The organism is Pseudomonas sp. SG20052, assembly GCF_031766055.1.
GTDB classification, from domain to species: domain Bacteria; phylum Pseudomonadota; class Gammaproteobacteria; order Pseudomonadales; family Pseudomonadaceae; genus Aquipseudomonas; species Aquipseudomonas mandelii.
Genome location: NZ_CP134498.1, coordinates 2565031 through 2620737 on the forward strand (window position 1 = coordinate 2565031; position 55707 = coordinate 2620737).

Consider the following 55707-nt stretch of genomic DNA (forward strand, 5'->3'; position numbering starts at 1 on the left):
ACTGAACTTGATCCGAGTGCGGGAGTGAGTGGGGTGGGGCGGGCAGGATAATCTTCATCGTGGCTCCTGAGAATCCATCCATCCTGTTGTGGCACTGCCACCTCTGTCAACAAGCACTGCCAATGGCAGTAAATCCAGGTGAATGTAGAAAAACTCAAACCATGCTGAAAAAAATAAACTTAATAAAATCAAATAGGTGGGTGTGCGGGTAGGGCTTGGCAGACTTATTGCTATATCTGCCTCAGTGTGAGCGGCTTGGTAAAAGCCCCCTAAGGAGACAGGCCAATGAGTGTAAAACTTCACGTCGAAGGATTCTTCGATTCTGCTACCAATACCGTCAGCTATCTTGTGCTGGATGAGGCGACCCACCACTGCGCTTTGATCGACAGCGTACTTGATTACGACCCTAAGTCCGGCCACACCAGCACAACGTCTGCCGACAAGTTGATTGCGAGGGTGAAGGAACTCAATGCGAGGGTCGACTGGATTCTTGAGACTCACGTCCACGCAGACCACCTGACGGCCGCGCCCTACCTGAAGGAAAAGCTCGGTGGGAAAATAGGGATCGGCAGTCAGATTTCTACGGTGCAGGAGGTGTTCGGCACGCTGTTCAATACAGGTCGCGATATGGCCCGCGATGGAAGCCAGTTCGATCACCTGTTCGTCAATGACGAGCCGTTTGCCATTGGCACGCTGCAATGCCACGCGCTCCATACACCCGGCCATACACCCGCCTGTATGACGTATGTCATCAGCGATGGGATCGAAACGGCTGCCTTCGTTGGCGATACCTTGTTTATGCCCGACTACGGTACTGCACGCTGTGACTTTCCCGGCGGCAATGCGCGCACGTTGTTCCAGTCAATCAACAAGGTGCTGAGTCTGCCGGCCAATACCTTGCTGTACATGTGTCACGACTACCAGCCGGGTGGCCGCGAGGTGCAGTTCGTCAGCACCGTTGCAGACCAGCGCGCGCACAACGTTCATGTGCGTAATGGCATCAGCGAAGAGGAGTTTGTGGCGATGCGCACAAAGCGTGATGCATCGTTGGAAATGCCGACACTGATCCTGCCATCGGTTCAGGTCAACATGCGCGCAGGGCACTTGCCCGAGCCTGAAGCGAACGGAACGCGCTACCTGAAAATCCCGCTCAACGTCGCCTGACGTTGCCTTTCCCAGAAAACGCATAAGAAAAATACCCATAACGGAGATCCTTATGGACATTCGCCACCTTGAGCCCGGACTGTCGGTATCAGAACAGATTTTCCCCAACCAATTGGCTGAACTCAAAGAAGCCGGTTTTCGCACCGTCGTGTGTAACCGTCCCGATGGCGAAGGCAGTGATCAGCCCTTGTTTGCCGAAATCAAACGAGCCGCCGAAGCGGCCGGCATCGAGGCGCACTACCTCCCCGCAGAATCAGGCAAAGTCACTGACGAGCAAGGTATTGCCTTCGGCAAGCTCCTTGAAACACTGCCAAAGCCGGTGTTGGCCTATTGCCGTTCCGGCATGCGCTCGACAACGATGTGGGCACTGTCACAAGCGGGCCAGCAACCCCTGCCACAGATCGTCGAGACGGCCAAAAAAGCCGGGTTCGATATGAAAGGCGTCATTCGCCGAATCGCGAATCAGGGGCGCACGCCGGTCGAAGTGGCCGAGGCGCAGCATACCGTGGTCATCATCGGGGGCGGTGCGGCAGGTATCGCGACCGCTTCCAGTTTGCTGGCGCGAGATCCTGGACTCGACGTTGCCATCATCGACCCGGCCGATGTGCACTACTACCAGCCTGGCTGGACACTGGTCGGCTGTGGAGTCTTCGATGCGCCACAAACTGCCCGAACGATGGGCACGACCATCCCTCGCGGTGTGCATTGGATCAAGTCGGCGGTCGCCGCTTTCGAACCCGAGAGAAATGCCGTCATTCTTGATGGGTGCAGAGTCGTCAAATACGAGCAACTGATCGTGTGCCCTGGCCTCAAGCTCAATTGGCATGCAATCGAAGGTTTGTCGGACACCCTGGGCCGCAACGGCGTGACTTCAAACTACCTGTATCAACTCGCCCCCTATACGTGGGAACTGGTGCAGCAACTGCGTGGTGGCCGAGCCATTTTCACGCAACCGCCCATGCCGATCAAATGTGCCGGGGCGCCGCAAAAAGCCATGTACTTATCTGCCGATCATTGGAAACGTACCGGTGTATTGGACAAAGTCGAGATCGAGTTTTGCAGCGCCGGCGCGGTGCTGTTCGGAGTTCCCGACTACGTGCCCGCACTGATGGAATACATCAAGGCCTATGGTATCGACCTGAATTTCGGCAACACACTCACCAGCGTGAATGGGCCTGCACGGACTGCAACGTTCAACTGCGTCAAGCCGGATGGCAGCGCCCATCTTGTTACGCGCGACTTCGATCTACTTCATGTGGTGCCACCGCAGATTGCACCCGATTTCATTCGCGTCAGCCCTCTCGCTGACGCGGCGGGCTGGATTGATGTCGACCCAGCCACTCTGCGGCATAAAACCTGGGTCAATATTCACGCGCTGGGCGACGCCACCAACACCAGCAACGCCAAGACCGCGGCTGCAGCACGCAAGCAGGCGCCCGTCGTTGCCCATAATGTGTTGGCCGCAATGGGTAAAGCCAAAGGTAGCGCCCATTACGACGGTTACGGCTCCTGCCCGCTGACGGTTGAACGCGGCAAGATCGTACTGGCTGAGTTCACCTATGGCGGCAAGGTCGCCCCCAGCTTTCCATCCTGGCTTATTGACGGTACCCGGCCATCGAGGCTGGCATGGCTGCTCAAAGAGCGGATTCTTCCACCGCTGTATTGGAAGGGAATGCTCAAGGGCCATGAGTGGATGGCGAAACCTGAGTTGGCTGACGTATGAAATCAGACCTGAAAGCAAGGAGACTGAGATGACCGTCGTCTTACTGCTCGGGCTTACTGTTGGCGTCATTCTGGCGCTGACCGGCGCCGGTGGAGGAATACTGGCTGTTCCATTACTGGTGTTTGGAGTGGGATTGAGCATGGCCGAGGCAGGGCCAATCGGTTTACTGGCTGTCGGTTTAGCCGCGACCCTGGGTGCCGTAATGGGACTCAAAAACGGCACCGTCCGCTATAAAGCGGCGCTTTTAGTTGCAGGCGCGGGGATCGTCTGTTCTCCACTTGGCCTTTGGCTGGCGCAACGCACGCCTAACCGTCCGTTGACGATCATGTTTGCCTTCGTGCTGATGTACGTTGCGTTCCGGGTCTATCGACGATCGCTCACTCCCTCCACGGAGTCGAAGACCCCCGTCGCATCCAAACCACCGCCTTGTCTATTGGACGTGAACCGAGGAAAGCTTAACTGGACGGGGCCGTGTGCATGGGCACTCACCGTTTCCGGCATTGTCGCGGGCGGGCTTTCCGGCTTGCTCGGCGTGGGCGGTGGCTTTGTGATGGTGCCGGCACTCCAGCGATACACCAATTTGACAGCGCAGTCGGTGCTTGCAACGTCTCTTGCCGTTATTGCGCTGGTTTCCATTTCCGGCGTTGCTGCAAGCTCCGCAGCCGGGCATTTGCAGTGGGCGGTCGCACTTCCGTTTTCCATTGGCGCATTGGTCGGAATGGTGTGCGGACGTCTGATCGCTGCACGGCTGGCGGGTCCACACTTACAAAAAGGCTTCGCCGCAGTTTCCATGGCGGTGGCGGTGGCCTTGCTAGTGAAAGCTATTTAGTCATGTGCATACGCCTCCGTGACGCAAAGCAGGTGTTCAATCGCATCGGCAGTCCCGCTGCATTGGCAGTCATCCACACCCTCTATCAACCATTTCGTGCCGGAGAATCTTCATGAATGTCGACTGGCTCAACTTCACCCCTTGGTCATCCCTTGCCGGTGGCGCACTGATTGGTCTGGCGGCCAGTCTATTCGTCGTCGCCAACGGGCGTATCGCAGGCATCAGCGGTCTGATCGGCAGTCTTTTACAGCGGGGGAGCGAAGGGGTGAGTGAGAAAGCACTTTTTCTCCTGGGCCTGCTCATCGCACCGCTTCTATGGGGCTTGTTCGCCACGCTGCCGCAGATCGAATTCAAAACTGGCTGGTTCGGGCTGATCGTCGCCGGTGTATTGGTGGGCATCGGCACACGATACGGTTCAGGTTGCACCAGTGGCCATGGGGTGTGCGGCATATCGCGCCTTTCGCCGCGATCGATGGTTGCCACTGCGTGCTTCATGTTCAGTGGTTTCGCCACAGTGTTTGTCCTGCGTCATCTTCTGGGAGGTTGGACATGACCAAACTGAGTGCATTCATTGCAGGTCTGCTGTTCGGTTTGGGTCTGCTTCTGGCCGGCATGGCCAATCCGAGCAAAGTGCTCGCTTTCCTGGATCTGACCGGTGCCTGGGACCCTTCCTTGGCGTTGGTCATGGTCGGCGCAATCGGCATAGCCATTGGCCCGCTGACCTGGGCACGCCGACAATCCAGTTCGCTGCTGGGAAAGCCAATGCAGCTACCGATCAAACGTGAGTTGGACCCGCGCCTGATTGGCGGGAGCCTGTTGTTTGGCATCGGCTGGGGAATAGCAGGCATTTGTCCTGGCCCCGCAGTGGCCATTCTGCTGACAGGACGCTGGCAAATAATCGTATTCATGTTGGCCATGCTGGCCGGCATGTTGTTGTTTACTGCGCTGGAGACCCGGCGCAACCATTGATCGGGAGATCGCCATGAAAGCGAATGTCGGAACCATTGATCGAAGCCTGCGCATTGTCGCCGGTCTGCTTCTCATTGGCCTCAGTCTGTCCGGGGTGATCGGCGTATGGGGCTGGATAGGTTTAGTGCCGCTGGCCACAGGCATTTTCCGTTTCTGCCCTGTCTATACGTTGCTCGGCATCAAATCGTGCCAGTCGACCTGTTCGGACAGCAGAGAACGGCCATAAGGGTTTAGTCTCGCAGGCCGTGCTTCAAAACCCTCAGATACCTGCTGCCATTATTGCGGGGGAGGGGATGAAGCGGTCTGCCAGACGCCTGGCCTGCTGAGTCGCGGCCTCACGCGCACGCAGGTCAACGTCTTCCCCCAGGATGGTTTTCTCCACAATCACCGAATGCACATCCGTGACGCCGATAAATCTCAGCCAGGCTTCCACGTAGGGCTTCTGAAAGTCGAAGCGCTCCGCCGGTGTGATCGACTGCGCCGAAAAATCCAGGCCGCGGGCGTACATCACCACGGCGCGTTTGTTGTGCAGCATGCCTTCCAGACCGCGTTCCGGGTCAACGCTGAACAGGATGTCCTTCTGCGATACCAGGTCGATGAAGTGCTTGAGTTTGTACGGGATGCTGAAATTCCACAGCGGTACGGACATCACCAGTACATCCGCGCGGTGCAGGTGCGCAGCCAGTTCTTTCAACGTGTTCCAGGCCTCCTGTTGCGCTGTGGTCAACGGCGTGCCACTGAGCCCGGCGTATTTGGCCTCCATCGCCACATCATCAAATTCCGGCAGCGCCATGCTCCAGAGGTCGAGGGTGACGATTTCAGTGTCCGGGGTGTTTGCTTGATAACGCGCAATGAAACTGCGAGCGACTTCAAGGGAAGCCGAGCGCTGTTTGCGTGGAGAGCATTGAATATGCAAAAGGGTTGTCATGGCACACCTTGAATGATGAGGGCGGGGCAGGTGACGCATTGCAACATAGTTATATTTGAAATATAAATCGTAAATTCCAACTAGATTAATCACGAATAAAACTATGTTCGACACGTTGCTGCTCAAGACATTTGTCACGGTCGTCGATGAAGACGGCTTCAGCCGTGCCGCCCAGAAGCTGCACCTGACTCAGTCGGCGGTCAGTGGTCATGTGCGGCGATTGGAAGAGCAGATTGGTAAGCCGCTGTTGACGCGTACCACCCGTTCCCAGCAACTGACGGCCGATGGCGAGCGCCTGGTCGCTTATGCACGCACGATCCTCGCGCTGAACCGTGATGCCTGGACTGACCTGACACGCACACCGTTTCACGGGCGGTTGCGGATCGGGTTGTCCGAAGATTTTGTCGAGTCTCGATTGCTGCGCACTGTTCAGGATTTCGCGGCGCAGTACCCCGGGATGGAAATCGAGGTGCAGGTGAACATCCCGGGTTCGTTGCTGGCGCTGATGAAGCAAGGGCAACTGGACGTGGTCATCGGTTCGTTGTGCGAAACCAGCGAAGCGGGGTTGCTGCTGTGGCAAGAGCCGCTGGTGTGGGCGTGGTCGGCGCAACCCGTCACCCGATTACCGACGCCGTTGCCGCTGGCCCTGTTCCCCGCGCCGTGCCCTTATCGCGAAGCCGCGCTGACGAGACTGGCGCAGGCCGGAATCGCCCAACGCACGGCAATGTTGTGCAGCAGCACCGCCGGGTTGCGGGCGGCGGCACTGGCAGGCTTCGCGATAGCGCCCATGCCTCTCAGTCAGTTGGGGCAGGGACTGGCAGTTATCGGGGCTGAACAAGGATTGCCGGCATTGCCGGATGCGCAATGTCGGCTGTTCGCCTCACCTGAAGCGGATCAGGCGATGGTGGCAGCGGTCACTCAGCTCATTGTGGAGTATTGCTCCACGCGCAGGGCTTGATTGGCATGGGCGTAGCGGCATCCATTTGAGTCAGTGATTGCAAGCTTGGATGGGCGCCTGTATCTCCTAAATGCGGGGCATCTGTATCTATCGAGAATCCCACTGGAGCGGTACGGTCCACAGATCCTCTGTCATTGATGAGCCACCCATGGATCTAACGGATGTTCCCTTTGGTACGACCGATTGGTCGACTGTCGAACCTGTCCAGTACGCCGGACAGACGGGCACTGCCTATTGGCGAACCTGCCAGTTTGGTTCGACGCGTGTGCGGATGGTTGAATACAGTCCTGGTTATCTGGCCGATCACTGGTGCTGGAGAGGGCATATCCTGTTGTGCCTGGAAGGCGAGTTGCACACGGAACTGGAGGATGGTCGCCAATTCACGCTTACAGCGGGGATGAGCTATCAGGTGGGCAACAACGCTGAGGGGCATCGATCTTTCAGCACCACAGGCGCGAAGTTGTTTATCGTGGATTGACTCTGGTACCAACCACGATCGTCCCATTGCAGAGTCAGGTGCTCATCGAAGGACGTTTGTGGCAGCACTGTGCGCCCGTTCTGCCTGTCCAGAGCTTGACTGAGTAAAAACAGAGCGTAAAAAAGCCCGGCATGTCAGGCCGGGCTTCTTGTCGGATGCCGCAGTAAAGCCATTCATTCAGGCAGCGCGGCTTTCGATCAGGCGGTCAGAACCACCCTCAGCGACGCGGCTTTCGATCAGACGGTCAGAACCACCTTCAGCGACGCGGTTTTCGATCAGACGGTCGGAACCACCTTCAGCAACGCGGTTTTCGATCAGGCGGTCGGAACCACCTTCAGCGACGCGGTTTTCGATCAGGCGGTCGGAACCACCCTCAGCGACGCGGTTTTCGATCAGACGATCCGAACCACCCTCAGCCACACGACTTTCAATCAGACGATCCGAGCCGCCTTCAGCGACAACCGGGTGAGCAGAGGTAGCGGCGAAAGCGTTAACTGCAAAAACCGAGAAAGCGATGCTGAGAAGGATTTGGCGTTTCATGATGGTGTGCTCCGGGGTGTAGTTGTTTGGTATGGAGGCGATGTTACGCCCCGGAGTTTTTAAGAGAACTTCATTGAGTTGATGGTGACTATCGATGGCAGCAATGGATGCGCCTCACGCCCGTGCCGTCCGCGCAAACCCGCATTCCGTTGCTGGTCAATGGCACATACGATCTGGAGTGCGGATCCACCACCAACAACGCTGCGCGTGGCAAGGATGTGGCTTTTGCAATTAGTCATTTCTACACAGGCACGCGCCTATTGACCAAGAAGACCTCCGGCATAAAGAACTACGCCGATCTCGCAAAGAAGACCGTCGCCAGTACCGTCGGCAGCACGAACGAGAAGGTCCTCCGCCAATACAGTGCCGACAACAATCTAGACGTACAGGTCGTCTTGGGCAAAGACTATGACGACTCCATGGCGCTGGTTGAAAATGATCGTGCCGTGGCGTTTGCCATGGACGATATCCTGCTGTTTGGCCTCATGGCGAACTCGAAAAATCCTGATTCGCTCGAAGTCGTGGGTGATGCGCTGCAAGTCGAACCCTACGGCTGCATGCTTCGCAAAGATGATCCTGAATTCAAGCAATTGGTCGATGGCACCATAACCCGTCTGATGGAGTCGGGCGAATTCGAAAGGCTATACACCAAGTGGTTTCAATCACCGATTCCTCCAAAAGGAATGAACCTGAACATGCCGATGAGCGAACAGCTCAAAGCCAATCTCAAGGCGCGCAGTGACAAACCAGCGCTGTAAAGCTTGACGAACTTTGCTCGACTTCAGCGTCGCGCAGACAGTTGTTGCGGCGCCAAAAACGCATCGTGGAAGTAATTACGAAACGCCTGCATGGCCGGGCTGAATTCGCGCTCGCGATGCCACGCCAGACCAACGCTCATGGGCGTCACTTTATCGGTGACGGTGAGGGTCTCGATGCGTTTTCCTTCCAGTGACCAAGGGCGATGCACCAGGTCCGAAAGGATCGCCACGCCGCTGCCATTGGCGACCATGCTGCGCACCGCTTCCACTGAACTGGTGCGCACCCGCTCGTTCGGCTGTTGGTGCGCGTGTTCCCAGTAGCGCATGGCGCTTTGTTCGGCTTCGTCGACGGTCAGCAGGATGTAGGGTTCTTTCGCCACGTCGGCGAGGCTGACCGCCGAACGTTCGCACAGTGGATGGTGGCTGGGCAGCCAAAGCCGTCGTTCGGAGTTGAAGAGAATTTCCGAGACGATGTCCGGGTGAGTGAGGTTCGCGGTAAGCACCACGGCCATGTCGAATCGACCCTCCAGCAAGCCTTCTTCGATGGCCGTCCGTTCCTGTTCGTGGACTTCGATGGCCACGTCAGGATGCCAGTGTTCCAGGCGTTGCAGGTGGTGCGGCAGAAAGTAGCCGATCACCGTGTAACTCGCTGCCAGACGCAGCAGGCCACTGGCGCGAATGTCCGGCAACGGACTGTTCATCGCATCATCGACACTGCGCAAAATCACATACGCGCGATTCAGAAAGTGCCGCCCGGCATCGGTCAGGCTCATGCCCTGGGCCGAGCGCTGGAACAACAGCGCACCTAACATACCTTCCAGTTCCTTGATCGCCGTGGTCACCGCCGACTGGGAAATATTCAAATGGATCGCGGCCTGGGAAATTTGCCCGATCTCGGCGGTGGCGACGAAATAGCGGACCTGGCGCAGGGTCAGTGACATGGGGACTCCGGATGAGGGGGTATCTGTTTTTCAGAAGATACCCTATCTGTTAATAGATCTTCCCAAGGGGTACGGAGGAATCTAACTTGGCCTGCATGAAGTCACAAGTGTCAGGAGCAAGCGTCATGCAAGCAGTAGATTTCAATTCGGACATGGGCGAAGGCTTCGGCCCATGGACCATCGGCGATGGCGTCGACAACGAACTGATGGGCTTCATCAGTTCAGCCAATATCGCCACCGGTTTTCATGCCGGCGACCCCGGCACCATGCGACGCACCATCGAGCAGGCCAAGCGCCTGGGCGTGGCCATCGGCGCGCACCCGGGGTTCCGCGACCTGGTTGGATTTGGCCGCCGGCACATCAATGCACCGGCCCAGGAGCTGGTCGACGACATGCTCTACCAGTTGGGCGCCCTGCGTGAACTCGCCCGGGTTCAAGGCGTAGCCCTGCAACACATCAAGCCCCATGGCGCGCTCTACATGCACCTGGCCCGGGACGAACAGGCCGCCCGTCTGCTGGTGGAAAACCTCCAGCGCCTGGAGCCTGAGTTGCTGCTGTATTGCATGCCCGACTCGGTGATCTGGCGGGTCGCCAAGGAGCTTGGCCAACCGGTGATCCGCGAGTTCTACGCCGACCGCGAATACGACCTCACGGGCTCCATCGTCTTCACCCGCAACGTACGAGCCTACGATCCGGCGCAAGTGGCCGCGCGAGTACTGCGTGCCTGTCAGCAAGGCGTGGTGCGCACGGTCGAGGGTGAAGACCTGGCGATCGAATTCGATTCGATCTGTTTACACAGCGACACCCCTGGCGCCCTGGCGTTGGTCGAAGCCACGCGCAGTGCCCTCGACAGCGCCGGGATCGAGGTTCGTGCACCGCGCTAAATCAGGACGAGACACCTGGCACACAGATGCCAGGGTTTGCACACCGATTCATTTTTGCCTGCCTTTCTACAACTATTCCAAGAGGAACAGACATGGCCGAACACACTGTAATCACCCCGTTGCCCGGGACCTTCTACCGCAAAGCGACTCCTGAATCGGCGAACTTCGTCGAGGTGGGCGCGCAGGTCAGTGCCGACACGGTGATTGGCCTGATCGAGGTCATGAAGCAGTTTTCCGAACTGACCGCCGGAAAGGCCGGTCGCCTCAGCGCATTCCTGGTAGAAGACGGCGATCCGGTGGAACCGGGTCAGGTCGTCGCAACACTCGACGACGAGTGAGGGCGCGATCATGACTCAAGGTATTCGTAAATTATTGATTGCCAACCGTGGCGAGATCGCCGTGCGGATTATCCACGCCGCCAACGCGTTGGGGATCCCCACCGTTGCGGCATGCAGTGAGGCAGACCTCGATTCCCAGGCCGCGCGCATGGCCGATGAAGTCCACGTCCTTGGCCCGGTCCGTGCGGATAAAAGTTACCTGAACGTCGAAGCGTTGCTCGGTGCCTTGAAAACCACCGGCGCCAATGCAGTACACCCCGGTTATGGTTTTCTCTCGGAGAACGCCGATTTTGCCGAAGCGGTCCTTGCCGCCGGCGCCATTTTCGTCGGCCCGAGCCCGGACACGATCCGGCGCATGGGCGACAAAGCCGAGGCCCGGCGCACTGCGCAAGCCGCCGGCGTGCCGGTGGTGCCGGGTTCCCCCGGTGAATTGTTCGACGTCGAATCGGCGCTTAAGGCCGCCGAAGCCGTGGGCTTCCCTCTGTTGATCAAAGCCTCGGCCGGTGGGGGCGGGCGCGGCATTCGCCTGGCGGAAAACGCCCAGCAACTGACAGAAGAGTTTCCCCGCTCACAGCGTGAAGCCCAGGCCGCGTTTGGCAATGGCGCGGTTTACCTGGAGCGGTTTATCAGCAAGGCCCGGCACATTGAAGTGCAGGTCTTGGGCGACGGTCAGCACGCCGTGCATTTGTTTGAGCGGGAATGTTCCCTGCAACGTCGCAGGCAGAAAATCTTTGAAGAAGCGCCGTCACCGGCCCTCAGTCAGCAGCAACGGGAAACCCTCTGCGCCAGCGCCGTGCGCCTGACCGAATCCCTCGGCTACAAGGGCGCCGGGACGCTGGAGTATCTGTATGACGACGCCACCGGCGAGTTTTTCTTTATCGAGATGAATACGCGGATTCAGGTTGAGCACCCGGTCAGCGAATTAATCACCGGCATCGATCTGGTCCAGGCCATGTTGCGCATTGCCGGGGGTGAACCGCTGGGCTTCAAGCAGAGTGATATCCAGCTCAACGGCGCCGCCCTGCAAATGCGTCTGAACGCTGAAGACCCGGCGCGGGATTTCTTTCCCAGCCCGGGGCTGGTCGAGGAACTGATCTGGCCGCAGGGTGAGGGCATTCGCGTCGATACTCATCTGTATCAAGGCTACCGTGTGCCGCCGTACTATGACTCGCTGCTGGCCAAGCTGATCGTGCATGGCGCTGATCGCGCCGAAGCCCTGGCCCGTGCGCGGGTTGCGGTAAGGCGAACCACGCTCACTGGCATGGCCAGCACCTTGTCCCTGCACGGCGTACTGCTGGAGCAACCGTGGCTGCACAGCGCCGACTTTCACACCGGCACCCTGGAAACCTGGCTGGCCGAGCGCCGTTTCGGAGGTGAAGTATGAGCACTCCCATCCGCTACAGCTTTGGCGCCGATGAGCACCTGTTCGCCGAAGTCAGCGACAGCATGTCCCTGGACGCGTTCTTCAAGGGCCTGGCCGTCACTCGCGCGGTGGAACGGCTGGCACTGGATGGCGTGCTCGATATCTGCCTGGCCAACGCGTCATTCCAGATCCGTTTTGACCCGGATCGCATCGCCCCTCATACCTTGCTCGAAGCGGTAAAGATCGCCGAAGTCGGGGCCGTCGCCGAACGCACGTTGCAGACGCGGATCATCGAGATTCCGGTGCTGTACAACGACCCCTGGACCCACGAAACCCTGATGCGCTTTCGCGACCGGCATCAGGACCCGAGCGCCACGGACCTGGAATACGCCGCACGGATCAACGGCCTGGCGGACGTCGAGGCGTTTATCGCCGCCCACAGTGGTGCGCCGTGGTTTGTCTCGATGGTCGGCTTCGTCGCCGGGCTGCCGTTCATGTTCCAGATGGTCGAGCGCGAGCGGCAGTTGCAGGTGCCCAAATACCTGCGCCCGCGTACCGACACGCCAAAACTGACCTTGGGTCATGGCGGTTGCTTTGGCTGCATCTACTCGGTGCGCGGTGCCGGTGGTTATCAGATGTTTGGCGTCACACCGGCACCGATCTACGACCCACAGCAGAACCTGGCGTACCTGAAAGAGCACATGGTGTTTTTCCGCCCCGGTGACATCGTGCAGTTCAAACCGATGGACCGTGAGGCGTATGACCACGCGGTGGCCGAAGTGGAAGCCGGGCGCTTCGATCTGCGGATCCGGCCGGTGGAGTTTTCGCTGGATGCGTTTCTGGCCGATCCCGTTGGCTATCCCAAGTCGCTGCAGGAGGTGTTGGCATGATCAAGGTACTCAAACCCGGTCTCGCCACGTCGGTACAGGACCTGGGCCGCGAAGGGTATTACCACTTGGGCATTCCGCCCTCCGGCGCGCTTGATCAGTACGCCTTGAGTGCGGCCAATCAACTGGTCGGTAACCCGGCGGGGGCGGCAGCACTGGAATGCACGTTGCTGGGGCCGGAGCTGGAGTTTCAACAAGACGCGCTGGTGGCTGTGTCCGGCGCGCACATGACGCCACGGGTCGACGGCGTGGAAATGCACCACGACACGGCGTTTGCGGTGAAGGCCGGGCAAGTGCTGCGCTTTGACTTTCCCAAGGCTGGCGCCCGTGCTTACGTGGCGGTGGCCGGCGGTATCGATGTGCCGATCGTGCTCGGCAGTCGTTCCACTTATGCGCTGGGTGCGCTCGGTGGTTTTCAGGGGCGCAGGCTGGTGGCGGGTGATGAACTGCCCGTCGGTATCGCCAGCGGAAAGAGCCGCGCCGGGGCCAGTTTGCCCATGGCGTTGCGCCAGTCCTTGGGGGGCGAAATCACTCTGCGGGTGGTGCCGGGTCTTTACTACCACCGCTTGAGCGAATCCGCCGCGCATAGTTTCTTTGCCGAACCCTGGACGGTGGGCTCGGAAGCAGACCGCATCGGCTACCGCTTCAAGGGCGGCAGCGCGCTGAGCTTTCAGCCCCGCGAGCAGCCGTTCGGCGCCGGTTCTGATCCGTCGAACATCGTCGACAGTTGCTACCCCATTGGCTCGATCCAGGTCCCGGCCGGGCTCGAACCGATCGTGTTGCATCGCGACGCCGTGTCCGGCGGAGGCTACGCGATGATCGGCACGGTCATCAGCGCCGACCTCGACTTGATCGGCCAGATGCAACCGAACCAGAAGGCCCGCTTTGTCGCGGTGACCCTCGAAGAGGCGCTGGAAGCGCGACGTTCCTATAAGAAAAAACTCAGCTGCCTGAGCAAGCTGTTCCCTTCCTGATTCTGCCCGCCGCATTGCGCGGGTAATGCCAAACGGTAAGCCAACGCCGCACTTCGGTGCGGTGGCGGCTGCCCGCGCTTCAACCTTTGACTGGTTTTGGAGTTCACGCACATGGCTGCTTTATCGCAATCGAGTCAAACCGGGCAAGACCCGGCCAATCAACCCGTTCCAGCCGAAGCGCGCATGGGGCGATTGTCCCTGACCATGGCCTGGTGGGCGGTGTGCAGTGCGATGTTTTACATCGTGGTCGGCGCCTCACTGGCGTTGTCGTATGGAGCCCGCAACGCACTGATCGGCATGGTTCTGTCGGTGATCAGCTACGGGCTGGTCAATAGCGTGCTCAGCCGCTTTGCCATCCGCAGCGGCTTGTCGGTGGCGTTGTTTTCACGGTTGCTGTTCGGCAGTACCGGGGCGTGCCTGGCAACGTTGATCTTCTTTTCCACGGCGATCTACTACGCGGTATTCGAAGGCTCGGTAATCGCCGTGGCGCTCAATCACCTGTATCCGGAGCTGGTTTATCCGCTGGCCGCATTGGCGGTGGTGCTCTACAGCGTGCCAATGATTCTGGGCAGCGTGCAGCATTGGCTGGACAAGCTCAACGGCGTGTTGTTGCCGGTGTATCTGGGCGGTTTGCTGGTGGCGGTCGGGCTCTCGATCAGTCGATATGGCTACCAGCCGCAATGGCTGGATTTCGGCCCGGCAACACCCAGCGCCTTCGGCTGGTGGGACTGCTTTGTCGCTTACATGGGGGTCTGGGTGCTGATGCTGTTCACCTTCGACTACGCGCGTTTCGGCAAGCCTGAGGACGCCGAGTATCACGGGCGCTGGAACTTCGGCATGCCGTTCTACGCGGTGACCTTCCTGCTCAATGGCGCGGCGGGCATCTATCTGGTCAGCAGTATTCCCCACGAAGGTGCGCTGAACGAAGTCTCTGTGGTGATGGCGATTCTGCAATTAATGGGCTTGTGGGGCTTGTTGTTTGTCTGGGCCACGCAAACCCGGATCAACACCGCCAATTACTACCTGGCGACACTGAACATGCAGGCGTTCTTCGGGCGTTTTGGCCTGCGCGGTTCGTACTTGATGTGGGCACTGGTAGTGGGGGTGATCGTCTATGGCTTGATGCTCGCGGACGTGTTTGCCTACCTCCTCAAAGCGTTGGCCTATCAGGGGATCTTCGTGGTGGCCTGGGTCGGCGTGGCGTTGGCGCAGATACACTACGGGCGCAATGAAATGGCGGCACTCGAGCGGGTGCCCGCGTTCAATTCCGTGGGTTTGACGGCGTGGTTTGGTGCCACCGCTTTGGGGCTTGCGTTGATGTTTTTCGGCGGTGGCGTGAGCAGTTTTTCCGCACCCTCTACGGTGATCGTTGCATTTGCGTTGCAGTCGGGCTTATCCCATCGGCACCGGCTAGTTTTGGCTGAGTAGGATTTTTCAGTCACTCGTTGTGTGACTGCCTGCTCTAGCACGTTAGAGCAGGCATTGGACGCTCATGACGAATCCGCTGATGAATGGTCCAGGGCTGCTGATGGCACAACCGTTATGGTTTCACTGCGTGGCGTTCTTCAACATGAGGAGCGTCCGCTGGGTTCTTCTGCGGAACGACAAAGTTCACCACCGTACTGGTCAAAATCTTATGACTCGGATCAGCCACTTCAAGTAGAACCTTGTGAGCGCCCGGCGTCAGCCCAACCAAAATAATCGGGTCTTCACTGGTGTGCGCCCAAGTACCTTTCCAGTCGTCGACGGTCACGTGAAGGTGGCCGAGCCGTGGTGATACTTCGACAGCCGTTTTGCCAAATACCGGCATGATCCGGGCGTGCTCGGTTCGATACTGAATAATGACAACCCCACGGGCCAGCGGCGCGGCGAGCGGCGGGTAGGCAATGAGTTTTGGTCCTGTCTCAGACTCCAGTGGGAGTATGGCCGGTGGCTGATCGGTGTCTGCTACCCCTTGACCCCACGCGGCTATGCAAAGGAAGGCACCCAACGCAAAGGTAGATAGATTTCTGAGAGCAAGGGGCATGGTGTTTTTCTCCCGCGTGATCTCATTCAAGGCTAGATCAAACCGGGCAGTTGTCTATGCCCAAGCTGCCTCTCTCTGCAAAACAGCCGAGTGGGGAGGGGCAGAAAACGGGTGTTGAATACAAGCCCTTTAATGACGGTGATCGGCTAAAAACAGCCAGTAAATGGAGCGACGCAAAATGACAGCTAAGCTTCCTTCTACTGTCTGGCTTATTAAGCAGACCGGGTTTTGCGGCCATGCCGTGTCGCCGCCTTCAGCGGTCACCACGTCGTTACAACAGCCAGCCCGATCTTGAGCGTCAGCCCTTCACAACAGCCTCGGAGGGGAGCCAATGAAACGTATCGTCATGCTTATCGCGATCTCTTTGCTGACCACTGCTTGTCAGAGCACACATGATAATGGCGTCACCCGACTAGACAATTGTGTCTGCTATAAATCGACCGAGGCACAACATTTGCCAGCATCGCAAATGGCATGGACAGACCCCGAAACGTTGCAGGAGCAATTCTCACATTGCATTTGCCGGGCCTTGGTTGACCTGAAGAAGGTCGATGATCCCGGCAAATTTTTCGTACCCGGAACCGAAATAAGAACGGAACTGAAATAAAACATGATCGGGGTTGTGAGCCATCCGTACGCTTTGGTGTTTGCGATCACTCGCTCGGGGTGGTGCAGCGTGCGAAACAGACCAGAACCGTCTGGGCTCAACGTCCATATTCAACGTAAGGGCCCAAGTAGAAAGCTTGCGTATCCCAGTTGATTCGATAAATCACTTCTTTGCCTGGCTTGATCCTGGCCGCGACCGTTTTGATCGCGGCACCCGCACATAATCCAGACTCGGCGAGCCCGGCACCGAGATTCACTTCACCGGCAGGCAAAACGAAAGATGCCTTTTGACCGGGGCCTATCTTGGCTGCGCGCCGACCATCAATGTAGAACATGGCGTCACATCCCGCACCGACAAACCCGTCATCACGGACAATAGTCAGGCGTCCAGGCTCTTTCGTGCCCTGGCTTTTGAACGCGTACATCTTGTCGGCCGGCACTGGCCGGGCTTCAGAAACCGGCAGGGGTGAGGTTGCGCACCCGCCCAAAGCCAGCAAGAGCGCCCCCGTTGCGATACTCCTTCGCATCGTTTTTCCTCCCGAAAAGGGCGAATGCATCAGGCGCCATTCTGTTTTGCTTCATGACGCCATTCGCCAAAAACGCTTTAAATGGATTTGTTACCTTTTACTAAACCTTGCTCTTGGCGTCTGTGTTTTTTCTGGCCTTCACCAACAGGTGAAAGGCGTCAGTATCAAGTGGCCGACTTAGAAAGAAACCTTGGCCTTCATCGCACGACACTGCTTTGAGCAAATCCAACTGTTCGGCAGTTTCAATCCCTTCCGCCGTAACGGTGAGTGATAACGCGCGGCCCAAGCCCACAATCGCCTGGATGATGGACTCATCATCACTTTCGACCAGTTTGTTTAGAAAGCTCCGGTCTATCTTCAGGCCATCGAAGGGGAACGTGCGCAAATAACTCAGTGAAGAATACCCCGTGCCAAAGTCATCCATGCATATGCGCACGCCCAGGCGCTTCAATGTACGCATCAGCTCTAGTGCGCCGGGGGCATCTTCGAGCATGACGTTTTCAGTAATCTCCAACTCTACCCGGGTAGGCGCGATTCCTGAGTCGTGAAGTGCTTTCTGCACACGCTCCACCAAATTGCCTCGCTTGAATTCGCTAGGTGAAAGGTTGACGGATACAAACAAATGTTCCGGCCACCGTGCGGCGCAACGGCAGGCGGTGTCGATGACCCAGTCACTCAAGGAAAGGATCAGGCCGGATTCTTCAGCGATGGGGATGAACGTATCGGGAGGTATTAACCCGCGCTCAGGATGTTGCCACCGTATCAACGCTTCAGCGCCGACCATCTGCCCGTCTGAGATTCGGTAGCGCGGTTGGAAGTGGAGTCGAAGTTCTCCATTCTTTATTGCAAAGCGCAGATCACTTTCCAGACGACGCCGCTCAATAATCCTGGCGTTCATATCCCCCGCATAGAAACGCCAGGTATTACGACCTCCAGCCTTGGCTTCATACAACGCAATATCCGCATAACGTAGCAGCTCAGTCGCCTCGCAAGCGTCATTTGGCGCCATCGCGATACCAATACTGGCACTGACAAATACCTCTTGCTCATTGATTTGAATCGGCTGCTCGATGGACTCGATCAAACGGCGACAAAGCGCCTCGACTTCCTCCTGGGAACTGACATCGGTGAGTATCAGTACAAACTCGTCCCCCCCGATCCGAGCGACAAGATCACCGTGGCGAACACAGTCTGCCAAGCGGCTCGACACCTGGTTAAGCACCAGGTCACCTGCGGCATGTCCTAACAGATCATTCACTGGTTTGAATCGATCAAGGTCCAGACTGAGCATGACCAAGGGTTGTTCTAGTGTCGGCAACGCTTTGAGTTTGCCATCAAGAAACTCCTGTAGTCGTGTCCTGTTGGGAAGGCCGGTCAGGGCATCATGTTGTGAGAGGAATTCGATTCGTCGACGGGCTTCAACTTCCTCCGTGACGTCGGTTGCTGTCCCCCTGAATCCTCCTCCTGCCATGACTCGCGCCGAAAGGCGGGTGATTCGCTCTTGGCCATTTGTATCCACGTAGCGGCACTGAACACTGATATCCGGACGACGGTTCGGAATACTGAGCCACTGAGATAAAGTGCCTAATTCAGTGCGCAGCAGATCATCCATCGCCGCACCAATCCATGCAGTCCTGGAAAAGCCCGTGATATCTTCAAATCGCTCGGATAGATAGGTGAAGCGCCAACCGGCGTCCATTTCCCATACCCAATCCGAACTGGCCTCAACAACATCACGAAAGCGCGCCTCACTGGTGGCAAGGTCGGTCTGACTGCTTTGCAGCGATGCATAGCTGGCGTCAAGCGCCTGCGCAGCGGCCGTCGTACGACGCAAGATCACCCAAGTCATCAGGCACACCAGCAGCGCAGCGAGTCCCACCAAGGGCAACCCCAGCGCCAATAATTGCAGCCCTGGTTTGTGCGGACTCCATTGCAGGACGCCTGCTGTACCGGCCTCGCCCAGGGGATAGGCAGACACCAAGGGGATTTCGTCGGGAGCGGCCGTGTGCAGGCCATCTACCCCGAAATCCCGGCCTATTGTTGCGAGCTTGGCGCTGTCCAACATTTCAACGAATATCAACACCGACGCCGATCTATCATCCGCTATGACCGTTGGATCGGTTCCGGGCGTAATCGCAGCCGCAGCGACGAGGGCCGGTATCCCTCCAACATTGATGAACGTAGTCGTCGGCGTTTCGGTTTCCGCTCCCTCACGTGCTTGATCGAGAATCGCATCAACAGACTGTTCGAGCCATTGTTCGACTTCAACTGACACCCTCTGACCCTTGACCAAGGAATAAACGGTACGATTGACATCGTTGACTACAAACACTCCCCGAAACCCAAACTCTGTATAAAGTGTCGTCCCGAGATTTTGCCGTACGTACGCCCAGTCCACGTCTACCTGAGTATGCAAGTGCTTGTAAGCATCGCCCCAAAAGGCGTAATCCTTGACGGTCGAGCGCAGCGATTTTTCCAACGATTCCACGGCTTTCTTCGTGTAAAACGCACTGTCACGTTCCTCCGTCCGATCTAGATTTTGCGCAACATAAACAAGTGAATAGCAGGCAAATAAGAAAACCCCCGCCAAAAGACCCACAAACTTGAATAGCGAAGTTCGAGTCAGGGCCACGCTTGAGCGATTGGTTGAAGAACAAGAGATGGTGGGGAGAGCGTTAGGCATAAATGACCGGTACTCGTTGAAGCTAGTTATTTACATATCAGGTTGTCGGCAGTCGACGCTGAATAGTGAGCGCCCGTCCGTCGCGCCAAGCAGGTCTGCCCCAGTCTGCCGGAGACGGGATTTCACGAAGACGCGTTGCGCTACCGATGCAATAGGCCTGTTGCCAACGGCGAGGGGGTGTAGTGGTCTAATGAAACCGGACACCCATTTAGGCGAGAATGGTCGCCAGATCGAGGTGTCAGATGACCAAACAACGCCGCTCCTTTACTCCTGAATTCAAGCGCGAGGCTGCCGACCTTGTGCTCAAACAAAACTACAGCTACATCGAAGCCAGCCGTTCACTCGGCGTGGGCGAATCGGCCCTACGCCGTTGGGTCGACCAGGTTCAGCAGGAGCGCAAAGGCGTTACCCCGCAGAGCAAAGCGCTGACACCGGAACAGCAAAAAATCCAGGAGCTTGAAGCCCGGATCGCTCGCCTTGAACGGGAAAAATCGATACTAAAAAACCGCCTCCGCGGCCCATTGGATTAGAAACACTGCGTTCTACACTGATCCAACTGGACAGTGGTCGCTGGCTTTTTGGAGGCTTAGACCCCGTCAGCCAACAGCCAGGTTCTCTCGGGCCACCGTTGGATGTCCGCACCACCAGCGCACTGCCGCAGCGCGGGCATTGGCGCGAGGCCGATGGATCGTCGCGCTGCTTCAGGCGTTGCACATGCTCACGTCGGGTAGCGAGCGTCGGCGCCAGGCGACCTGCTTGCAAGGTCTGCAACATGGCCGTCACCTGCGCCTCGCTGAACACCGTTTGCTGGAAAGACTTGATGTAATGGACCCAGCCACCGCCTCGGGTGACATTAGCCGGCATCCTGGTCTTGAAAGTGCTTGGGCCGACAAACACGATGACCGAATGCACAAAGTCCGGGCCGATGCCCAACGCCGCTTGCAGGGCCTTCAAGTGTTTGTAGTTCTGGCGGTTCGGATTCTGGAAGGCGAAGCGCTTCTTGTAAATCAGCTGCGTCCACTGAGCCTGCTTCTCACCACCGAAGATCCAGCCTTTCATGTGCTTGGTCTCCAGCACAAAAATGCCGAAGGGCGACACAAACACATGGTCGATCTGCGTGGTGCCGTCCGGGGTGATCAGCGTCACGTCATGCAGGCGACGGTAAACCTGACGATCCAATCTAAAGTGTGCGCGCAAACGCACCAGACGTTCACCGAACCAGCCTTTGAACAGGCGCGTGCGCAGCAGCGTCCATACCAGCATCAGCGGTAGCAGCCAGACCAGGATGTTGAGTAAGGGGTGCAGGATAACGGAGGTGTTCACTTGGCAGTCCTTTGCAGTGAGGGGAGGGGTGTTGAGTTGTCCGATGCTACGTCCCAGTAAAGCATTCCGGACCGCAAACAAAACGGGCGCCCGATAGGTGCCCGCTTTCATTTACTCCGCCGCCTGCGCCCGCAAGCGTCGGCCGATCACATCCATCAAGTCACAGCCATCGCGCAATGGGATGGCCAGCAATTTGGAGAAGTCCGTCAACACCACCGTGTCACAACCGAGCTCGGCGCGGAAGGCGATGTTTTCCAGCACCTGCGTGACGGTGCGGATGCGGTAGTCGGCCATGGCTTGAAGGACGTCGAGTGGAGCTTGGGTATCGATGAGCAGGGAGGCCGGGATCAGGTCGATTCCGGTGAGAGGCATGTATCTTTCCAAAGGTAAAACTCCGATCAAAGCAAAGGTTGGCTGCCCCTCAATCGTCGCCAAACGAATGGGTGACAGCTGTACGCAGGTTGGCGAACCGGGATCGGAATACCGGCAGACCCGAAGGTCTCCCGCGCACAGCTGCCATAAAGACAGCTTTGCGGGCATGCGAAAGCGACTGCATGAAAGCACAGCGCTTTTGCATCCGATCGATCAGGTCGCCAAACCTGAATCGCCATTTTGGGCGACGGGGCGGACTATAAACTTCATCGGAACGACGGGCAAGGTTAGGAATTCCGAAGTTTGTGTAGGAGATTAATGGCGGCCCTAGGACCGTTACATACCTTCTGTGAGCGACTGCTATCGGCCCAGAGTGTGTAAAAACGCTTCGCCAAAATTGAGGTGTGCGCGTTTACGTTAAATCTAAAATTTATCGGCACGTCAGCAGATGTGGATTTTGCGTAGAAGCGCGATTTCCAGTCCGGTTTTGAGTGCCTGTCGCGCTGAAAAACGTTTTTACACAGCCTCGGCCAAAAGCGGACCTCAATGAGCAATACAAGAAGTAGCCATCGCGTAGATCTTGTCCCCTTGCCAACCAGGCACCGTGCAGATACTGTCCGCTTATGAATCAGCTACGCATTGCCTCGACCACCACCACCACGACTACGACCGCCCGAGGCGGGTCGTGAGAGGTGTCGTGAGCCAATAACGCACGAACTTCAAAGGCCCGCCAGTGATGGAAAGGGCCTTTTCTTTTGCCCTTGTGTCGCTGGTCCAAACGCAAGGAAAAGCACTATGCATGCACTGTTGATTCTCGATATGCAGGTTGGATTGTTTCATGGCCCGGATGAACCATGGGCTGGTGAGGCGCTGCTGAATACGTTGAATAGTCTGTTGAATAAAGCCCGCAGGGCCGGCGCGCCAATTTTTCTTGCTCGCCACGTGGGGCCGCCCGGCTCGCCTATCGAACCTGGAAGCCCGTTGACGCAACTGGTGCAGGAACTGTTGCTGCAAGGCGACGAAGTGATTTTCAACAAAAGCCGACCTAACGCTTTCGCCATGACTGACCTGGCCGATCGACTAAAGGCTTGTGGATCTCGAGGCGTGGTTATTGCGGGAATGAAGACCCAGTATTGTGTCGACAGCACCTGCCGCGCCGCACGAGATCTTGGATTCGACGCAGTGCTGATCGCCGATGGTCATACCTGCACCGACACTCCCGCATTGAAGGCTGAAAGTATCGTCGCTCATCACAATGCAACCCTGGCGGGCCCATTCTGTCGTGTCGTTCACGCTGAGGACTGGCGTTTCTGACCGGCATTGATAGATCGACTCAAGTTCTGGGTCGATCTGTCCGCTTTGGGTGGCTGCTGCCCCCACGGCAGGCAGAAATCGGCCAAGTGTAGACACGCGACAAAGGCACGATTGCTTTAGGAAAGTATTGATCAAATCTGCAACAACTCTTGCCAAGGATTTCATGCGATGGATTGCCCCCCGACGCTATACACCAGCCGTCTTATCCTCACGCCACTGCGAATGACTGATGCAGCCGCGATACAACAGCTGTTTCCCCAATGGGAAGTGGTCCGCTACCTTGACAGCCGTGTGCCATGGCCCTACCCGCAGGATGGGGCGCTGGTTTACGTGCGCGATGTCGCTCTTCCCGCCATGGCTAGAGGACAAGAGTGGCACTGGATGATTCGCACGCGCGCGCAACCTGAGCGCAGCATCGGGAGCATCAGCCTGTATGACCAGCCAGGTAACAATAGGGGGTTCTGGCTCGCGCCTCTGTGGCAGGGCAACGGCTATATGCGCGAAGCCTGCGAGGTCGTCAACGCTTACTGGTTCGCGACATTACTACGTCCGGTCATGCAAGTGCCCAAGGCTGTCGCCAACCATGCTTCGCGCAAGGTATCCCAACATGAAGGCATGCGGATGATCGGGACGCGGAACGGGCATTTTGTCTCGGGGCCCATGCAGGTCGAAGTCTGGGAGATCACACGGAGCGAGTGGCTTGGCGCGCGCGCTGAAACTTGACCTTAAATTTGTGCCGGTCCGAGTGACAGGCTGCTATCGGATCGATTTCAACCGGTTGCAAACGGCCAGAAGCTGCCATTGCGCGCCAGGATTCAGGCATCGGATGATCCAGCACGCCACACAGCAAACACCTCAAAAAATGTCGGCTTGGACAGCGTGGATCAACTTAAATACCCTATCGCTCCCAGAGTCTCAATCAAACGCAACAATGCTGGTTTTTCGGCTGGTTTTTCGCCGATGCAACACACGTCCGGGTCGCTGAGAGAGCACCAAACCGACACAGGGTCGCCTACCTTCAGTCCGTATGAGGCTTTACGCAGAGTTGCAGTTGACCAAGCGTCAATGGTTTCGTTGAGAGACTTGTGAAACCGCTTCCCATTGGCGCTATAACTGAAGCTCATGAACTGCGCTCCGATCCACGGCCCCTCACTCCCTACAAAGGTTACATACCCTAGTACTACTTGCTCCACAGGTACATCGCCAGCGCTCATCAATTCTCTCCTGAGAATGTGCCCGACATGCCGGGACGACGCGATCACCCATGTTCTGCTGCCAACATTGACCTGAACTGAGAAATGCTCTCTGAAGATAGCCCGGCACGTTCAAACACTGCGCAGGTGAAGCTAACGGGGGCGGTGCCTGGAGCAGTAATGATGCGGTCTGCCATCACCGCTATTGAGCTGCTTCGGTAAAGCGTGCAGCCTTCATAACTGACGGCATTCTGTAAGAAGTCAGCGCTGTTCGAGGTATGAGGAACCATGTCTAGAAGCCCGGCCCTCGCAAGTGCCAGCGTTCCTCCACAGATACCGGCAATGGTTGCTCCACTTGAACGACTGGCATGAAGAAAGTCTCGAATATCCGGGGCTTCTGCACTTTCCCAGACCATTCCTCCAATGACGACGACAACGTCCGGTTTCCAGTCCAGACATTGTTGCAAGCTGCTATCAACCGTTACAGCCAATCCACCCTGCGAACGAAACTGCCCCGTAGTAGGAGCGAAATACCTGACGTCGATCCCGTAAAACGGGGACGCCGTACCAGCAATGAAAGCATATTCCCAGTCCGCAAAACCGGGTGTCAGTATCAAACCCACGCGTGCCATCAGTCAGAATCCTCCATGAATGCCCGTAACATATGACGACAACAAACAGACATCAAGGGCAGCTTAGGGTCGATGACTGCCCTTCGCGACGGGCAGAAATCGGCCAGGAGCGGACTGCCTGCCCTATTAATAAATCTGAGAATTATCAGGCCGGCCTCGTAAATCCGGATCCCGCCAGCCCAGGCGTTACTGCGCAATAGGGTCAAAACAAGGATCAATGGAGCAATATTCAGTCGGCAAGCGTGGCTGCTTCGATACATAGCGCACCCTCTGAGATTCATCAGGCAAACCAATCAAACCCATTGCCTGAGTGCCAAGCGCATAAGCGCTACGGTTCCGCGATGGTGAACCAGAAGTCGAACTTGTCGAAATGGGTCAGCATGTCTTTAAATTTGTCCTTGTCGCCTTCGATTTTCACTTCGCCACTGTCCGATAAGTTGCCCAGTTTCAGTTTGCCCAAGGCGATGTCATCGAGGGTGGTCCGGTTAAGAGTGACCGTGCCGTCGGTCTTATCCAATGGCTTGCCTTTTTTGTAGTTCATGACGCCGTTTTTTACAGTCAATACGTACGTGGCGTTGGTGTCCGGGAAGTTGAGGTTGAACGTATAGGACTTCTCGCCGACTTTCGGGCCATTCAAGTGAATGGCAAGGAAGTCGAGAAACATTTCAGTGGTCATGCCGCGAATGATGTCAGGTGAACTGGTATTGGGCGTGACCATTTTCTTGACGCCCCCCCGCAGTTCTTGGGCGCCGGACAGATAGAAGTTACGCGCAGGTCCCGATTCAGCCTGGTAACCCATCTGTTCCAGGGCGTCAGCCTCGACAGAACGAGCAGCCTGGTTCTTCGGATCGGCGAACACCACCTTGTTGGCGACAGTCGCCGCCCAGCGGTAGTCGCCTTGGGCATAGGCATCCTGAGCGGTTTTGACCATCTTGTCGGCACCCACCATTTCGACGTACTTCTTAGCCTCCTCGGTTGGTGGTAATGGATCGAAGTTGGCCGGGTTACCGTCCCAGAAGCCCAGGTAGAGTTGATAGGTCGCGCGCACGTTATGTTTGAGATTGCCGTAGTAGCCGCGGTTATAGAACTCTTTCGCCAGGCTGTCAGGCAGGACGAACGCCTCGGCGATCTCGTTCATGGTCATGCCCTGGTTGGCCATGCGCAGCGTCTGATCGTTAATGTACTTGTAGAGGTCGCGCTGTTTCTCCAGATGCTGCACAACGCGATCATTACCCCACTGCGGCCAATGGTGGCTACCGAACGACACCACGGCATCCGCCCCCCACAGATCAATGGTTTGCCCCAGGGCACTCGCCCACTTTTGCGCGCTGCGAACTTTTGCACCACGCAGGGTCAGAATGTTGTGCAAGGTGTGGTTGCCATCCTCGGCCAAGTCAATGGCTTTGAATTGCGGGAAGTAGAACAGCATTTCGGCCGGAGCTTCTGTGCCGGGCGCCATTTGGAACACCACCTCGATCCCGTCGACGGTGAGTGTTTCTCCGGTTTTCTCGATCAGTTTGTTCGGTTCGAGCAGGGTGATGGTGCCTGCTGCTGTGGTTATACCCAAGCCACCACTGACCGTACCTTTGGGGTCTTTTGGCAACAGATTGCCGTACATGTAAGAAGCGCGACGGCTCATCGCGGTGCCGGCAAACACATTTTCACTGACCGCTTCTTCCATAAAGCCTTCAGGGGCGATCAGCGGCACTTTGCCGGACTTCACATCGGCGTCGTCGACCATCGCGCGCACGCCAGCGAAGTGGTCAACATGCGAGTGAGTAAATATCACGGCAGACACTGGTAGGTTTTCAACTTTGTCATTGACCAGCCCCAGCGCCGCTTTGGCTGTTTCCGCCGAAGTCAGTGGGTCAATGACGATCCAGCCAGTCTTGCCACGGATGAAGGTGATGTTGGCCAGATCGATATTGCGTACCTGGTAGATGCCATCCACCACTTTGAACAACCCTCGAATCGTTAGCAACTGCGATTGCCGCCACAGACTCGGGTTGACGGTGGCCGGTGTCGGGCCTTCTTGCTTGAGAAAGTCGTACTGAGACAGGTCGATAACGGTATTGCCTGCATCGCCCTTGATCACAGGACTGGGTAAATCGGCAACGAAGCCGTGGTTCGCATCGTCGAAGTCTTGTTTATTGGCAAAGGGCAAATAGCTGAGCAAAGCATCGTTGGCTTTTCGAGTTGCATCGGTGGCGTCGTTAGGTGCGGCCTGCACCGCGCCGATTACCACGCAACTCGATAACACCGCGAGTACTATTTGTCTGGGAAGCAGAGCTAGCATGTCGTGTCTCCTCATGTTTGCAAGCACACTCCCGAAACAGCTTCTGACGTCGGGAATAATTTCGTACAAAGAAATGAAAAACGCAGGTCATAACAGGGTGGCTGCATGGCGCATTGGGGGCTGTGCGACGGTGCTCCACTGACTCGATACTCTAGCTCCGCACCCTGGTCCGCATTTATTGTGTTTACCCTTGGAGTATTACGACGCCAAGGCCTGCAGAGTTGAGATAAATCAAGCAGTCAGTGATCGTGTATGCGGTTAGTGAGGACGGGAGAACGCCCGTGGAATTGACAGGCAGCTTCTGGCCGAAAGCACACATCACTCACGCGTTCAAATCCGCGAAATCGAAAGGGCAGTGCCCAGCCCCCTAGCGTAGAATTCCCAAACCGCGCCCACCCCGAGACGGACCCTCAATGCAAACCCCAGCCCCTCAACACCCCCTCTGGAAAACCTACCTCCTTTTCCTCGCCCCCATGGTCCTCTCCAATTTCCTCCAATCCATGTCGGGCACCATCAACAGCATCTACATCGGCCAAATGCTCGGCACCCAGGCCCTGGCCGCCGTGTCGGGCATGTTCCCCATCGTCTTCTTCTTCATCGCCCTGGTCATTGGCCTCGGCGCAGGTGCTGGCGTGCTCATCGGCCAAGCCTGGGGCGCGCGCGAGCCGCACTTGGTGAAAACCATCGCCGGCACCACGTTGCTCTTGGGCGCAATGATCGGACTGGTAGTGGCGATTTTGGGCAGTGTCTTCGCACGGCCCGCCCTGCAAGGCCTCGGCACACCGGCCGACGTGATTGACGATGCGGTGTCTTACGCCCACGTGATGATGTGGATCATGCCGTCGTTGCTGGTCTACGTGCTGTTCACTCAGCTGCTGCGCGGGGTCAGCGATACGGTGTCGCCGTTGATTGCGTTGGTGGTGTCGACGTGTATCGGGTTGGCGCTGACGCCGGCGTTGATTCGGGGGTGGTTCGGGTTGCCGATGATGGGGATTCAGAGTGCAGCGTATGCGGGGCTGGCGGGGAATTTGTCGGCGATGGGCTGGTTGGCGTGGCGCTTGATTCGCAAGGGGCATCCGTTGGCGCCGGATCGGGAGATGTTTGCGGCGATGCGCCTGGACCTGGTGATTCTCGGCAAGGTGTTGCGCATCGGTTTGCCGACCGGGTTGCAGATGGTGGTGTTGTCGGTGTCGGAGTTGGTGATTCTGGCGCTGGTGAATCGGCACGGTTCACAGGCGACGGCGGCGTATGGGGCGGTGACGCAGATCGTCAATTACGTGCAGTTTCCGGCGTTGTCGATTGCGATCACCGCGTCGATCCTTGGCGCTCAGGCGATCGGGGCAGGGCGGCTTGAGCGCATGGGGCCGATTTTGCGCACGGGGCTGTTGATCAATGTGTGCCTGACCGGTGGTCTGGTGGTGTTGGGGTATTTGCTGTCGCACTGGTTGCTGGGGTTGTTTCTCACCGAGGATTCGACCCGGGCGATGGCGGAGCATCTGCTGCACATCATGCTCTGGAGCCTGTTGGTGTTTGGCTTCCAGGCGATTGTCGGCGGCATCATGCGCGCCAGTGGTTCGGTGCTGGTGCCAATGGCGATTTCGATTTTCTGCGTGGTCGGCGTGCAGTTGCCGGTGGCGTATGTGCTTGACGGGCAGTTTGGGTTGCAGGGCGTGTGGATGGCCTTTCCCGTGGCGTACCTGGGCATGCTGGTGTTGCAGACGGCGTATTACAAAAAGGTCTGGAAGCATCAGGCGATCGAGCGGTTGGTGTAGCGCCGCGCCATAAAAAATGGGCTGCCGTGCAAACGGCGGCCCATTTTTTTGGATGGCGCGCGGTCGTTGCTTATTCCTCGATGACTTCCGGCGATACCACCCACACGCTGCACGGCATTTTGTACAGCAGGTGTTCCACCGTGCTGCCGATCAGCCGCCCGATGCCGCGGTGGCCAACCCGGCCCATGACGATCACGTCGACGTTGTAGGCATCGGCATAACTGGACAGGACTTTGGCCGGGTTGCCCATCACCATGTGCCGCTGTTCCGGCGGAATGCCGTTGCGTTCGGCCAGCGCGTTGAAGGCTTCACCTTGGGCGTCGAACAGGGTTTTGGCCTTGGTCGAGGAGAAGAATTTGGTGGCGTCGCCGAAACCGAACTCATCGGCGCCGATGGACGACAGGTCATAGGCGTACACCACGTCGACCTGGGCGTTGCAGGCCGTGCCCAGCTTCACCGCCTCATGCAGGATGCGGTCATTGAAGCCTTCATATTGGCCATCGCGATGGAACGGGTCGACGGCCGCGACGATCCGGCGCGGCAAGGCGTGTTGCACGTTGCTGACAAAATGCAGCGGCACCGGGCATTCGCGCAGCAGGTGGATGTCCAGCGGCGTGAACATCATCCGTGACAGCAGCGATTCGTGTTGCAGCGCCTTGATCACCAGGGTCATCGGCTGCTCTTTGAGGTGGATCAGGATTTCCTGCAATGGACGTTCGACCCAGACCACTTCCGTGGTGACGGTCACGCCGATCTTGCGCAAGGGCCGGGCCTGATCTTCCAGCCACTGGCGGTGGCGCTCGACGTACCCCAGGCGCATCTGCTCCAGAGCGTCCCGGTTGACCAGGCTGGCGGTGGCCAGGCCTTCCAGGAAATCGAACGCGACGATGTGCAGCGCCGCGTCTTGCGCCTTGGCCAGCGCGGCGGCCCGGTCGAACGCGGGGCTGTTTTCCATCAGGGGCGAGGCAATGAGCATGAAGCGTGCTTGTTCGGTCATGACAATTCTCCCTTGGGTCTTCACACAGACGCAGGCCTGAAGTGGCCGCGAGGGTTGGCTGGAGCGTTTACCTGAAGTCCATAGTGGCAATGGTGAGGATGGGCCGCTTGATCTTTGTCAAACCTGCGCGTGTCGGCGCGAGGGCGGCCGACGTTTGGTTGCCTGGGCCATACTCGGAGAGGTTGATCATGATCAACCTGGGCATGAACGGTTTGGCGCACGCTGGCGTCAATTGAATGCAGATCCCCCCGGCCTGGCCGGATTGAGAGTCCAATGAATGAAACCCTCGGCGGCATGACCGGCGCGGCGGCTGCGCTGGGGATCGGCATGCTCATCGGCCTTGAACGCGAACGGCACAAGGGGCGAGGGGACAGCCGTGCCTGTGCCGGTTTGCGCACGTTCGCGATTACCGCGTTGCTGGGGTATGGCGCGATGCAAGTGGGCGGCGGCTTGCTGTTGGGGATCATGGCCACCTGTGTGGCGTTGCTGGTCACGGTGGCGTACTGGCGCAGCCTGAGCGATGACCCGGGCGTGACCAGCGAAGTGGCCTTGTTCACGGTGTTGGTGCTGGGCGGGTTGTGCGTTACCGCGCCGGCGCTGGCCACGGCCATCGGTGTGGCGATGGCGGGGTTGCTGGCGTATCGGCAGAAATTGCATCACTTTGCGCGCAGTCAATTGACCGAGGCGGAAATGCGCGACGCGCTGGTGCTGCTGGTGGCGGTGCTGGTGGTATTGCCGTTGGCGCCGGACCGCTTCATCGGCCCCTATTCGGCAATCAACCTGCGAACCATTTGCGCCTTGACCGTGCTGCTGATGGCGATAGGCGCAGTGGGCCATATTGCCGTGCGAACGCTCGGCAGCCGTTACGGCTATGCGCTCAGTGCCATCGCCTCCGGGTTTGCCTCCAGCACTGTGACCATCGCCACGATGGGGCATCGGGTCAGCGCGGAGCCCGGCAACATCAAGATCCTCGGCGCGGCGGCGATTTTCTCCAACCTGGCCACCTTCACGCAGGTCGGCCTGATCCTGGGGGCGGTTGAACCCGATCTGCTGCGTCACGTGTGGGGACCGCTGTTGTGCGGGACCATCGCCACCGCGCTCTATGGCTTGGGGCTGATGTTTCACAAGCCGGTGGCCGGCCCCAGCCAGCCGATCAAGGTCGGTGGGGCCTTCAACCTCAAGCTGGCCGTTGTGGTCGCGCTGGCCATGACCGGTATTACCTTTCTGTCGTCGATGATGCTCAACTACTTCGGCGAGGTGGGGGTGATGCTGACGGCGGTCTTTACCGGGTTCGCCGATGCGCATGCCTCGACGGCCTCGATTGCGGCCCTGGCCAAGTCCGGGTTGTTGCCGTTTGATGTCATTGCCGCGCCTGTGCTGCTCGCGATCAGCAGCAATTCCCTGAGCAAATGCGTCGTGGCCTGGGTCAGCGGCGGGCGCCGGTTCGCCGTGTATGTGGTGCCCGGCCAGGTGTTGCTGACACTGGCGATGTGGGCGGGCCTCTGGTTGCTCTGAGGCCCTGTTTGCGATCTAGTCATCGGGCGACAGTCGTTTGAAGCGGCAGGCGTTGCCACCGGCTCGCTTGGCCAGGTACATGGCCCCGTCAGCCTGTTCGAGCAGGTCTTCGACACTTGCGCCATTGGCAGGAAACAGGCTGATCCCGACGCTGATGGCCGTGTTGACGCGGTGCGCATCGATCATGAACGGCTCACCGATCGCGGCGATCAGCTTGTTGGCCAGGGCTTCAAGCTGGTCGGCTTGTTCCATGCACGTGATCAGGATTGCGAACTCGTCGCCACTCAAGCGAGCGACCACGTCAGACCTGCGCACGGACTGGCCCAGGCGCTCGGCGACGGCCACCAGCAGCTTGTCGCCACAGGCGTGTCCCAACGTGTCGTTGACCGATTTGAAGTGATCCAGGTCGATAAACATCAACGCCAGTGGCCGCTGGTGTTTGGTGGCGTGGTTGATCGCCTGATTGAGCAGGTTCAGAAACAGACTGCGGTTGGGCAATCCAGTCAGGGCGTCATGGAACGCCAGTTGCTGCATGTTGGCGCGTTCTTCATCCGTGACCTTGAAATTGTGCAGGATGGCGATGAAATGCGTCACCACGCCATGAGGGTCGAGCACGGGGGTGATGATCTGATTGACCGTGCAGCTGGCGCCGTCCTTGCGTCGCTCGACCATTTCGCCCTGCCAGGGCAGGCCCGCCAGAATCGTCAGCCACAGGTCACGGTAGAAGGTGGAACTTTGTCGACCGGAAGACAGCAGGTGCGGGGTTTTCCCCACCAGCTCCGGCTTGGAATAGCCGCTCAAGCGACAGAACGCATTATTGATCCAGACGATGCACCCCGTGCGCTCGGTGATCAACACCGGGTTAGTCGCAGCGTCCCATGCTCTTGCCAACACCTGCTGGTCATATTCGATCATTGCCCCCTCCCATGTAGCCCTGGACGCATCAGGCCTTGATTCAGGCTAAGAGGAAGGGGGCGGGAATCTGTTGATCAAAATCAACTTTTACGGACGCAACGGGCATCAAAAACGCGCGTTATAGCTGATAAAGATCAAGTTGCCCGAAGCAGGAACGCTCACTCTGAATACCTGTTCATTCCATTGATACGACCACGTGCCGAGGTGCCCCATGTCGCAGACTCAGCGTTTACTGTTAATCGCTCCCCAAAACATGACCCACACGCCGGCCTTCGACCGTGCCGCCGCGTTGTCGCTGGCCATGCAGATGCCCTTGCACATCGTCGCCTTCGATTATTTGCAGGCCCTGGCGGTGGCGGGGTTGTTCGCCCCCGAACAGATCAGCCTGGCCCGTGACGGGTATTTGCAAACCCATCGGGAATGGCTCGCCGAGCAAGCCGCGCTGATGAGAAAGCACGGCGTCGAGGTCACCAGCGAGGTGGTCTGGGTGCAGCATCCGTATGAGGAGATCCTGCATTTCGTCAACGAGATGTCCTTGGCATTGATCATCAAGGATGCGCAGGAAGAGTCAGCCTTGAAGCGCGTGTTTTTCACGCCGCTGGACTGGCAGTTGTTGCGCGATTGCCCGGTGCCGGTGCACCTGGTGACCAACGCCGTCAACCCTAAGCCGCACAACGTGCTGGCCATCATCGATGTGTTGCGCAGCGAGGACCAGGACCACGTGTTCAACGACCAGATCATCGACGCCGCGGCGAAGCTGGCCTCCGTGTGTGGTGCAACCCTTGAGCTGGTGCATGTGTATGACTGGACGGCCGTGTATGCCCAGGACATTGGCTTTGGCGCGCTGCCATTGGCCGTCGGGATTTATGAAACCCTGGGCAGCGCCCAGCACGAAGCGTTTGCGGCGATTGCCGAACGCCACGGGGTAGCGCCGCAAAATCGCCATTTCATCGAGGGCGTGCCGCTGACGAGCATTTGTGATTTTGCTGCTGAGCACCGCACCGATGTCATCGTGATGGGGACGGTGCAGCACAAGGGGCTGAACAAGCTGTTGGGGACCACGGCCGAGCAACTGTTGCATCGGGCGCCTTGCAGCGTATTGGCCATCAAGCCGGGCCGGGTTTTACAATCCTGAAGGCTGGATCGTCCCGCGATGAACCGTTGGCCTGAACATCGCGGGACGATTTTTTACAGGGCTAGACGGTGAATGACCTGACGCGTGTCATCAGGATCGTTGTGTGTTTCGAAACCCAGCGCTTTGGCCAGGTCACGCATCGGCGTGTTGCTGGCGGCGTCCACCGAATACATCTGGCGGAAACCGTTCTTGCGCGCGGCTTTGATCAAATGCTCCATCAACAAGGTGCCCAGGCCCAGGTGCATCCATTCATCGGCGACGGTCACGGCGCATTCACATTCATGTTCCCCCGTAGCGGCATAGCGGCTGACACCGATCTCGATCAGTTGGCCATTTTCGTGGACCAGCGCAATGAAAGCCGTGCGCTGTTTGTTATCGGTGTCCATCAGCTGGTCGAGCATCGCCGTGCCGGGTTCGTTGATTTGTGCGAGAAAGCGCATATGCCGGGACTCGGGCGACAGGCGCTTGATAAACGCGCGTTCACGTTCGCGGTCTTTTTCCGCCAGTGGCCGGATCAGCACATGACGCCCGTCCTTGAGCGCTTCGATCCAGTATTTGCCGGTGACGGCGGCATAGGCCGCAGCGGCCCGGTCATTGTGGTCTTTGACAGTCAGCATGGGGTATTCCTCCATCCGGTTTGAAAGGTGGGCGGCACGATGACGAGCCGTTCGGTGACTTCCTTTCTACGCCGTTGGCGACGCCTGAATCTGATCTGGATCAGAGAGTCGCAACGGCAGGCGTTGATTGGCTCATGTTTGATGTAAATCAAGCGGGAGGAGGGGGCGAGGAGCGCAGTCTTGGACACTTGCCGGCGTTTGATGACCGGTGTCGAGCCGAGGTGTGTGATGGGCCAATACCAACGTTTGTTGCTGATCGCCGACCAAACCCTGCATCAGTCCCCCGCCATGTTGCGGGCCGTCGCGCTGGCCAGGGCGAGCGGGGCCGAACTGGCGGTGCGGGCCTTTGTCGAGCCGGCGCCGGTGGTGCATGTGTGGGAAGACAAAATCGACGACGCACGCTATCAGGGCTATTTGCGCCGCTACCGTCGCTGGGCCGCCGATGAAGTCGAACGGCTCAACGAGATGGGGCTGGATGCAACGGTCGAGGTGGTGTTCACCACCCATCCGCTGCTGGACATTCTGCGAACGGTCGAAGATTTCAAGCCGGATCTGCTGATCAAGGATGTCACCTTCGAGCCGTTGCTCAAACGGGTGTTCATCACACCGCTCGATTGTCACTTGCTGCGCGAGTGCTCGGTGCCCGTGCACTTGGTCAACCAGGCGCGTTACGGCTTGCCGCACCGGGTGGTGGCGGCGGTGGACCCGTTCGACCCGTCGACGCAAATCAATGGCTTGAATGACACGATCATCCAGACCGCGAACACATTGGCCCTGCAATGCGACGCTCCGCTGCACCTGCTTTACGCCTACGACTTGTCACCGGCGTTCAACGGCGATGCGCCGTTGGCCAGCGGTGGCTGGGACGTGGATTTAATCGAGGAACTGCGCCAATCCTTGCACCAGGCCTTTGTCGCCCTGGCGGATCGCTACGGTGTACCGCCAGAGCGGCGGCATTTCGTGATGGGCCTGCCCGTGCCGGTGATCAGTGAATTCGTCGAGCACTACCTGGCGGATGTGGTGGTGATGGGCACGGAGCACAGAGTGGGGATCGACCGGTTGATCGGCAGTAACACCGAGCGGGCGCTGTACTCGGTGCCGGGCAGCATTCTGGCCGTCAGGTCGAACGTCAGGGGGTGAGCACGATGGCACCCTTGAACTGCCCGGCCCGTAAACAGGCGAGCGCCTGGTTGGCGTCTTCCAGGGCAAAACGGGTGACGTCGCAATGCACTGGCGTGTGTTGCAGTTCTTCGAAAAACGCGGTGCCGTCTTCACGGGTCAGGTTGGCCACCGAGCGCACGCTGCGTTCGCCCCACAGCAGCCGATAAGGGAACGCGGGGATGTCGCTCATGTGAATACCGGCGCAAATCACGCAGCCGCCCTTGGCAGTGACGGCCAGTGCCAGCGGCACCAGCGCACCGACGGGGGCGAAAATCAGGCTGGCATCGAGCAGGTGCGGCGGAGGCTGGTCCGACGGGCCGGCCCACTCGGCGCCCAGTGACCGGGCATAGGCCTGGCCTTCGCTGTCCTCAGGTCGAGTGAAGGCCGATACCCGTTGACCCCGGCCCCGCGCCACCTGAATCGCCAGATGCGCGGCGGCCCCGAAGCCATAAAGGCCCAGGTGCCGAGCGCCCTTGGCCATTTGCAACGCGCGAAAGCCGATCAGCCCGGCACACAGCAATGGCGCGGCCTGGAGGTCCGAGAGCACCTCGGGAATGGGGAAACAGAAACGCTGGTCGGCCACGGTGTACTCGGCATAACCGCCGTCCAGGTGACAACCGGTGAACTGCGCGTGGTCGCAAAGGTTTTCCCGGCCCGAAGTACAGAACGCGCATTCACCGCAGGTCCAGCCCAGCCACGGAACGCCGACCCGCCGGCCGATCCAGTCGGGCGCGACCTCGCTGCCCACCGCCGTGACTTCGCCGACGATTTCATGGCCGGGTACCCGTGGCAGCACGGCTTGCGGCAATTCACCGTCCACCAGGTGCAGGTCGGTGCGGCACACGCCGCAGGCGAGCACTTTAAGCAGCAATTGATGTGGGCCAGGTATCGGGATGGGACGTTCTTGCAATTGCAACGGTTGGCCGGGGACAGACAGAACCATGGCGCGCATGACAAAGCTCCAGGCGGGCGAAATCAGCGAGGTTGGCGATGACAGCCGGCGACCATCTGCTTGAGCCCTTCCATGTCCTGGATCTTGACGTCGCGGCCGGCGATCTCCACCAGCCCTTGGTCCCGCAGGTGCGCAATGCCCCGGCAAATGGTTTCCAGGCGTAGCCCAAGATAGGAGCCGATTTCTTCGCGACGCATTTTCAGCACGAACTCCTTGGATGAATAGCCACGGATGCTGAACCGTTGGGACAGGTTCAGCAGAAAAGCCGCCAGGCGCTCATCAGAGTTCATGTTGCCCATCAACATCAGCATGCTGTGATCGCGCACGATTTCGCGGCTCAGCAGCCGGTTGAGGTTGTGCTGCAACGACGGCAGGGTTTGCGCCAGTTTTTCCAGCTGCGCAAAGTGAATGGGGCAGACTTCGCTGTCCTCCAGGGCAAACGCCGTGCAAGCGTGCTCATCGGCACTGATGGCATCCAGACCGAGCATTTCGCCGGGTATATGAAACCCGGTGACTTGTTCACGGCCATCGACGGACACCACGCAGGTCTTGAATGAGCCGATACGCACTGCGTAAAGGGAACGCAGAGGGTCGCCGGTGCGGTACAGCGCGGCGCCCTTTTTGACTTTGAAGCGTTGCACGATCAGCGTATCGAGCCGTTCGACCTCCTCTCCGGTCATGCCAATGGGAAGACACAACTCCAACACACTGCAGCTGGAACACGCAGACTTGAGGTGATGAACTTGCAGGGGACGAATTTCAGGCATGAGAGGAACGCCGTCTGGGAGTCGTTTAAGCATAGTTGGTGAGCCATCGGGGGGGAGTTTCATTCGGGCGTTTGACGGGGTAATAGACGAACGGGAAAACCGTCCCTTACGGTTTGATTTTCATGGCATTTCAACGCCCTTCAACTTGAGCGCCGACGGTGATACTTGATGTAAATCAAGTCCCGAGCGTTCCAGACTCCCAGAATTGGTCAAGGATTGCCGGCCGGTCGGATCTTTTACGGAGAACTTCATGAGCGATTTCCTCAGTGATGAGCAACTGGAGGGGCTGGACGCCTATTGGCGGGCATCCAATTACCTGGCCGTCGGGCAGATCTACCTCAAGGACAACCCGCTGCTGCACCAGCCTTTGACCCTGGCGCACATCAAGCCGCGTTTGCTCGGTCACTGGGGCACAACGCCGGGGCTGAACCTGATCTATACGCACCTCAACCGGCTGATCAAACAGTACGACTTGAACATGCTGTTCGTCGCAGGCCCTGGTCACGGCGGCCCTGCCGTGGTGGCGCAGACTTACCTGGAAGGCACCTATACCGAGTGTTATCCCTCGGTGGAGCGCGACACCAATGGGCTGGTTCGTCTGTTCCGGCAGTTTTCCTGGCCCTACGGAATCTCCAGCCATGTGTCGGCGCAGATTCCGGGCTCGATCCATGAAGGCGGCGAACTCGGTTACAGCCTGGCCCACGCCTATGGCGCGGCGTTCGATAATCCCGATTTGATCGTCGCCTGCGTGATTGGCGACGGTGAAGCCGAAACCGGCACGCTGGCGGCGAGCTGGCACTCCAACAAGTTTCTCAACCCGGCGCGTGACGGGGCGGTATTGCCGATCCTGCACCTCAATGGTTACAAAATCGCGAACCCCACGGTGCTGGCCCGAATCAGCGAGGATGAGCTGTCGGCCCTGATGTATGGCTATGGCTACGACCCGTATTTCGTTGAAGGTGATGAGCCGGCGCAGGTGCATCAGGCCCTGGCCCGGACGCTGGACACGATGGTGCTGAAAATCCGCGAGATCCAGCGCGACGCGCGCCAGCCTCGGTCATCGGAGGCGCCAGAGCGGCCGCTTTGGCCGATGTTGGTGTTGCGCACCCCCAAAGGCTGGACCGGACCGAAATTCGTCGATGGCCATCGTGTCGAAGGCACCTGCCGTGCGCATCAGGTGCCCTTGGCCGATTTCCAGCAACCGATCCATCTGCGGCAACTGGAGGAATGGCTCCACAGTTACCGTCCCGATGAGCTATTTGATGCCAATGGCGCGTTGTTGCCCGACATCGCGGCGCTGGCACCGACCGGGCATCGGCGCATGAGTGCCAATCCCCATGGCAACGGCGGCGCGTTGTTGCGACCGCTGGACCTGCCGCGATTTGCCGACTACGCGGTGAAACTCGAGGCTCCCGGCAGCCTGCGCGCCGAGGCCACGCGCGTCTTGGGCACGTTTTTGCGCGACGTGATGAAAAACAGCCTGGCCTCGAACAACTTTCGCCTGTTCGGCCCGGATGAAACCGCCTCGAACCGGCTGGACGCGGTCTATGAGGTCAGCGCCAAGACATGGATGGCGCCACTGGAGGCGGACGACAACCATTTGGCCGCCGATGGCCGGGTCATGGAAATCCTCAGCGAACAGGTGTGCGAGGGCTGGCTAGAAGGCTATCTGCTGACCGGGCGACATGGCCTGCTGTCCTGTTACGAGGCGTTCATCCATATCGTCGATTCGATGGTCAATCAGCACGCCAAATGGCTGAAAACCGCCAGCGAAGTGCCGTGGCGCAAACCGATTGCTTCGCTCAATTATTTGCTGACCTCCCATGTCTGGCGTCAGGACCATAACGGCTTCTCCCATCAGGACCCCGGGTTCATCGATCTGGTGGCGAACAAAAAATCGGACGTGGTGCGCATCTACCTGCCGCCCGACGCCAATTGCCTGTTGTCGGTGGCTGACCATTGCCTCAAGAGCTGCAATTACATCAACGTCATCGTCGCCGGCAAACAACCGGAATGGCAGTGGCTGGACATCGATGCCGCCATTTGCCATTGCCAGGCCGGCGTTGGTCGCTGGGGGTGGGCCAGCCAGAACGATGACGACCCCGACGTGGTCATGGCCTGCGCCGGTGACGTGCCGACCCTCGAAACCCTGGCCGCCGTAACGCTGTTGCGCGAGTACGTGCCGGACTTGCGGGTGAGGGTGGTCAATGTGGTCGACTTGATGGTGTTGCAACCGTCCTATCAGCATCCCCACGGGATGTCGGACTCGGCGTTTGATGAGCTGTTCACCGTCGACAAACCGGTGATTTTCGCCTTCCACGGTTATCCCGCGCTGATCCACCGCCTGCTCTACAAACGCACCAATCATGACAATTTCCACGTCCGGGGCTTCAAGGAGGAGGGCGCGACCACCACCCCGTTCGACATGGCGGTAATCAACAATCTGGATCGGTATCAACTGGCGCTGGACGTCGTCGAGCGGGTGCCGCGGCTGCGCGATCAACTGCAAACCGCGCGGTCGCGCTACTGGTCGACGATGGAGCGGCACAAGCTCTACCTCATCGAACACGGGCAAGACATGCCCGAGGTGCTGAACTGGCAATGGACGCCGGCAAATCCCTGAGTCTTGCCGCGCCGCGGTGCGTGTCGAATGTTCACCTGACGGGAGTCACATCATGAGCCAGTATCAACGCTTGTTACTCATCATCAACCCGGCCCTGCGCCATTCCCCGGCGATCAAACACGCGGCGGCATTGGCCAGGGCCAGCGGCGCGAGCCTGCATATCGCCGCTTTCATTCCTTCGTTCAAATTGTTGTCGCTGCTGGAGGAAGGTGATCGGGAACAGGCCCGTCAGCGCTACCTGCAAGACCATCGTGATTGGCTCCAGGTGCAGGCCGAGACGCTGCGTTGCGAGGGCATCGATGCGACCACGGAGGTGGCCTGGGCCGAGGATATGGAGCAAGACATCCTCGATCACGTCACGGAAATGCAGCCCGACCTGTTGATCAAGCAGGTGCAGCACGAGTCTGCGCTCAAGCGCGCCTTTTTCACTCCGCTGGATTGGTACTTGCTGCGCCACTGTCCGATGCCGGTGTATCTGGTGGGCGGGCGCGGCGACGGCTGGCCGCGCAAGATCGTGGCCGCGGTGGAAGTGTCCGACACCGAATTCCCCGACAATACGCTGAACGACCGCATCATCAGGCAGGCCAACAGCCTCGCCATCCAGTGCGATGCCGAATTGCATTTGCTGTACGCCTGTGACATTTCGGCGGCCTTTCTGGCGGACATGGATGGATTGACCCTGGCGGACCTGACCAAAGCACTGCGCAAGGACCTGCAGCAAGCCTTCGTGAAACTCGCCGGCCAATACGGTGTGCCTGCGGATCGTCGTCACCTGGTGTCCGGCCATCCGGTCAAGGCGTTGAGTGAATTTGCCCACGAACACGAGGTGGATGTGATCGTGATGGGCAAGGTCCAGTCCTCCGGCGTCGACAAGCTCCTGGGCAGCACCACCGAGCACATTTTGTATCAGGTGCCGTGCAACGTGCTGGCGGTCTAGAGGCCCCGGGGGGGCTGCGTGCTTCGGGCCGGCTATTTGCGCTTCCAGTACTTCTGCATTTCAAGAAACAGGAAGGACGCCGTCCAGGTGATCAGCACCAGACCGGTCAAGGCTTGCAGGCCGGTCAGGTATTTGAGGTTGCCCACCGGTGAAATATCGCCGAAGCCGATGGTCGTGTAGGTGGTGAAGGAAAAGTACACGCAGTCCATGAACGAGCCATCGAAGTTACCCGTCAAGGTGCCCCATTCGCCGGAACGCACCATCAGGTAATAGACCAGTGCGAAGCACCAGACTTCTGTTGCGTGGGCAAACAGGGCCCCGAATACCCCGACGACAATCCTGAAACGGCTCCAGAGTCTCAGGCGGGGCAGCCAGTCGTTCAGGCGTAACAGGCATTCGTAGTGGATGACCACGACGATGATCACCACCAGTGTATTGATCAGCGTGACTGCCAGCATGGCGAACCTCTAGCGATCGCGCAGTGTCACGGCGAGGGGGAGTGTCAGGACCGGCTTCATGGGCTGAAGCGGGGGGAACTCTTCAGGGGTCAAGGTTTCTTTCTCCAGCAAGAGACGGGCCCCGGCGTCCAGATCGGTGCGGCGGCTCTGCAGCAACGCCTTGGCCCGGGTGTAGGCTTCGTCGAGCAGGGCACGGATGCCCAGGTCGATCTCCCTGGCGGTTTGTTCCGAATAGTCTTTCTCACTGACGCCCTGCATGCTGTCGCCAAGGTAGGTGGCCGTTTTTCGCTCCAGCACCGCCAGACCCAGTTCGGCGCTCATGCCAAACCGGGTGAGCAATTGACGAGCAATATCGGTGGCGCGGGCCAGGTCGTCGGCCGCGCCGGTGGAGATCTGGCCATAAGCAAGGAATTCGGCGGCTCGACCGGCCATCAGCACGGCAATCCGGTCCTTGAGCATCTGGCAGCTGATGAGGAAGTGATCTTCAGTGGGGCGTTGCAGTGTATAGCCCAGCGAGCCAATGGCCCGGGGCACAATCGAGACTTTATGCACGGGGTCCATGGCCGGCAGACTGCTGGCGGCCAGGGCATGCCCCATCTCGTGATAGGCCACCACCTGACGCTCGTCGGCACGCAACACGCTGCTCTTGCGCTCGACCCCGGCGACAATGCGTTCCACCGCTGCGGTGAAGTCTGCAAGATTGACCGCATCAGCGCCGCGGCGAGTAGCGACGATGGCCGCTTCGTTGACCAGGTTGGCCAGGTCAGCGCCCGTGAAGCCCGTGGTGATGTCGGCAATCTGCTCGCTGTCCAGCGTGGGCTCCACGACGATTTTTTGAAGATGAACCTTGAGGATGGCCTGACGGCCTTTGCGGTCTGGGCGATCGATCAGCAGCTGGCGATCGATCCGACCCGCTCGCAGCAGGGCGGGGTCGAGAATTTCCGGGCGATTGGTCGCGGCGAGTAGAACGACGCCTTCACGCGGGTCGAATCCGTCCAGTTCGGCAAGTAACTGATTGAGGGTTTGCTCTTTTTCATCATTGCCGCCAAATGCACCGACGCCACGCATTTTGCCCAAGGCATCCAGTTCGTCGATGAAAATGATACAGGGCGCCGCTTCCCGAGCCTGTTCGAACAAGTCGTGCACGCGGGCGGCGCCGACGCCGACGAACATTTCGACGAACTCAGACCCCGAGATCGAGAAGAACGGCACACCGGCTTCACCCGCGATCGCTTTAGCCACCAGCGTCTTGCCAGTGCCGGGCGGGCCGACCAGCAACGTACCCTTGGGAATGTGCGCACCCAGGCGTGAGTATTTGGCCTTGTCCTTGAGGAATGAAACGATTTCCACCAGTTCGGCCTTGGCTTCATCGATGCCGGCGACATCGGCGAAGGTCACCCCGGTATCGCGCTGGACGAACACTTTGGCGCGGGACTTGCCAATGCTCATCAGCCCGCCCATGCCTTGTTTTTCCGCCAGCCCGCGAAACAGGAAATGCCAGACCACCATGATCAGCACAAAGGGCAACAGCCAGCCCAGCAGGCCACTCAGGAAAGTATTTTCATTGATGCCGGTAAAGCCGACACCTGAATGCGCGAGGTCGCTCGCCAGTGCTGGATCGACCCGCACCGTCGAGAACTGCAGGCGTCCGTCGATGGGCTCTTGAAGCTTGCCGCTGATCTGGTCCTTCTCGATCCGCAAATCGCTGACTTTCTGTTCGCTCAGCAGTTGCAGGAACTGACTGTACGGAATGCTCTGCACCACACGCCGTTCGATAAACAAAAACTGAACGAGGGTCAGCACGACAAACGCGATGGCGAAGTAAGACAGGTTCCATTGGTGGGTTTTTTTCATGGACGTGGCTCAGAGAAGGGGCCGCGGCGGGGATGGCGCAACCGTGAGTCTGGTCAGTGTTTTCTACGCCTGAGCGACAAAAAATCATTGAGTTAAATCAACAATGCTTCTGTGCGCCCGAAGTCGATGGGGACGCCCGCCGAAAGCCTTCCATTAGTTGACAAAGATCAGAGCCACCACGGGATAACGCCTGATACTCAAACAACAGCTTTCCAGCCGCCATCAGCCTGTAGAGCTGCACAAACGCCGACAGGAATCGGGTTTGCGGTAAGGCAATAGGTCGATCCCAGGACGAGGTAGGTGATGCTGAATATCAAACGTATCTTATTGATTGCCCCTTCCGAGATGGTCCGCACCCCGGCATTCGACCGCGCACATGCACTGGCCTGTGCCACCGGTGCCTTGCTGCACATCGTTGCCTTCGACTATGTGCAGGTGCTGGCCGTTGCCGGACTGTTTGACCACGATGCGATGGCTCAGGCGCGGGAAGGCTATTTGCAAGTGCACCGTCACTGGCTGGAGCAGCAGGCTCGGTTCCAACGGTGCATCGGGTTGCAAGTGACCACTGAAGTGGTCTGGGCCAAATCCAGCCGGGCGAACGTGCTTGAGTACGTCAACGATTTCCATCCGGACCTGGTGATCAAGGACACCCACCATGTACCGGCACTCGACCGCGCGTTCCATCGGCCACTGGACTGGCTGTTGCTGCGCGACTGCCCGGCCCATTTGCATTTGGTCACCGAGGCCAGGAATCCCAAGCCGTTGAACATTCTTGCGGTCATCGATCTGTCCCATCTGGAGGAACTGACGCAGGGTCTCAACGACCGGATTCTCGACCTGGCCTCGACGCTGGCGGCCTCCTGTGGCTCAACCTTGCAACTGCTCAACGTCAGCAGCTGGTCGGTGGTGGGCGACGCAACGATGAGTGTGCCGACGCTGAGTCTGAATGACAGCCTCAGAGATGCGGTCAACGATGCCCAGGAGGAGGCCTTCGAGGCGCTTGCCGAACGCTATGGCATCGACAGGCAACGCCGACACCTGCTGACCGGCATTCCGCACAAAGTCATCGGGCTGTTCGCCAAACGGCACGCATTCGACATGGTGGTGCTGGGGACGGCCTATAGCCATGGGCTCGACCGGTTCATCGGCAGTACCGCCGAGAGCGTATTGAACCGCGCACCGTGCAGTTTGATGTTCGTCAAGCCACGCCCCTGGCTCGACTGAACGGCTACCCGTTGCGCCACAGTTGATAAAAATCAACAGCCCTTGAGCCGAAAGGAGCGATCAATAGCGCTTCCATGAATGTTCAAGGAGACGGCCATGCGAATGACATTTCTTGGTGCTGCGGGCACCGTCACGGGCAGCAAGTACTTGCTGGAGCATCGCGATCAACATGTGCTGATCGATTGCGGTTTGTTCCAGGGCTACAAGCAACTGCGCTTGCACAATTGGGACCCTTTCCAGCTGCCGGTTCGCGACCTCCAGGCCATCGTGCTGACCCATGCCCATCTGGATCACAGCGGCTACTTGCCGGTGCTGGCGCGCAATGGTTATCGCGGCCCGGTGTATGCCACGCCCGCCACCTGTGAACTGGTCAAAATCCTGCTGCGAGACAGTGGTCGCTTGCAGGAAGAAGAGGCCGAATTCGCCAATCGACACGGCTTTTCAAAACACGCCCCGGCGTTGCCGCTTTATACCGAGCAGGACGCCGAACGCGCACTGAAGCTGTTACATCCGGTTGAGTTGCATCACCGGGTCACGATTGTTCCGGGGCTCAGTATTCTGTTGCGCGGGGCCGGGCATATCCTGGGCGCCGCGACCGTTGAAATCGTCGCCGATGGCATCACGCTGGTGTGTTCCGGGGACCTGGGGCGGCCGAACGATCCGTTGATGTTCGCCCCGGAAACCATCGAACAGACCGATTACCTGCTCATAGAGTCGACCTACGGTGACCGTCGGCACCCTGAAGAGTCGCCAGAGAAACAACTGGCCGAGGTCATCACCCGCACCGCGCTGCGCCATGGCATCACCCTGGTGCCCTCGTTTGCGGTCGGGCGAGCACAGTTGTTGATGTATCACTTGTATCGACTCAAACAGCAGCACGCGATCCCGGACCTGCCGATCTACCTCAACAGCCCCATGGCGACGGATGTCACGCGCTTGTATCAGCGTTTTCGCAGTGAGCACCGGTTGTCGCTGGAGGACTGCGAAGGCATGTGCAAGGGCACGCATTTTGTGCGGGCAACCCGTGACTCGATCGAGTTGGATCAGCAACGCACCCCGGCAGTGATCATCGCCGCCAGCGGCATGGCGACCGGAGGACGGGTGCTGCACCACCTCAAGGCACTGGCGCCCAATCCGCTCAATACCCTGCTGATCCCGGGCTTTCAGGCCGGCGGCACCCGCGGTGCGCAGATCATCGCCGGTGCGCCTTCGGTGCGTATCCACGGCAAGGAGGTGCCAATCCGGGCCGAGGTGGTGCCGATGGAAACCCTGTCGGCGCACGCTGACGCCGACGAGATCATCGAGTGGTTGCGCGGGTTCAAGCGGCCGCCGAAACACACCTATGTGGTGCACGGCGAGCCCAATGCCTCGGATGTCTTGCGCCGGCGCATCAGCCTGGAGCTGGGCTGGTCGGTGTCGGTGCCGGAATACCGTGACAGCGTCGAGCTCACGCCCATCGATCCGTCTTCAAGTTCATCGTCCTGATAAAAAAGCCCCCTGGCCGGTTTTCCGGCCAGGGGGCGAGGGCTGCTCGGGACTTACTCGCCCTTGATCGGCACGACTTTGTCCGCTTTCATCGCGTCAGGCTTTTTCGGCAGCGAGATGCTCAGCACGCCTTTGCTGAAACTCGCGTCGATCTTCTCGGCATCGACGCCTTTGGGCAAGCTGAACACCCGTTCGAAGGAGCCGTAATGGCGCTCACTGAGGTGATAGCCTTTGCGTTTTTCCTCCTTGTCTTCTTTCTTTTCCCCTTTGATGATCAGGCTGCCGTTGGACAGTTTGATCTCAATGTTTTTCTGATCCATGCCGGGCAGTTCGGCGGTGATTTCGTAGCTTTTGTCTTTCTCGGTGATGTCCACGGCCGGCAGGCTGGGGACCGTCAACTCCTGCGACCATAAAGGCTCGACATCGAACAGCCCACGACTGAAGGGGGATAGCCCCCGGCCGTGACCAAAGTCTGAGAACAGTTGATCGACCTGCTGCCGGAGTTTTTCCAGAGGTCTCCAAAGGTCTGTCGTGACGGAGGGCTGATTCCCTTTTTCCTCAGTCTTTATCGGCATTTTTTTCACGGAATTGCTCATTTTCAATACTCCTCTTGGGATTGAAGGGTGGACTGAACATCCCTCGCTGCACTCCACCCGGAAAACACTCAGCAGTCCCTTGCGTTACAAGGCCAGCGTCCCGGACCACAGCATCCACCCGGCAAAGGCGGCCGCCGTCCAGATGATGATTAACAGCCCGGTTTCAGGGCCGCTGAGCGGTTGGCCCTGGCGAGACTTCATCGTGACCAGGTAAATCAACGAGCCGGGGGCGTAAAGCAACGCGCTGAGCAGCATGTATTTAGGCCCGGCGGCATACAGCAGCCACGTGCAATACAGCGTGGCGACCAGGGCGATGGCCATGTCGCGCAGTTGCAGGCCCCTGTGACCGGCGTAGGTCTGGCCCTGCCAGGTCAATTTCAGCGCGTACAGACCGCTGAACAGGTACGGCAGCAGAATCATCGACGTGGCCAGGGAAATCAGCGCGAGGTAAGTGGCGCTCGAATACAGCGTCAGCAACAGGAACAGTTGAATGCAGCCGTTGGTGATCCACAGCGCATGGGCCGGCACGCCTTGGGTGTTCTCCACGGCGAGTGTCCCCGGCATGACATTTTCCTTGGCCGGTGTGAACACCGATTCGGCTGCCAGCAGCGTCCAGGCGAGAAGGGCACCGCCCACTGAAATGATCAAGCCGATGCTGATCAGCACCGCGCCCCATGGCCCGGCTGCCGCCTCAAGCACGCCAGCCATCGACGGGTTTTTCAGCGCCGCCAGTTCTGGCTGTCTGAGAATGCCCAGCGACAACAGGGACACCGCGATCAGCAGCAACAGGGTGATGACAAAACCGATGACCGTGGCACGACCGACGTTGGCCCGTTCTGCGGCTCGGGCGGAAAACACGTTGGCGCCCTCGATCCCGATGAACACCCACACGGTGACCAGCATGGTGCTTTTGACTTGATCAAGCGTGCTGCCCAGTGCCGACGAACCCCAGAAGTCGACCGAGAAGGTTTCTTTCTGAAAGGCCGCGATCACCAGGCCGATAAACAGCAGCAACGGCACAATTTTGGCGATCGTCGTCAACGCGTTGGCCCGCGCCTCGGTGCGCATGCCCCTGAGGATCATCCAGTGCAACGACCACAGCACCACGGACGCCCCGGCAATGGCCGCTTTGTTATTGCCTTCACCAAACAGCGGGAAGAAGTAGCTCAGCGCCGCGAACAGAATCACCAGGTAACTGACGTTGCCGATCCAGGCGCTGATCCAGTAGCCCCAGGCGGAATTGAAGCCGAGGAATTCGCCGCCCAGGGCGCGGGCATAGGCAAACACGCCGTTGTCCAAGGCCGGCTGGCGGTTGGACAAGGTCTGGTAGACCAGGGCCAGGGACAGCATGCCCACGCCGGTAATCAGCCAGCCAATCAGAATCGCCCCGGCTCCGGCACTGGCCGCCATGTTCTGCGGCAGACTGAAAATACCGCTGCCGATCATCGAACCGACCACCAGCGCGATCAGCAAACTCAGGGAAAGTCGTTTGGGCTCGACCTTTCGCAAGCTGCCCGCCAACGGATGGGGGACCGTCGGTGGGATGATCGGTTGAGTGCCTTGCAGTTGGGTAGCCATGTCAGCCTCCACGAGACGAGACGAGAGTTCTCTGCACTCACCGCGAATGCGCTGGTGCGAATACTGGCTCTAAATGTCGGCGTGAACGGGCTGCCCGTCTTTGATTTAAGTCAGAGACAGGGGAAACAGTTTTGCCGGCGTCGGCGAGTTATTGACGAAGGATCCTGGGGGGATGAATCGCCCCATCGCGGCGATCGCCCCTGGATTCAATGTTCGGTTAAAAATCTGTCGATTTCTTCCACGGTGCTGCGTGCTGTGCGCGTGACGCCAATCAGTGTCGCGGAAGCGGCGCCGGTCCAGTCGCCATAGCCCACCAGCCACAAGCGCGGCTCTTGAATGGAATGCGTGCCTTCGACGGCCACGCGCCCATCGGCGGTGCACACGCCCAGTGATCCCAGATAGCCGAGGGCAGGGCGGAAACCGGTGCACCAGATCACTGCGTCGACCGGCGTTTGCGAGCCGTCGGCCCACTCCACGCCGGTGTCGGTAAAGCGCAGAAACGGCCGAACCGCGTGCAATACACCGCGCTCCCGGGCTTCGACGACGGGCGGCACCATCACGATATCGCCCAAGCCACCGACCGGTTGTTCAATGACGGTGCCGGCGAGTTGGGCTTTCCAGCGTTCGGTGGCGCGTTCGAACAGCACTCGGCCATCAACGTCATCGGCGAGAAACTGTGGCGGCTGCGGCGTGACCCAGGTGGCGTCGGCCACTTGCGAGACTTCAGCGAGGATCTGGGCACCGGAGTTGCCACCGCCCACCACCAGGACTTTTTTGCCGGCAAACGGCTTGGCGTCGACGTAGTGGGCCGAATGCACTTGCTGGCCGGTAAAGGTTTCACTGCCGGGGTAGTGCGGCAGGAAGGGATGGCGCCAGGTGCCCGTCGCGCTAACCACCGTGCGGGCCAGCCAGCTAAGGCTATCGGTCTTGACGAGCAGCCGATTATCCCGGCGTTCAATAGCGTTCACCCAATAGGGCCGCGCGGTAGGGAATTGGTAGCGTTGCTCATACTCGCGCAGGTAATCGAGGACGTTGTCGCGGCTGGGGTAGCCGTCCGTGACCGGCGGCATCATCCAGCCGGCGATGGAGCTCCAGGTCGAGGGTGAAAACAGTCGCAGGGAATGCCAACCGTGCCGCCAGGCGCCGCCCGGCCCGGCTTCGGCGTCAATAATCACAAACGAACGCCCTGTTCGGCGCAGAAAGTAAGCCACGGCGAGTGCGGACTGGCCACCGCCGATAATTGCGACGTCCACTTCGGTGGGGGTAGAAGGCATGGCGAATCCTCAGGGCGCAAAGTCACGCCAAGATACCCGATGCAGATCGGCTATTTGTTGATGTTGCTCAAGCGTTTAATGCAGCGGCTGATTAAGGGCATGCTGCACAACGCACTCAACCGGTTATCGTCACCTATCATTTCGGTGCATTCGCGTTCGTTACGCTATCAATGGATCAACGGCGCACGCTCCGTTGTAAAAGGGGATCAAATGAATCGCGCAGTTGAGAGTGGTAAACGCCGTATCGTTTCTCCCCACCTCGAAGACGTCGAAACGCTTGTCCGCGAGCTGGACGCTGATCTGCGCGTGGGCTTGTCCAGCGCGCAAGCCCAGGCCCGTCTGAGTCGTGACGGACCCAATGAGTTACGGACCCAACCGGTCAAGCCCGCCTGGCATTATCTTCTGCGGCAGTTTCAGGATCCGCTGGTGTACCTGCTGCTTGTCGCGGTGGGCATCACCCTGGCCACCTGGTTGCTGATGGACCGTCAGGAATGGCCGGTCGATGCGTTGGTGATCACGCTGATTGTGCTGGCTAATGCGTTGCTGGGGTTTTTCCAGGAAACCCGCTCACAGCGAGCTGTTGCGGCGTTGGCCAACCTGACCCAGACCTCTTCTTCCGTCATCCGCGACGGGGCCCTGACGCGAATCCCCAGTCAGCAACTGGTGATCGGTGACCTGCTGGTGTTATCCGAGGGCGATTCGGTGGGCGCCGATGCTCGCCTCATCCAGGCCAATGAATTGCGCGTACTGGAAGCGTCACTGACCGGAGAGAGTGAAGCGGTGTCGAAAAATACCGCGTGTTCAAGCACCGAGGTGCCTTTGGCAGAGCGCGCCAATATGATTTTCAAGGGCACAGCCATCGCCCAGGGAACGGGGGTCGGCGTGGTCACGGCGGTCGGTATGGCGACTGAAGTCGGGGCCATCGCTCATCTGCTGGATGTCACGCCCGAAGAGGTCACACCTCTGCAAAAGGAAGTGCGCGCCATAGGGCGGATGCTCGGTATTGCGGTTCTGGTGATCGCTACGGTGGTCGTCGTGGCCGTGCTGATGCTCACTGACATTCAGACGGTCGACGATGTGCTGCGGGTTTTGCTGCTGGGTGTGTCCCTGGCGGTGGCGGCGGTGCCAGAGGGGCTGCCTGCCGTTCTGTCACTGGTGCTCGCCTTCGGCATGCTGCGCATGGCGCGCAGCAAAGCCATCATCAAGCGACTGTCTTCAGTGGAGACCCTGGGGTCTGCATCGGTCATCTGTACCGACAAGACCGGCACGCTGACCCGTTCCGAAATGACCATCCAGCAAACCATGACTGCGTCCGGCAAAGGAGTGGTCAGCGGTGTCGGCTACGCCCCGCAAGGGCAGATTCATCACCAGGACCTGCCCTTGAGTGAGGGGCCGGTGCACAGCGAAAACGTGCTGTTATTGCGCGGCGGCAGCCTGGCTGGCAATGCCGTGCTGGCGCAGCAGGAAGATGGCACCTGGGTGGTTCAAGGCGATCCGACCGAGGGTGCCTTTCTGGTGGCGGAGCGCAAGCTCGATGCGCCGGCACGCAGCGTGAACCGCTTCGAGCGTGTGGCTGAAATACCCTTTACCTCTGATCGAAAAATGATGTCGGCCCTGGTCATCGATCATGAGCACAACGACGAGCGGCTGCTGATCAGCAAGGGCGCGCCCGATGTGCTCCTCCAGCATTGCACACAAGTCCAGGTCGGCATGGATGTCGTGCCACTCACCGACGACCTGCGTGCAAAAGCCGTGGCTGATGTGAATGAGTTGTCGGGCGTGGGATTGCGCACGCTTTCCGTGGCGTACCGTCCCTTGGCCGCTGGCGAGGAGGTCACGAGCGGTGAACCCCTTGAGGCCGGCCTTGTTTTCATCGGTACGGTCGGTATCAGTGACCCGCCGCGTGAAGAAGTCGCGCCGGCCATTGCCGAAGCCCATCGGGCAGGCATCCGCATCATTATGATCACCGGTGACCATCCGCGAACGGCAGCGCGCATCGCCGAGGATCTGGGCATCATCCAGGCCGGTGCCGGGGCGTTGACCGGGGCCGATCTGGATAAGCTGGACGATGCGGCCCTGGCCGAGGCGGTCCGGTCGACCTCGGTCTATGCCCGTGTGGCGCCCTCGCATAAGTTGCGGATTGTCGATGCGCTGCAAGCGCAGGGGCATGTGGTGGCGATGACCGGCGATGGTGTGAATGACGCTCCGGCACTGAAGTCAGCCGACATCGGCATTGCCATGGGCATTACCGGAACGGAGGTGACCAAGCAGGCGGGAAAAATGATCCTGGCCGATGATAACTTCGCGACCATCGTATTGGCCGTGCGTGAAGGCCGCGGGATTCTGGACAATATCCGCAAGTTTCTTCGCTACTTGCTGTCTTCCAATATGGGCGAGGTGCTGACGGTGTTTCTCGCCGTTGTGGGGGCCAGCGTCATCGGCCTGGTGGATGAGAACGGCGGGATCATCCTGCCGCTGCTGGCCACGCAGATTCTGTGGATCAACCTGGTCACGGATGCGGCACCGGCCATCGCCATGGGCCTTGATCCGCATAGCGAGGATGTCATGACACGCAGCCCGCGCAAGCCTTCGGACCGAATCATCGACACACGCATGTGGGTGGGGGTGTTCGAGGTGGGGCTGGTCATGGCATTGGCGAGTTTGTTAACGGTCGACTGGATGCTGCCGGGAGGGTTGATACCGGGGGATGCGTCGCTGGAGGAAGCACGCACGGGCGCTTTTACCGTCCTTGTTTTGGCGCAGCTGTTTAACGCGTTGAACGCGCGCTCTGAATCAACCAGTGCGTTTATCGGCCTGTTCGCCAATCGATTGCTCTGGGGCGCCATCGTCCTGGCCATGGTCTTGCAGATTGCAGTGGTGCACTGGGCGCCACTCAACAAGGCGTTCGGCACGAGTGCATTGACGCTCAGCCAGTGGGGTCTTTGTCTGGCAATGGCGAGCCTGGTCTTCTGGTTCAGCGAGTTGCGCAAGCTGTGCAGGCATTGGCACCGTGCAAGACGAGAAGACAGGACACAACTGCACTCAAGTTGATCAAGATCAAACGGCATTTGCTGATCGGCGTCATTGTTTTGATAAACATGGGCGAGAGATACGGTCATGACAGACAACAAACTCGTCAGCAGCGGGGTTCACGTGACCCAAGGCAGAGGGATGGCACTCGGGCACTTGCGCTGGCCGGGTCCCCGTTCCTGGAAACGTGAGGCAACCTTCCTGGTGGCGATCCTGATGGGGCTGACGGCGGGATACTTTACGGTGTCTCATTTCGCCTCCCAGGCGGCGCAAGACTTGGCAGACAGGTGCACAGCGCGTTTTGAGATCGAGCTTGAGAATGCCGACATCGATTCCCTCACAAGAGCCCTGCCTCGGTCATTGTGTGAATGTCTGGCGAATTCGCTCCTCGACAAAAACGGCATTGCGCGGATGGCGATGGTCAACTGGCGCCTGCTTGATCCTTTGGCCCTTGAGCCGGTGACGGAAAAGGACGAGGACAGCTGCATCAACGCGCTGTGGGTGCCCAGTGTTGAATTGGCCAAGCGCCTGAGTCTTTGAAAAAGGGGCACCTCGCAGGGGCGCCGCTTTCATCGACCTTGTTGCGCCTCACAAACCAAACGGAAAGGTCTCGTCCTCCGGTTCGATCGCCTGGCCTTTCGGCAGCGCCAGTGCGGTCACGGGGCGGGTCTGTTCGATCCAGATCATTGCGTCAAACTGGTCGGCCAGCGCCGCCTCGAAGTAATGGCTGCGACGCTCGGTTTCAGGACGATAAATCACGCCGATGGCCCGCTCCAGCAATGGCTTGCTCAGGACGCGACGCAGTTCTTTGCGGCGCGGGTCTCGCCAGTCGGTCAACGACGCTGGAATGCCGGCTTTGAAAAACTGATGCTCCCAGCTGTCCGGGTGCGAGGGCCTGATGTCCTTGATGAGCAGGTCGCCGTCCCAGTCATCGGCCGCCGCCACTTGGCCCCGGTCGGTGCTCATGCCAATCAGCACGACCTCGCGACCATAGGCACTGCGGCATAGATGACCGATATTGAACTGGCCCTTCCAGCCCATTTCGGTGGCGGCCGCATTGCCGATATGGGAGTTGTGCGCCCAGACCACGGCTTTGGCGTGGGGCCCCCGATGCTCAAGCAGCCGCTGCAGGGTGTCGAACATATGCCGGTCGCGCAGATTCCACGAGGCCGTCGAGCCTCGATAAATCGCGCGGTAGTATTGCTCCGCTGCCTGCACCACCCGGGCGTTTTGCGCCGCATTGAAGAACCCTTCATCATCCCGGACGAGCCCGGCCAGTTGTTTGGCCAGCATGGCGTTGAGTTGCTCGACCACCGGCTGTTCGCAGGGCATCAGGCCGCCACGTTCGACGAAGTGACCATACAGCGCCGGGTCATCCTGCCACGGCGTCAGGCAGCCATAACGCCGCCGTGCTTCGTGGGCCAACTGCGGGTCGACCTGGTCCAGGTAGCGCAGCACTTCATGAATGGAGTTGCGCAAGCTGTAAATGTCGAGGCCCCGGAATTCGACACGACGTTCAGGGGCGAGTGAGTGATTGAATTGATGCAGCCAGTGGACGAATGAACTCACCTCGGCATTGCGCCACATCCAGGTCGGAAAACGGCTGAAAATGTGACGCTTCCACGCCGAACGGGCCAAGCCCCGGACGTAATGGTCGACATGGCCGGCGTCCGGCCAGTCGGCTTCCACCGCCACAATGTTGAACCCGTGGTGTTCAATCAGCCTTTGGGTGATCGCTGCCCGGGTTTCATAGAAGTCGCGGGTGCCATGGCTGGCCTCACCGATCATGACGACACGGGCATCGGCGTAGCGATCGAACATTTCACCAAAGGTCGATGAGTCCCGCGTCGGCAGGGGTTCTGCGTATTGACGCAGGAGCGGTGCGATGGTGGCCACGTCGATGTGCCGAGGAGAGCCATCCCTGTCCGGCGAGTCGTGGGAGGGGGTGTTCATGACGGTTATCCCCTTGAGTCAGGTCACTGCCACAGGCCTGGCGCGCGTCTTCCATCAGATGCTCTATCGTCTGGTGGGTATTCCAACACCTCGATTCAGACAAATGATTGAGTTTGATCAACAAAGGGGGCAATGCCTTGAGCGATGGTGTTTGAGACAGCGTTCCCGGCACACGGGATATAAGGCGAAGCGATGGCCTTTAGTTCGAATCAGGCTGAACGGTTCGTTGTCATTGACCTGTAACGGGCGGCCTCTGGCTAAGCTCAATTCAGAGGGTCGCTCCGACAGCCTTCAAGGTGTGACGGACGTGTATTGATCGTCGAATCGAGGGTGAGACCATGGAAGCCTGTGACATGAAGCGTACTCCCCGCCAATCACATCGTTTACTTGCCATGTGCATCGTGACGTTGATGGGCTGCACGAGTAGCAACGAGCAGACCTCGCAAGACGCGTCAGCCATGTCCGGTGTCGCCATGGTGGATCAGATCTGCTCCTTGTGTCATGGCTTGACGGGGGAGTCCGTCTCACCGATGTTTCCCAAGCTGGCCGGGCAGCAAAAAGAGTACCTGAAGCTGCAACTTGGCGACTTCAAGCGGCATCTGCGCAGCGATACATCCGGGGCTCAGTACATGCGCGGGTTTGATCATTTGACCGAGACCCAGATCACCGAACTGGCCGATTATTTTTCACGTCAAAGTCCAATGAAGGCGGATGCCGACAGCGCCGATGCCCGGGGTGAATCCATCTATGGCAACGGCATTCCCGAGTCAGGCGTCGCTCGGTGCGGTTCGTGTCACGGTGCTGGCGGGGAGGGCAATGGCCGGATTCCCCGGGTGGCAGGTCAACATGCGGAGTATGCGATTCGCCAGATCAAGGTGCTGCAGCAGACGGACCAGCGTCCCCGAGACGACTCGATGAAGTCGTCGAATCATTCACTGTCTGAGGCGGACACCGAATCTGTCGCTCGTTACATGGCGACACTCGGCGCCAAACCATAATGATCTTTGAGACTCAGTGATGAACCTCACGGCTGCAGCCCGGGGAGATTGCACACTCCCCGGTGCCGTGACTCAGGCGAGCAGTATGTGATCGATCACCTCTTTTACACCGGGTACTGACCAGGCCGCCCGTTCTGCAACCTGACGCTGGCGCCATAAATGGACCCGGCCTTCGAGTATCACCACATCGCCCTGGACCTTGACGTGAATCCCCTCGGCTTCTACCTCGGCATTGCGCTTGAGTGCCGCTTCGATGCTGCGCTGGATATTACCGGCGTCGACCCGGGGACGAAGGGCGAGCTGATTGTCGATACCCCGCACGCCGGACAATTTGCGCACGGCCCGTTCCGCGGTTTCTTTTTGGTATTGCCAGTCCACTTGGCCTTCCAGGGTGACCCACCCATGTTGCACGACGACTTTGATGTCGCCTTCGGGCACGTCGGAACTCCAATTAATGATTTTCAACGCGCGACTGGCAATGGTGTCATCTGCCGTGCCGGCGCCTTTCTCGGGGCGGATCTGAATTTCTTCGGCGACCGCGCGTACGCCTTTGAGGCTTTTGACCGCGCGTTCTGCGTCGATTTTCTGGGCATAGGTGGAAACGTGACCGGTGAGGGTCACCACACCATCGTCCACGGCCACGCCAATGTTCGCAGCATTGATTTCAGGCTGGAATTCCAGTTCATCCAGGATGGCATTACGCAGACTCAAGTCGTTCATGATGAAGTCCTCTGTGAAGGGCGTGAGACAGGACGGACCGTGAGCGCCCGGTCAGTCTTTTCTACGCCTGAACGAGGAAGCGTCATTGAGCTATATCAACAATGGGGCAACAGGCCCGTGGTGTCAGAATGCCAATCTGACGAGCGATGGTGTCGGGGGCGTCCTTTTCATCAAGGGACGCCCTTTGTTTTTGCGGGAGGGACGCGCGCTAGACCACAGCGCCAAACAAGTGCCCCACCAGTGCCGTAACCGCCATGGCCAACGCGCCCCAAAAGGTCACCCGCCAGGCCCCGGTGATGACCTTGGCGCCGCCGGCCCTGGCGGCAATGGCGCCCAGCGTCCCGAGAAACACCAATGACATGCCCGATATCCAGGGCACCACGCTGTGCTCCGGCGCGACAAACGTCACCGCCAGGGGCAGGGCGGCACCCACCACAAAG

The 55707-nt window shown here is 59.0% G+C and carries 53 protein-coding genes and 2 pseudogenes (2 of these 55 cut by a window edge); 30 read left to right on the forward strand and 25 right to left on the reverse strand.

The features are described 5' to 3' along the window. Positions 1–58 carry the start of a sigma 54-interacting transcriptional regulator gene (locus tag RHP74_RS11665; RefSeq protein WP_311099503.1) on the reverse strand. It extends 1268 nt beyond the left edge of the window, so 58 of the gene's 1326 nt are visible here — the first part of the coding sequence; it begins with the start codon at positions 56–58; its stop codon lies beyond the left edge, outside the window. 227 nt (positions 59–285) lie between these two features. On the opposite strand from RHP74_RS11665, the gene RHP74_RS11670 reads away from it, so the two are divergent. The 6 genes from RHP74_RS11670 (at position 286) to RHP74_RS11695 (ending at position 4911) form a co-directional block, all read left to right on the forward strand. Next, complete coding sequence (locus RHP74_RS11670; protein ID WP_145309493.1) at positions 286–1164, forward strand: MBL fold metallo-hydrolase; 879 nt, start codon at positions 286–288, stop codon at positions 1162–1164. Positions 1165–1216: 52 nt separating this feature from the next. Further along, positions 1217–2887 (forward strand): TIGR01244 family sulfur transferase, encoded by a 1671-nt coding sequence (locus RHP74_RS11675; protein ID WP_311099505.1) that lies wholly within the window; start codon positions 1217–1219, stop codon positions 2885–2887. A 28-nt stretch (positions 2888–2915) separates the two neighbouring features. Beyond that, complete coding sequence (locus tag RHP74_RS11680; protein ID WP_311099507.1) at positions 2916–3716, forward strand: sulfite exporter TauE/SafE family protein; 801 nt, start codon at positions 2916–2918, stop codon at positions 3714–3716. A gap of 112 nt (positions 3717–3828) precedes the next feature. Next, complete coding sequence (locus RHP74_RS11685) at positions 3829–4269, forward strand: YeeE/YedE family protein (protein ID WP_145309487.1); 441 nt, start codon at positions 3829–3831, stop codon at positions 4267–4269. Next, positions 4266–4685, forward strand: coding sequence for a DUF6691 family protein (locus RHP74_RS11690; protein WP_077750457.1), 420 nt, complete (start codon positions 4266–4268; stop codon positions 4683–4685). Before RHP74_RS11685 ends, RHP74_RS11690 begins: the two co-directional genes overlap by 4 nt. A 13-nt stretch (positions 4686–4698) precedes the next feature. Continuing rightward, positions 4699–4911, forward strand: a complete 213-nt coding sequence (locus RHP74_RS11695) for a DUF2892 domain-containing protein (protein ID WP_311099510.1) — start codon at positions 4699–4701, stop codon at positions 4909–4911. A gap of 33 nt (positions 4912–4944) precedes the next feature. Here the strand turns inward: RHP74_RS11695 and RHP74_RS11700 are convergent, their stop codons facing one another. Then, on the reverse strand, positions 4945–5613 hold the full coding sequence (locus RHP74_RS11700) for an FMN-dependent NADH-azoreductase (protein ID WP_169857291.1): 669 nt from the start codon (positions 5611–5613) through the stop codon (positions 4945–4947). A 103-nt stretch (positions 5614–5716) separates the two neighbouring features. Here RHP74_RS11700 and RHP74_RS11705 point away from each other — a divergent pair, with 103 nt between their 5' ends. After that, on the forward strand, positions 5717–6571 hold the full coding sequence (locus RHP74_RS11705; RefSeq protein WP_077750459.1) for a LysR substrate-binding domain-containing protein: 855 nt from the start codon (positions 5717–5719) through the stop codon (positions 6569–6571). 148 nt (positions 6572–6719) lie between these two features. Then, positions 6720–7049, forward strand: coding sequence for a DHCW motif cupin fold protein (locus RHP74_RS11710; RefSeq protein ID WP_010459253.1), 330 nt, complete (start codon positions 6720–6722; stop codon positions 7047–7049). Between the two features lie 177 nt (positions 7050–7226). Here RHP74_RS11710 and RHP74_RS11715 read toward each other — a convergent pair whose 3' ends face one another. Further along, the gene (locus tag RHP74_RS11715) at positions 7227–7589 is read right to left on the reverse strand and encodes a hypothetical protein (RefSeq protein ID WP_311099515.1); all 363 of its coding nucleotides are present in this window, start codon (positions 7587–7589) and stop codon (positions 7227–7229) included. A 107-nt stretch (positions 7590–7696) separates the two neighbouring features. Here RHP74_RS11715 and RHP74_RS11720 point away from each other — a divergent pair, with 107 nt between their 5' ends. After that, positions 7697–8347: a transporter substrate-binding domain-containing protein gene (locus tag RHP74_RS11720; protein WP_245006819.1), complete on the forward strand. Its 651-nt coding sequence runs from the start codon at positions 7697–7699 to the stop codon at positions 8345–8347. 23 nt (positions 8348–8370) lie between these two features. Here RHP74_RS11720 and RHP74_RS11725 read toward each other — a convergent pair whose 3' ends face one another. Next, complete coding sequence (locus RHP74_RS11725) at positions 8371–9288, reverse strand: LysR family transcriptional regulator (RefSeq protein WP_311099517.1); 918 nt, start codon at positions 9286–9288, stop codon at positions 8371–8373. Between the two features lie 125 nt (positions 9289–9413). Between RHP74_RS11725 and RHP74_RS11730 the strand changes: the two genes are divergently transcribed. The 6 genes from RHP74_RS11730 to RHP74_RS11755 all read left to right on the forward strand — a co-directional run bounded on the left by RHP74_RS11730 (position 9414) and on the right by RHP74_RS11755 (position 15162). After that, positions 9414–10172, forward strand: coding sequence for a 5-oxoprolinase subunit PxpA (locus tag RHP74_RS11730; RefSeq protein WP_010459262.1), 759 nt, complete (start codon positions 9414–9416; stop codon positions 10170–10172). Between the two features lie 92 nt (positions 10173–10264). Beyond that, positions 10265–10510: an acetyl-CoA carboxylase gene (locus RHP74_RS11735; protein ID WP_077749837.1), complete on the forward strand. Its 246-nt coding sequence runs from the start codon at positions 10265–10267 to the stop codon at positions 10508–10510. Between the two features lie 10 nt (positions 10511–10520). Continuing rightward, positions 10521–11894 carry an acetyl-CoA carboxylase biotin carboxylase subunit gene (locus RHP74_RS11740; protein WP_311099519.1) on the forward strand — a complete coding sequence of 458 codons (1374 nt, stop codon included), beginning with the start codon at positions 10521–10523 and terminating at the stop codon, positions 11892–11894. Then, positions 11891–12763 (forward strand): allophanate hydrolase subunit 1, encoded by an 873-nt coding sequence (locus tag RHP74_RS11745; RefSeq protein ID WP_288111577.1) that lies wholly within the window; start codon positions 11891–11893, stop codon positions 12761–12763. Before RHP74_RS11740 ends, RHP74_RS11745 begins: the two co-directional genes overlap by 4 nt. After that, positions 12760–13734, forward strand: a complete 975-nt coding sequence (locus RHP74_RS11750; RefSeq protein ID WP_154504282.1) for a biotin-dependent carboxyltransferase family protein — start codon at positions 12760–12762, stop codon at positions 13732–13734. The genes RHP74_RS11745 and RHP74_RS11750 overlap by 4 nt, the downstream gene beginning before the upstream one ends. Before the next feature lie 111 nt (positions 13735–13845). Continuing rightward, positions 13846–15162, forward strand: a complete 1317-nt coding sequence (locus tag RHP74_RS11755; protein WP_311099523.1) for an allantoin permease — start codon at positions 13846–13848, stop codon at positions 15160–15162. Positions 15163–15274: 112 nt separating this feature from the next. Here RHP74_RS11755 and RHP74_RS11760 read toward each other — a convergent pair whose 3' ends face one another. Then, positions 15275–15760: a DUF6130 family protein gene (locus RHP74_RS11760; RefSeq protein WP_102595542.1), complete on the reverse strand. Its 486-nt coding sequence runs from the start codon at positions 15758–15760 to the stop codon at positions 15275–15277. Positions 15761–16091: 331 nt separating this feature from the next. Here RHP74_RS11760 and RHP74_RS11765 point away from each other — a divergent pair, with 331 nt between their 5' ends. Further along, positions 16092–16367 carry a hypothetical protein gene (locus RHP74_RS11765; RefSeq protein WP_077749842.1) on the forward strand — a complete coding sequence of 92 codons (276 nt, stop codon included), beginning with the start codon at positions 16092–16094 and terminating at the stop codon, positions 16365–16367. A 97-nt stretch (positions 16368–16464) separates the two neighbouring features. On the opposite strand, the gene RHP74_RS11770 is transcribed toward RHP74_RS11765, so the two are convergent. Both RHP74_RS11770 and RHP74_RS11775 read right to left on the reverse strand, forming a co-directional pair. Beyond that, the gene (locus RHP74_RS11770) at positions 16465–16893 is read right to left on the reverse strand and encodes a hypothetical protein (RefSeq protein WP_311100467.1); all 429 of its coding nucleotides are present in this window, start codon (positions 16891–16893) and stop codon (positions 16465–16467) included. Positions 16894–16993: 100 nt separating this feature from the next. Beyond that, positions 16994–19576, reverse strand: coding sequence for an EAL domain-containing protein (locus RHP74_RS11775; RefSeq protein WP_311099526.1), 2583 nt, complete (start codon positions 19574–19576; stop codon positions 16994–16996). A 242-nt stretch (positions 19577–19818) separates the two neighbouring features. Between RHP74_RS11775 and RHP74_RS11780 the strand changes: the two are divergent. Then, positions 19819–20079, forward strand: a pseudogene (locus RHP74_RS11780) (transposase); the annotation flags it as partial. A 112-nt stretch (positions 20080–20191) separates the two neighbouring features. Here the strand turns inward: RHP74_RS11780 and RHP74_RS11785 are convergent. Then, positions 20192–20899 (reverse strand): annotated as a pseudogene (locus RHP74_RS11785) (nuclease-related domain-containing protein); the annotation flags it as partial. Positions 20900–21010: 111 nt separating this feature from the next. Further along, positions 21011–21283, reverse strand: a complete 273-nt coding sequence (locus RHP74_RS11790; protein WP_042932149.1) for a hypothetical protein — start codon at positions 21281–21283, stop codon at positions 21011–21013. A 783-nt stretch (positions 21284–22066) separates the two neighbouring features. On the opposite strand from RHP74_RS11790, the gene RHP74_RS11795 reads away from it, so the two are divergent. Together RHP74_RS11795 and RHP74_RS11800 are read left to right on the forward strand one after the other, a co-directional pair. Then, entirely contained in the window at positions 22067–22585 is a 519-nt protein-coding gene (locus RHP74_RS11795; protein WP_145309459.1) for an isochorismatase family protein, read from the forward strand. A gap of 168 nt (positions 22586–22753) precedes the next feature. Next, positions 22754–23308: a GNAT family N-acetyltransferase gene (locus tag RHP74_RS11800; RefSeq protein WP_311099530.1), complete on the forward strand. Its 555-nt coding sequence runs from the start codon at positions 22754–22756 to the stop codon at positions 23306–23308. Positions 23309–23469: 161 nt separating this feature from the next. Here the strand turns inward: RHP74_RS11800 and RHP74_RS11805 are convergent, their stop codons facing one another. The 3 genes from RHP74_RS11805 to RHP74_RS11815 form a co-directional block, all read right to left on the reverse strand. Next, on the reverse strand, positions 23470–23799 hold the full coding sequence (locus tag RHP74_RS11805) for a hypothetical protein (protein WP_145309455.1): 330 nt from the start codon (positions 23797–23799) through the stop codon (positions 23470–23472). Between the two features lie 44 nt (positions 23800–23843). Continuing rightward, complete coding sequence (locus RHP74_RS11810) at positions 23844–24410, reverse strand: DJ-1/PfpI family protein (protein WP_145309452.1); 567 nt, start codon at positions 24408–24410, stop codon at positions 23844–23846. Positions 24411–24738: 328 nt separating this feature from the next. Continuing rightward, positions 24739–26706, reverse strand: a complete 1968-nt coding sequence (locus RHP74_RS11815) for an alkyl sulfatase dimerization domain-containing protein (protein WP_311099533.1) — start codon at positions 26704–26706, stop codon at positions 24739–24741. A gap of 413 nt (positions 26707–27119) precedes the next feature. On the opposite strand from RHP74_RS11815, the gene RHP74_RS11820 reads away from it, so the two are divergent. Beyond that, complete coding sequence (locus tag RHP74_RS11820) at positions 27120–28478, forward strand: MATE family efflux transporter (protein ID WP_042932146.1); 1359 nt, start codon at positions 27120–27122, stop codon at positions 28476–28478. A 70-nt stretch (positions 28479–28548) separates the two neighbouring features. On the opposite strand, the gene RHP74_RS11825 is transcribed toward RHP74_RS11820, so the two are convergent. Further along, positions 28549–29475: a universal stress protein gene (locus RHP74_RS11825; protein ID WP_077749851.1), complete on the reverse strand. Its 927-nt coding sequence runs from the start codon at positions 29473–29475 to the stop codon at positions 28549–28551. Positions 29476–29748: 273 nt separating this feature from the next. Here RHP74_RS11825 and RHP74_RS11830 point away from each other — a divergent pair, with 273 nt between their 5' ends. After that, positions 29749–30990, forward strand: coding sequence for an MgtC/SapB family protein (locus tag RHP74_RS11830; RefSeq protein WP_311099536.1), 1242 nt, complete (start codon positions 29749–29751; stop codon positions 30988–30990). Positions 30991–31005: 15 nt separating this feature from the next. Here RHP74_RS11830 and RHP74_RS11835 read toward each other — a convergent pair whose 3' ends face one another. Further along, positions 31006–31905, reverse strand: coding sequence for a diguanylate cyclase domain-containing protein (locus tag RHP74_RS11835; RefSeq protein WP_311099538.1), 900 nt, complete (start codon positions 31903–31905; stop codon positions 31006–31008). Positions 31906–32116: 211 nt separating this feature from the next. On the opposite strand from RHP74_RS11835, the gene RHP74_RS11840 reads away from it, so the two are divergent. Beyond that, positions 32117–33040, forward strand: coding sequence for a universal stress protein (locus RHP74_RS11840; protein WP_010459306.1), 924 nt, complete (start codon positions 32117–32119; stop codon positions 33038–33040). A gap of 53 nt (positions 33041–33093) precedes the next feature. Here RHP74_RS11840 and RHP74_RS11845 read toward each other — a convergent pair whose 3' ends face one another. Then, the gene (locus RHP74_RS11845) at positions 33094–33657 is read right to left on the reverse strand and encodes a GNAT family N-acetyltransferase (protein WP_077749854.1); all 564 of its coding nucleotides are present in this window, start codon (positions 33655–33657) and stop codon (positions 33094–33096) included. A gap of 228 nt (positions 33658–33885) precedes the next feature. On the opposite strand from RHP74_RS11845, the gene RHP74_RS11850 reads away from it, so the two are divergent. Continuing rightward, complete coding sequence (locus tag RHP74_RS11850) at positions 33886–34797, forward strand: universal stress protein (protein ID WP_311100469.1); 912 nt, start codon at positions 33886–33888, stop codon at positions 34795–34797. Here RHP74_RS11850 and RHP74_RS11855 read toward each other — a convergent pair. Next, on the reverse strand, positions 34787–35770 hold the full coding sequence (locus tag RHP74_RS11855) for a zinc-dependent alcohol dehydrogenase family protein (protein ID WP_010459309.1): 984 nt from the start codon (positions 35768–35770) through the stop codon (positions 34787–34789). The two genes, RHP74_RS11850 and RHP74_RS11855, sit on opposite strands and share 11 nt — an antisense overlap. 23 nt (positions 35771–35793) lie before the next feature. Continuing rightward, the gene (gene fnr, locus RHP74_RS11860; RefSeq protein ID WP_311099540.1) at positions 35794–36537 is read right to left on the reverse strand and encodes a fumarate/nitrate reduction transcriptional regulator Fnr; all 744 of its coding nucleotides are present in this window, start codon (positions 36535–36537) and stop codon (positions 35794–35796) included. A gap of 250 nt (positions 36538–36787) precedes the next feature. On the opposite strand from fnr, the gene RHP74_RS11865 reads away from it, so the two are divergent. Both RHP74_RS11865 and RHP74_RS11870 read left to right on the forward strand, forming a co-directional pair. Then, positions 36788–39160 (forward strand): phosphoketolase family protein, encoded by a 2373-nt coding sequence (locus RHP74_RS11865; protein ID WP_311099543.1) that lies wholly within the window; start codon positions 36788–36790, stop codon positions 39158–39160. A gap of 52 nt (positions 39161–39212) precedes the next feature. Further along, the gene (locus tag RHP74_RS11870; RefSeq protein WP_010459312.1) at positions 39213–40097 is read left to right on the forward strand and encodes a universal stress protein; all 885 of its coding nucleotides are present in this window, start codon (positions 39213–39215) and stop codon (positions 40095–40097) included. A 32-nt stretch (positions 40098–40129) separates the two neighbouring features. Here RHP74_RS11870 and RHP74_RS11875 read toward each other — a convergent pair whose 3' ends face one another. Further along, entirely contained in the window at positions 40130–40555 is a 426-nt protein-coding gene (locus tag RHP74_RS11875; protein WP_010459314.1) for a potassium channel family protein, read from the reverse strand. A gap of 9 nt (positions 40556–40564) precedes the next feature. Then, on the reverse strand, positions 40565–42409 hold the full coding sequence (gene ftsH / locus RHP74_RS11880) for an ATP-dependent zinc metalloprotease FtsH (RefSeq protein WP_010459316.1): 1845 nt from the start codon (positions 42407–42409) through the stop codon (positions 40565–40567). A 303-nt stretch (positions 42410–42712) separates the two neighbouring features. Here ftsH and RHP74_RS11885 point away from each other — a divergent pair, with 303 nt between their 5' ends. Beyond that, positions 42713–43633 (forward strand): universal stress protein, encoded by a 921-nt coding sequence (locus RHP74_RS11885; RefSeq protein ID WP_311099546.1) that lies wholly within the window; start codon positions 42713–42715, stop codon positions 43631–43633. Between the two features lie 96 nt (positions 43634–43729). Then, a complete protein-coding gene (locus RHP74_RS11890; protein ID WP_311099548.1) occupies positions 43730–45118 on the forward strand; it encodes an MBL fold metallo-hydrolase in 1389 nt (462 codons plus the stop codon). A gap of 53 nt (positions 45119–45171) precedes the next feature. On the opposite strand, the gene RHP74_RS11895 is transcribed toward RHP74_RS11890, so the two are convergent. The 3 genes from RHP74_RS11895 to RHP74_RS11905 form a co-directional block, all read right to left on the reverse strand. Beyond that, positions 45172–45714 (reverse strand): Hsp20/alpha crystallin family protein, encoded by a 543-nt coding sequence (locus RHP74_RS11895; RefSeq protein ID WP_010459321.1) that lies wholly within the window; start codon positions 45712–45714, stop codon positions 45172–45174. Between the two features lie 84 nt (positions 45715–45798). Beyond that, positions 45799–47292: an arginine-ornithine antiporter gene (gene arcD / locus RHP74_RS11900; RefSeq protein WP_311099551.1), complete on the reverse strand. Its 1494-nt coding sequence runs from the start codon at positions 47290–47292 to the stop codon at positions 45799–45801. Positions 47293–47498: 206 nt separating this feature from the next. Beyond that, positions 47499–48566 (reverse strand): ArsO family NAD(P)H-dependent flavin-containing monooxygenase, encoded by a 1068-nt coding sequence (locus tag RHP74_RS11905; protein ID WP_102593863.1) that lies wholly within the window; start codon positions 48564–48566, stop codon positions 47499–47501. Positions 48567–48776: 210 nt separating this feature from the next. Between RHP74_RS11905 and RHP74_RS11910 the strand changes: the two genes are divergently transcribed. Beyond that, entirely contained in the window at positions 48777–51617 is a 2841-nt protein-coding gene (locus RHP74_RS11910; RefSeq protein ID WP_311099555.1) for a cation-translocating P-type ATPase, read from the forward strand. Positions 51618–51683: 66 nt separating this feature from the next. Then, on the forward strand, positions 51684–52136 hold the full coding sequence (locus RHP74_RS11915) for a hypothetical protein (RefSeq protein WP_311099557.1): 453 nt from the start codon (positions 51684–51686) through the stop codon (positions 52134–52136). A gap of 48 nt (positions 52137–52184) precedes the next feature. Here the strand turns inward: RHP74_RS11915 and RHP74_RS11920 are convergent, their stop codons facing one another. Beyond that, entirely contained in the window at positions 52185–53549 is a 1365-nt protein-coding gene (locus RHP74_RS11920; protein WP_169857272.1) for an erythromycin esterase family protein, read from the reverse strand. Positions 53550–53902: 353 nt separating this feature from the next. On the opposite strand from RHP74_RS11920, the gene RHP74_RS11925 reads away from it, so the two are divergent. Continuing rightward, positions 53903–54547, forward strand: coding sequence for a c-type cytochrome (locus RHP74_RS11925; RefSeq protein WP_311099560.1), 645 nt, complete (start codon positions 53903–53905; stop codon positions 54545–54547). Between the two features lie 72 nt (positions 54548–54619). Here RHP74_RS11925 and RHP74_RS11930 read toward each other — a convergent pair whose 3' ends face one another. Together RHP74_RS11930 and RHP74_RS11935 are read right to left on the reverse strand one after the other, a co-directional pair. Continuing rightward, positions 54620–55267, reverse strand: a complete 648-nt coding sequence (locus RHP74_RS11930) for a BON domain-containing protein (protein WP_311099562.1) — start codon at positions 55265–55267, stop codon at positions 54620–54622. A 208-nt stretch (positions 55268–55475) separates the two neighbouring features. Further along, a protein-coding gene (locus RHP74_RS11935) for a VIT family protein (RefSeq protein ID WP_010459348.1) crosses the window boundary here: on the reverse strand, positions 55476–55707 show its 3' end. It continues 470 nt past the right edge of the window; only the last 232 of its 702 coding nucleotides appear in the window; its start codon lies off the right edge, out of view — the gene reads right to left on this strand; it ends in the stop codon at positions 55476–55478.

Excerpts from the sequence above, each read along its gene's own strand:
- RHP74_RS11905 (WP_102593863.1), bottom strand. The coding sequence starts at position 48,566 with ATGCCTTCTACCCCCACCGAAGTGGACGTCGCAATTATCGGCGGTGGC.
- RHP74_RS11830 (WP_311099536.1), top strand. The coding sequence starts at position 29,749 with ATGAATGAAACCCTCGGCGGCATGACCGGCGCGGCGGCTGCGCTGGGG.
- RHP74_RS11760 (WP_102595542.1), bottom strand. The coding sequence starts at position 15,760 with ATGCCCCTTGCTCTCAGAAATCTATCTACCTTTGCGTTGGGTGCCTTC.
- fnr (WP_311099540.1), bottom strand. The coding sequence starts at position 36,537 with ATGCCTGAAATTCGTCCCCTGCAAGTTCATCACCTCAAGTCTGCGTGT.
- RHP74_RS11705 (WP_077750459.1), top strand. The coding sequence starts at position 5,717 with ATGTTCGACACGTTGCTGCTCAAGACATTTGTCACGGTCGTCGATGAA.
- RHP74_RS11750 (WP_154504282.1), top strand. The coding sequence starts at position 12,760 with ATGATCAAGGTACTCAAACCCGGTCTCGCCACGTCGGTACAGGACCTG.
- RHP74_RS11885 (WP_311099546.1), top strand. The coding sequence starts at position 42,713 with ATGCTGAATATCAAACGTATCTTATTGATTGCCCCTTCCGAGATGGTC.
- RHP74_RS11670 (WP_145309493.1), top strand. The coding sequence starts at position 286 with ATGAGTGTAAAACTTCACGTCGAAGGATTCTTCGATTCTGCTACCAAT.
- RHP74_RS11870 (WP_010459312.1), top strand. The coding sequence starts at position 39,213 with ATGAGCCAGTATCAACGCTTGTTACTCATCATCAACCCGGCCCTGCGC.
- RHP74_RS11680 (WP_311099507.1), top strand. The coding sequence starts at position 2,916 with ATGACCGTCGTCTTACTGCTCGGGCTTACTGTTGGCGTCATTCTGGCG.
- RHP74_RS11810 (WP_145309452.1), bottom strand. The coding sequence starts at position 24,410 with ATGGCACGCGTGGGTTTGATACTGACACCCGGTTTTGCGGACTGGGAA.
- RHP74_RS11755 (WP_311099523.1), top strand. The coding sequence starts at position 13,846 with ATGGCTGCTTTATCGCAATCGAGTCAAACCGGGCAAGACCCGGCCAAT.
- RHP74_RS11770 (WP_311100467.1), bottom strand. The coding sequence starts at position 16,893 with ATGCGAAGGAGTATCGCAACGGGGGCGCTCTTGCTGGCTTTGGGCGGG.
- RHP74_RS11910 (WP_311099555.1), top strand. The coding sequence starts at position 48,777 with ATGAATCGCGCAGTTGAGAGTGGTAAACGCCGTATCGTTTCTCCCCAC.
- RHP74_RS11920 (WP_169857272.1), bottom strand. The coding sequence starts at position 53,549 with ATGAACACCCCCTCCCACGACTCGCCGGACAGGGATGGCTCTCCTCGG.
- RHP74_RS11805 (WP_145309455.1), bottom strand. The coding sequence starts at position 23,799 with ATGAGCGCTGGCGATGTACCTGTGGAGCAAGTAGTACTAGGGTATGTA.
- arcD (WP_311099551.1), bottom strand. The coding sequence starts at position 47,292 with ATGGCTACCCAACTGCAAGGCACTCAACCGATCATCCCACCGACGGTC.
- RHP74_RS11865 (WP_311099543.1), top strand. The coding sequence starts at position 36,788 with ATGAGCGATTTCCTCAGTGATGAGCAACTGGAGGGGCTGGACGCCTAT.
- RHP74_RS11735 (WP_077749837.1), top strand. The coding sequence starts at position 10,265 with ATGGCCGAACACACTGTAATCACCCCGTTGCCCGGGACCTTCTACCGC.
- ftsH (WP_010459316.1), bottom strand. The coding sequence starts at position 42,409 with ATGAAAAAAACCCACCAATGGAACCTGTCTTACTTCGCCATCGCGTTT.
- RHP74_RS11890 (WP_311099548.1), top strand. The coding sequence starts at position 43,730 with ATGCGAATGACATTTCTTGGTGCTGCGGGCACCGTCACGGGCAGCAAG.
- RHP74_RS11895 (WP_010459321.1), bottom strand. The coding sequence starts at position 45,714 with ATGAGCAATTCCGTGAAAAAAATGCCGATAAAGACTGAGGAAAAAGGG.
- RHP74_RS11845 (WP_077749854.1), bottom strand. The coding sequence starts at position 33,657 with ATGCTGACTGTCAAAGACCACAATGACCGGGCCGCTGCGGCCTATGCC.
- RHP74_RS11725 (WP_311099517.1), bottom strand. The coding sequence starts at position 9,288 with ATGTCACTGACCCTGCGCCAGGTCCGCTATTTCGTCGCCACCGCCGAG.
- RHP74_RS11715 (WP_311099515.1), bottom strand. The coding sequence starts at position 7,589 with ATGAAACGCCAAATCCTTCTCAGCATCGCTTTCTCGGTTTTTGCAGTT.
- RHP74_RS11875 (WP_010459314.1), bottom strand. The coding sequence starts at position 40,555 with ATGCTGGCAGTCACGCTGATCAATACACTGGTGGTGATCATCGTCGTG.
- RHP74_RS11815 (WP_311099533.1), bottom strand. The coding sequence starts at position 26,706 with ATGCTAGCTCTGCTTCCCAGACAAATAGTACTCGCGGTGTTATCGAGT.
- RHP74_RS11925 (WP_311099560.1), top strand. The coding sequence starts at position 53,903 with ATGAAGCGTACTCCCCGCCAATCACATCGTTTACTTGCCATGTGCATC.
- RHP74_RS11690 (WP_077750457.1), top strand. The coding sequence starts at position 4,266 with ATGACCAAACTGAGTGCATTCATTGCAGGTCTGCTGTTCGGTTTGGGT.
- RHP74_RS11840 (WP_010459306.1), top strand. The coding sequence starts at position 32,117 with ATGTCGCAGACTCAGCGTTTACTGTTAATCGCTCCCCAAAACATGACC.
- RHP74_RS11720 (WP_245006819.1), top strand. The coding sequence starts at position 7,697 with ATGCGCCTCACGCCCGTGCCGTCCGCGCAAACCCGCATTCCGTTGCTG.
- RHP74_RS11800 (WP_311099530.1), top strand. The coding sequence starts at position 22,754 with ATGGATTGCCCCCCGACGCTATACACCAGCCGTCTTATCCTCACGCCA.
- RHP74_RS11820 (WP_042932146.1), top strand. The coding sequence starts at position 27,120 with ATGCAAACCCCAGCCCCTCAACACCCCCTCTGGAAAACCTACCTCCTT.
- RHP74_RS11775 (WP_311099526.1), bottom strand. The coding sequence starts at position 19,576 with ATGCCTAACGCTCTCCCCACCATCTCTTGTTCTTCAACCAATCGCTCA.
- RHP74_RS11850 (WP_311100469.1), top strand. The coding sequence starts at position 33,886 with ATGGGCCAATACCAACGTTTGTTGCTGATCGCCGACCAAACCCTGCAT.
- RHP74_RS11710 (WP_010459253.1), top strand. The coding sequence starts at position 6,720 with ATGGATCTAACGGATGTTCCCTTTGGTACGACCGATTGGTCGACTGTC.
- RHP74_RS11740 (WP_311099519.1), top strand. The coding sequence starts at position 10,521 with ATGACTCAAGGTATTCGTAAATTATTGATTGCCAACCGTGGCGAGATC.
- RHP74_RS11745 (WP_288111577.1), top strand. The coding sequence starts at position 11,891 with ATGAGCACTCCCATCCGCTACAGCTTTGGCGCCGATGAGCACCTGTTC.
- RHP74_RS11855 (WP_010459309.1), bottom strand. The coding sequence starts at position 35,770 with ATGCGCGCCATGGTTCTGTCTGTCCCCGGCCAACCGTTGCAATTGCAA.
- RHP74_RS11835 (WP_311099538.1), bottom strand. The coding sequence starts at position 31,905 with ATGATCGAATATGACCAGCAGGTGTTGGCAAGAGCATGGGACGCTGCG.
- RHP74_RS11675 (WP_311099505.1), top strand. The coding sequence starts at position 1,217 with ATGGACATTCGCCACCTTGAGCCCGGACTGTCGGTATCAGAACAGATT.
- RHP74_RS11685 (WP_145309487.1), top strand. The coding sequence starts at position 3,829 with ATGAATGTCGACTGGCTCAACTTCACCCCTTGGTCATCCCTTGCCGGT.
- RHP74_RS11795 (WP_145309459.1), top strand. The coding sequence starts at position 22,067 with ATGCATGCACTGTTGATTCTCGATATGCAGGTTGGATTGTTTCATGGC.
- RHP74_RS11915 (WP_311099557.1), top strand. The coding sequence starts at position 51,684 with ATGACAGACAACAAACTCGTCAGCAGCGGGGTTCACGTGACCCAAGGC.
- RHP74_RS11730 (WP_010459262.1), top strand. The coding sequence starts at position 9,414 with ATGCAAGCAGTAGATTTCAATTCGGACATGGGCGAAGGCTTCGGCCCA.
- RHP74_RS11700 (WP_169857291.1), bottom strand. The coding sequence starts at position 5,613 with ATGACAACCCTTTTGCATATTCAATGCTCTCCACGCAAACAGCGCTCG.
- RHP74_RS11825 (WP_077749851.1), bottom strand. The coding sequence starts at position 29,475 with ATGACCGAACAAGCACGCTTCATGCTCATTGCCTCGCCCCTGATGGAA.
- RHP74_RS11930 (WP_311099562.1), bottom strand. The coding sequence starts at position 55,267 with ATGAACGACTTGAGTCTGCGTAATGCCATCCTGGATGAACTGGAATTC.
- RHP74_RS11695 (WP_311099510.1), top strand. The coding sequence starts at position 4,699 with ATGAAAGCGAATGTCGGAACCATTGATCGAAGCCTGCGCATTGTCGCC.
- RHP74_RS11765 (WP_077749842.1), top strand. The coding sequence starts at position 16,092 with ATGAAACGTATCGTCATGCTTATCGCGATCTCTTTGCTGACCACTGCT.